Below are 57,671 nucleotides of genomic sequence, written 5' to 3'. Positions count from 1 at the left end.
TTCGCTGACGATGTTCTTCAATTTAAAAAACTTATATATGAAATGCGCTTCGATGAAGTAAGTGCTCGTTATGGTGAATTCGGAACATTTTTCGTTGGAAACATTTTACCAGACGAAAAGGTAGAGAAATTTTTACACATATAAAGTGAAACTTTAATCAGTGGGGATTTTGTTCATCCCCACTGATTATTAGCCTTCACCAATCGGGCTTTTACGGGGTAAATCGTGAAAAAAGGAACGAAATTCGTTCCTTTTTTTATTACTCTCTATATTTCTCTTCAAAAAACTTCTTTTCTCCGCAAATTTGAACAAAAATCGACAAATCCCTTTCAAATTCCTTACAAAATTGTAACCTTTCTATATCCAAATTTATGCTAAAATGGTACGAGCTACATGCTAATAACGATGCGAAGGTGATAATCTATATGAAGAAAATCTTGTCTATTTTACTAGTGTTTTTATTGTCAATTTCTTCCTTAGTAGTAACAACATCCCATGCGGAAGGAAAAATACACATTGAGGCAGCTGCTGCACTTCTATTTGATGCAGATACAGGAAAAATACTGCATGAACAAAATCCAGATGAATTGCTAGCTATCGCTAGTATGTCAAAACTAATTGTTGTTTATGCTGTATTAGAAGCAATTAAAGAAGGAAAAATCACTTGGGATACAAAGGTAAACATTTCTGATTACGCTTATGAAGTTTCACGTAATAATGAATTCTCTAACGTTCCGTTTGAAAAAGGACGTCAGTATACTGTAAGAGAATTATATCATTCTATCGTTATCTTCTCTGCAAACGGATCTAGTATTGCCTTAGCAGAACTTCTCGCAGGAAGTGAGAAAAACTTCTTAAATCTTGCAAATGAACATGCAAAAAAACTAGGGTTAAAGAAATATAAATTTGTAAACGCTACTGGGTTAAATAACGCTGACTTAAAGGGAAAACATCCTGAAGGAACGGATCCGAATGGAGAAAATTCCATGTCAGCTCGCGATATGGGTATGCTTTCAAAAGCAATGATTACAAAGTATCCAGAAATGCTAGAGGATACAAAACAAAGATTTAGAAACTTCCCAGATAATCATCCGAAACCAATTCGTATGGAAAACTGGAACTGGATGTTACCGGGTGCTGCTTTCTCTTATGAAGGAACAGATGGTTTAAAAACTGGTAGTTCTGATACTGCTGGATACGGATTCACTATTACAGCAAAACGTGGTGACTTACGACTTATTTCAGTAATTATTAAAACAAAATCAATGGACGAGCGTTTCACTGAATCTCGTGCATTAATTGAATATGGATTTAATAACTTTGAAAAACAAAAATTAAAAGTTAATAAACACAATACAATCTCTGTAGTAAAAGGTAAAGAAGATCAAGTAACTGTTGCACCTGAAAAAGAAATAACAGTCATTACGAAAAAGGGTGACAAATCACCTTACAAAATTTCTACTGAAGCGGATAAATCACTCGCTGAAGATGGACATTTAGTCGCTCCTGTTAAGAAGGATGCAAAGGTAGGTTCCATCGTTCTAGAACCGACTGATAAATACGGATTTTTAGATGGAAATAAAAACATAAAAGTTACTGCAAAAACGACAGAAGAAGTTGAAAAGGCAAATTGGTTCGTATTAACAATGCGCTCTATTGGAGATTTCTTCTCAAACTTATGGTCTAAAGTATTTTAATGATAAAAAGCTAGCTCACGCTAGCTTTTTTTATTTTCCTCTCTCCATGTAAAACTTCGTTTGGTTGTCATATCTGAGTCCTTTTTCTCATACGTATGAACTAGTAATTGTTACACACTCCATCTAGAGATAAACCTCTTTCCACAAGGTATTCCAAAAAGAGAGGTGACACATAATGGGCGTTATTGCTTATAACGAAGAAGATGTAAAGTTGTTAGCTAGACTGATGCGTGCTGAAGCTGAAGGAGAAGGTCAACAGGGGATGTTGATGGTCGGAAATGTTGGAGTAAATCGTGTCCGCGGAAATTGTTTAGACTTTAAAAAAATACGTAATTTACGTCAAATGGTTTATCAAAATCCTGGTGGTTTTGAGGCAACACAAAAAGGGTATTTTTATCAACGTGCAAGGGAACAAGATATCGCTTTAGCAAGGCGAACGATTCAAGGACAACGTTTTTGGCCTGCCAATTTTGCTTTATGGTTTTTTAGACCTGAAGGCCCTTGTCCATCAACTTGGTATAATCAACAAAACTCTGGTCGCTTCAAAAAGCACTGCTTCTTCCAGCCATCTGGCGAAGATTGTCCTAGCGTATATTAAGGATTGATAATGAGGAGGGATTTTTGAATGGCACAGCAACAAAACCCGTATTACGGAACAGGTTTCTATCAACCATCTGGAACTTATGTACAGCCGCAGCAAATGACTCCACAACAACAGCAACAACAGCAAGCAATGCAACAACAAGCGGCGCAAGCTCAATATGCCGTTTCTCAAGGCATGTTACCATTAGAACAATCCTATATTGAAAATATCCTTCGTTTAAACAAGGGTAAGCAAGCTACGGTTGTAATGACTTATGAACGTGGTAGCTCACTCGGTACCCAATCGTATACAGGTATTATCGAAGCAGCTGGTCGTGATCATATTGTAATTAGTGAGCCACAATCAGGGAAACGTTTTTTACTATTAATGATTTACTTAGATTATGTGGAATTCCCAGAAGAAATTACGTATTTACCTAGTCAACAAGCAACTTATGCTCCAAGACCATAAAAAAAGCTGGCATATGCCAGCTTTTGTTTTTTATAACCCTTTTACAACTGCAGTTCCGACTAAGATCCATGCTACGATAAAAGCTACACCACCAAGAGGTGTAATTGGGCCAAAGAACTTAATACCTGTCGTACTTAATGCATACAAACTGCCTGAAAACATAATAATCCCAGCTACCATAAGCCAGCCAGCAGTAGTTAAAAGTGATGATTGAATTTTATCCATTAATAAAGCAACTACGAATAGTCCACCTGCATGAAACATTTGATATGTAACACCTGTTTTCCAAACTTCTAACATTTTTGCAGAAACTTTATTTTCTAAACCATGTGCTCCAAAAGCCCCTAAAGCAACAGATAACCCTGCTGCAATACAACCTAGTAAAAAGAAAATTTTCATCTTAATTCCCCTTTTTATTTTTATAATAAGCAATTTCCACATATAATCCAAACGATTTAATCCTTAAAAATCAAATAATGAATTACCATTTGCACCTTCTTCTTTTATATACACAGGTTCTCCAGAAACTGGCATAACCGGTTGAACTGTTGTTATAGGTTGTGATCCAATTATTTGTGATTGAATTTGTGGCTCTCTATACGTAGAAGATTCAACCTGCTCCTCTAGTAGTAAATCGCATAAAGCACGCACAACTAACACATGCTCTTTTGATTTTTGCCCTTCACTGCTTTTTGCCTTTGCAATTTCATTCGCCATTTTATTTAAAATTTTATCACTTGATATTTGCATTCCTCGTCACCTCTTACTTTGTAGTTCTTTCTCAAATTGTCCCAGTTTCTCTACTGAACCAAACACTATTATCATATCATGTTCTTGTAGTTTTTCCTGCCCCGTTGGATTATGTATAACATTCCCATTTCTCAAAATCGCTAAAATTGTTACATCAAATTGATTTCTCACATCACTCTCTAGTAACGATTTACTAGCTAAAATAGAGCCCTCGCCGACTGCAATTTCTTCAATTACAAAAGACTGCTCCACGCCATACAGTACTGTATCAATATAATGAACTGTTAGCGGATTCGCAATACCTTTTGCAATATGAATTCCTGCCATGCTAGATGGATTAATTACCTTATTTGCCCCAGCCCGCTTTAGTTTGTCTTCAGTTTCTGGTTTTTCTGCTCTTGCCACAATTTTAATTGCATCGTTTAATCCTCTTGCCGTTAATGTAATAAATACATTTTCAGCATCATTTGCTACGATGGCAACTAAACCAGCTGCCTTCGAAATTCCAGCATGATGTAACACTTGGTCTTCCGTTGCATCTCCGTGTACATACAAAAGTTTTTCCTTCTCTAATATGCTTTCATCTTTATCCACAACGACAAATGGAATTTTCTTTTCTTGCAATTCATGTACAACTTGAAGCCCTACTCTACCACAACCACATACGATAATATGATTTTGTAACTGTGCTATTTGTTTATCCATCTTCTTCCTCCGGACTGCATGAAATAAATTTCCTTCAACAATCATAGCTGCCACTACACCAATCGCATACGTAACGATGCCGACCCCAACTGGTATGATAAGAAGTGCAAAAACTTTTCCTGCCTGTGTTACAGGAACAGCATCTCCGTATCCAACAGTTAATACAGTAATCATTGTCATCCAAAATGCTTGAAACAAACTAATCTCTTCAATCGTCATAAATCCTAACGTTCCTAGAATTACGACAAAGGTCATACATATAACTGCTATCCATAATTGCTTACGTGCATTCATATCGTGTTTCAACTCTTTTCTCTATCTACAATCTTTGCCAGTGGAAATGAAATACATATATACTAGATACGGAATCTATGAAAGAGGTTGATATAATGAAAATATTTCTTTCCGCCTTACAATGGGCGCTATTTATTTTAGCTGGGAGCCTTATCGTACCAATTAGCGTTGCAACTAGTTATGGTCTCGATGGCGCTGAAGCTATTGCATTCGTACAAAGAACATTATTTGTTCTTGGCTTTGCTGGTCTACTGCAAGCTATATTTGGGCATAAACTTCCTATTCAAGAAGGTCCTGCTGGACTTTGGTGGGGGATTTTCTCCCTTTATGCAAGTTTAGGTGTCGTATTATTTGGATCCAGCAATGAAACGCTGAAAGTCCTTCAGTACGCTTTCCTATTAAGTGGTATCATTTGTATTATTCTTAGCGTTTTTGGATTCATCGATAAACTAGTTCGCTATTTTACACCGACAGTCATTGGAACATATTTATTTCTTCTTGTCGCACAACTTAGCGGTTCCTTCTTAAAGGGAATGTTCGGCCTTGACGGACAACATACAGAAGTACAAGCTGATGTATTTATTCTTTCACTCATTGTTATTTTACTATCCTTTTTCATCATGAAGCTACCTATTATTGGACAATATTCTGTTCTTCTCAGTATCGTCTGTGGCTGGATATTATTCGCATGCTTCGGATTATCTAATCCAGTAACGCCTGTGACAGATATAATCCGTTTTCCGTCTCTATTTGTTTTCGGAATGCCTCGTATTGAGTGGAACATGGCCATTACGGTCGTTTTCGTTACACTATTACTTCTAACAAATATGTTAGCAAGCATTCGCGTTGTACAAAAGGTTGTTTCTAAATATGAAGAGAATGCTACATCAGATCGTTTCAAACAAGCCGGTATTATAACAGGAATCAACCAATTGCTAGGAGGTCTTTTTTCAGCTATTGGACCTGTCGCTATTTCTGGATCAGCAGGCTTTATTGCAACGACTAATATTTATAAACGTCTCCCATTTATGTTAGGATCAAGCTTTATTATTCTCGTTAGTATATTCCCAAAGATTACTTCATTCTTTGCGGCAATCCCTGTCGCAGTTGGATATGCTGCCATTTACCCTGTATTTGCAAGCATGATTGGCCTTGCTTTTCGCGAATACGAAACAGTACAAGATAAAGAACGATTATTTAAAGTAGCAGGTCTTTCAATTTTTACAGGCGTCGGGGTTATGTTTGTTCCAGCAGGAGCATTTTCTACGCTCCCACCATTTTTAGCATCGTTTTTAAGTAACGGTCTCGTTCTTGGATCTGTAATGGCAATTTTGCTCGAAATACTATTTTCTCGTTCAACAGAAAAACAACCATCGTAAATTGGAAAACTTCCATTATTGCACTCTATCTTTAGAGTTGTTACGATAATGGTAACATGCAAGCTAATCAGGCGTTAGCCATATAAATTATCGTGGGCAACATGCTCATGGTAATTTATACTAACAATATAGAACTTTTCCTAACTTCACATAAAGTGAAACCTTAATCAGTAGGGGTTTTGTTCATCCCTACTGATTATTAGTTGAACCACTTGGACTTTTACGGGCAGTTGCTCCCCCACCTAACTTCTTTGCTTTCGCTGAATTTTGAGGTGGGGGTCTTACTGTCCGTTAATGTGGGATAAAGAAGTTCGATGTCTTACTATATATTCCCCAATATCTTCATAAAATTTTATTTCTATTTCAACAAAGAGAGGATTTTTAATATGACTTATAAAATGATTGTTTTAGATTTAGATGATACTTTATTACGTGACGACCATACTATTTCACCTCGTACGAAAGAGGCTCTAATGACTGCACAAGAGCAAGGTGTAAAAGTTGTACTTGCTTCTGGACGTCCAACGTTTGGTATGCGTAATGTAGCGAAAGAACTTCGTTTAGAAGAATACGGCAGTTTCATTCTATCTTTTAATGGCGCAAAAATTATTAACTGTAAAACAAACGAAGAAATCTTTAGTAGTACGCTATCTCCTGAAATCGTTCACAACCTATTTGAAATTAGTAAAACTGAAGATGTATGGATTCATACTTATATGGGCGATGATATCGTAACGGAAGAAAATAATCCTTATACTGAAATTGAGGGCGATATTACTGGTATGCCAATTGTCGTAGTAGATGACTTTAAAACTGCTGTTCAAGAGCCTGTAGTAAAAGTATTAATGAATAAAGAGGCCGAACGCCTTGTTGTAGTAGAAAAGAAACTACAAAAACAACTAGAAGGCCAATTAAGCGTTATGCGTTCGAAACCATTCTTCTTAGAATTTACTGAAGCCGGTGTTACAAAAGGAACAAGCTTAGACAAACTGATCCAAAAGCTTGGCATTAAGCGCGAAGAAGTGATCGCAATGGGTGATAGCTATAATGACCAAGCGATGATTGAATTCGCTGGTCTTGGCGTTGCAATGGGCAATGCACCAGATGATATTAAAGAAATTGCAAACTACGTAACAGATACAAATATGAACGATGGCGTTGCAAAAGTAGTTGAGAAATTTGTACTAAAAAACGAAGTACTTGTTTAATATTTTCATTCATAAAACCTATTTGAAGTCAAATACTTCAAATAGGTTTTTATTTAAATTACCACGCTTTTGTGACTATATTTTGAACTTTGCACTATTCTCGTAGTGTAAACTTTCTTTTTGTATATAATGAAACAAAATAGACTATTTTATTTTGAAAAAGAATACAAATTTACTATATACAAGCATACGTTAAAGGAGGCTATTTCATGTTATCTACACCAATCGGACGATTAAGAGCAATTGGACTTGTTGAGGGGATTTCTTTCCTACTACTATTATTTGTAGCAATGCCATTAAAATATTTTGCAGGATTTGCAACAGCCGTTAAAATTACAGGTATGGCTCATGGTGTTTTATTTATTCTATTCATCTTTGCAGTAATTCAAGTAACAATCGTACACCGCAAATCAATTGCATGGGCACTTGGGGCATTTGTTTCATCAGTTATCCCATTCGGTACATTTGTACTAGATGCAAAATTAAAGAACGAACAACAATAACAAAAAGGTAGTTAACGACTGTTAACTACCTTTTTTATTTATAGGTTTGGTATTTCCCAATCAATTTCTCTCTCACCCATATTAGCTAAAATCGTATTTACTTTAGAGTATGGCTTACTACCAAAGAAACCACGTCTTGCTGATAGCGGGCTTGGATGTACAGACTCGATAATATGATGCTTCGTATTCGTAATTAACTTTTTCTTCGCCTGTGCATGACGTCCCCACAATATAAAAATAACTGGGTTTTCACGTTCATTTAATAGCTCAATTACACGATCTGTGAAATGCTCCCATCCTTTTCCTTTATGAGAATTTGCTTCACCTTGACGAACTGTTAATACCGTATTTAATAATAAAACCCCTTGCTCTGCCCACTTTACTAAATAACCATTATTCGGGATTTCATAACCATATTCATCTCGGAGTTCTTTATACATATTTAGCAATGAAGGTGGCGTTTTAATACCGGGCTGTACCGAAAAACTTAAACCATGCGCTTGATCCGGTCCGTGGTATGGATCTTGCCCTAAAATAACGACCTTTGTATTTTCATAACTTGTATACTCTAGAGCGCTAAAAATATTTTCTAGCTTAGGATACACAACATGTGTACTGTACTCTTCTTTCAAAAAATCAGCCAGCTTGTGATAATATTCTTTCTCAAATTCTGGTGCCAATAAGGAACCCCAATCATTTTTTAAAGCATTTTTCATACTTTCACTTCCCGTCCAATTAATTCACCATATCCTGCTTTGTAAATACTACAAACGAAATAATAAGGGACACAACGGCCCAAATAGTTAAATTCATTAAAGAAAACCCCATCGATAAACCTTGTAATGCAGGTAATTTTCCTGATAGATAATCTGTTAATGATAAATTCACACTAAAAATATATTTCGCGCCTTCCCATGATGTTGCGAATGAGCTTAAAATACCACCTGCAATTAATGCGGCTAACATAACACCCATACCAGCTGGTGTATTTCGAATTAAAACAGAAACCATAAACGAAATAGTTCCGACAACGATAGCAACAAACCAAGCTAATCCATACGCCATCAAGATATATTGCCACTGCGGAATAAGATGTACAAAATTCGTATTTAACGTTTCCTTATCAATAACAAACCCTGTTAAAACAGGTAAATTCCATCCCGAGTATCCAAATACAAGCCCTGATAATACGTAAGCAAACAGACCGACAAGAAGCAGTATGAGTGAAATGAAAAATAACATCGTCACGTACTTACTAAGGAGTATTTTCCAGCGCCGAATTGGCCGCGTAAGTAACATCTTCATCGTCCCATCACTTCGTTCTCCTGAAACGATATCAATGGCGACAATCATTACGAGAAGCGGAATAAACAATGTAATTCCTTGCTCAATAAACGCCCTTACAAAAGTAGGTGCGCCTGGTGCCATCGGGTTAATATCATGATCTAAATAATATTGTTGTTGCTCCACTCTTACCTTCAGCCAATCGCGCCATTCTTCTGGTAGTCTAGAATTATTCAAACGGTTTTGAGAATCAACAATTTGTTGTTGCAGAGAAACTTTCCAATCTGTTGTACCTAGCCTTTTTTGTGTCGTTTCTACTTCACGATACTGCGCATACACAAAGAGTGGGATTAAGATAGCTAAAATAAGCATGACAACAAAAATACGTTTCTTACGATAAATTTTCTCCGATTCATTTAAAACTAGATTCGCAAATTCACGCATGCTGCTCACCCCTTGTGAGTTCAATAAATAAATCTTCTAGCGTAAATACAAGCTCTTTAACACTATGCACATCTACCCCATTTTCTACAAAATGTTTATTCCAATTACTTATAGATGTGATATCCATGCGGCATAGTAATCGATTACCTTCTATACTTACTTCTCTTACTTCTTCAGCATCTTCTAGCATATCTTTCGCCTTAGAAATCGGTGTAACAATCCATTCTACACGATCACTTGCTGTTTTAATTAACTCTTCAACCTTGGCAACTGTTATCATTTTTCCCTTATGAATAATTGCAACCCGATCGCATATCATTTGTACTTCGCTTAGCAAGTGACTTGAAATAAACACACTCATATTTTCTTCTTTCACAAGCTTATGTATAAATTCCCTAAGTTCTCTAATTCCAGCTGGGTCTAAACCATTTGTTGGCTCATCTAATATGAGCAATTTTGGATTTCCAAGAAGCGCTTGCGCAATGCCAAGGCGCTGTTTCATACCAAGGGAGTATGTTTTTACCTTATCGTGAATCCTTTCATCTAAATGAACCATTTGGGCAATTTCAATAATACGTTCATCTGATATATTACCTAACATACGGGCAAATTGTTTTAAATTTTCCCATCCCGTTAAATATGTATACAGTTCTGGGTTTTCAACGATACTCCCAATTTGACGCATCGCTTCTCTGAAGTTTTCCTTAATAGAATAACCACCGATAGAAATTGTACCTTCTGTTTCTTTAATCAATCCAACTAACATTCGAATAGTAGTTGTTTTTCCTGCGCCATTCGGTCCTAGGAAGCCAAACACTTCTCCTTGCTTTACATCGAAGGAAATATTCTCTACAATAGTCTTCTTTCCAATTACCTTCTTCACGTCTCGTACGGAAAGTATCGTCGTCATTTTACCCCTCCTTGTTCTAGTTTTAATTTACTCGCAACATTTTGAACTAATCGGTCCGCCATATATGTATACCCTACTTCATTCGGGTGGAAATGATCGGAGTATAATAAATCTTTCCCGCGGTTTTGGAATAAATCAAATGTCGGTGTAATATACACATTTTTATCATTTAGCGCTAATTTTTCTAAAGATGCATTCCAGTCTACAACAATGTTTGAAGACCCTTTTAAATCTTCTACATCTTCAAAAGGATTATATAAACCTAGCCAAAAAATAGGGCTATCTGTATTTAACTTACGAATTCCTTCTATAATTTTCTTCGCTTCATTCTGGAATGTTTCTGTATCAGGACGGTATGTTTCTAAATCTATCTTTCCGAGCGACTCCCATCCTGGAAATAAATCATTTCCTCCTATGGTTAAAACGATTACATCTGCTTGCTTAATTGAATATTGAGCGCCACTACTCTCCATTTGTTTTAATAAGTCAGGCATTTTTGCACCACTAACAGCTAAGTTAGTTAAGGCCACCTTTTGCTTATAATCTTTTTGTAAATCTTCTTTCATCCGTCCAATATAGCCAATTCCTTCTTTATCACCAACACCGCGTGTTAATGAATCACCTAGACTAACGATTTGTAACGTTCCCGTTTTCCTTTTCTCTTTTTCCACTACATCGGTCTTTTTAATTACATTTGAAGCTTTCGGATTTAGCACATCATTTACACCTGAAACAAAGCCATATGCAAATAAACAGAAAGATGCAATTGTAATGAGTAGAATTACTTTTACTACTTTTGATCTCATATCAAAACCCCTTTTAGCCCTCATAGATTGTCCATAATTATACCAAACGCAATTTTGAAAAGCGATTTTCACACCTTATCTATTATGTTGTTTCCCTATGTACTAATTCTGGCAATAACTCTACGTGCTTTATATCGATTTTCTCATCATTAATCTTTTCATATAATAATTCAAATGCCTTCACACCAACGTTTTTACTACAATACGAAATCGTCGTAATGCCTAAAATATCTGCCACATCTTGATCATCACAACCGATAATCGTAATATCTTCCGGAATACGAATGCCTTGTTTTTTCGCTTCCGTTACCATCCCTGCTGCAATATGGTTGCAAGATACAAGAAACGCTGTTGGCTTTACTAACATATGGATCCATTCCCTAATTACATTACGCCCATCTTCCACCGTAAAACAGCCTTTAAACTTCCAGTCCTCTATCGGTGTTACCGCAATCGTTTGAAGCGCATTCTCATATGCTTGTTTTCTTCTCTGGCTATTAATGCTATTACTTCTTCCAATACAATACCCAATACTTGTATGGCCGGCATCTATTAAGCTCTTCATCCCGCGCGAAAAAACTTTATAGTAATCAATATGCACACTCGAAATGAAATTCGATTCTATTTCTTCACACATAACAATCGGACCAAATTTCGTATATTCTTCAAGCTTTTCCTTACTATTTGCCCGGGAACATATAATAACCCCATCAAGCTTTTTCATTTTTAACATATTTAAAATTTCTAATTCTCTTTCCTCACTATAATTCGTCTGACAAAGCATCATATTATAATTGTTTTTTGCTGTTTCCTTTGATATCCCCTCGATAATAGCGCTATAATATTGATCATTTACGTGCGGTAATAAAACGCCAATGACATTCGTTTTTCCTTTCACTAAATGAATTGCATTCACATTTTGCGTATAATTTAATTCTTCTATAATTGCTAAAATTTCTTTTCGTTTCTGTTCATTCACATATGGATGATTATTCAGTACACGTGAAACAGTTGAAACAGATACCCCAGCAAGTTCAGCAATCTTTCTTATATTCGTCATCTCATTTTCCCCTTCTTTGCAAAAATTCTCCCTTGACCTGGTAAGCTTTCCACAATATATCCTTTCCTAGCAAATACATTTTGAAAGGATATACAACTATGCTTCGATTCAAATTAGAATATATATTTTTCATTGGCGGTCTACTCACTCTCGCCATCGGTATTAATATGATGACGACAATTACTTCCTTTGGACTTAGCCCTTATGATTCCTTCTTTATTGCACTATATCAAAATTTCGGGATAAGTATCGGTTTTTGGATTTTCATGATTAATTTTGCTTTTACTCTTATCGTACTCTTTTGGAATAAAAAACAAATTACGATTGGTACAATTGTAACGATGGTTCTTATTTCTCTTTTTGTTGATTGGATCGGTTCCATTACAACTATTATGGACGCTATCCGTTCTCTTCCAAAATATATAACACTTATTTGTGGAAATCTATTCGTTGGAGCTGGGATTGGTCTTTACGTCTCTACAAACCTTTGCGCAGCACCTCAAGAAGCTTTCGTTTTAACGGTTGCTGAAAAAAAGAAATGGACATTTAGAAGAACAGAAATTTCATTAGCATTTTTATTTTTAACATTAAGCTTCCTATTAGATGGGCCTATCTATTTTGGAACAATCATCTTATCTTTTACAACAGGCTGGATTATCCAAGCATTTATTCAATTTGGTACGAAAATGTTAAATAGAAAAGAGCCTATTAAGCAAGCTGCTTAATAGGCTCTTTCTGTTTGATGATGCGAGATGCTACTTTGCATCTCCTTCAATTCGGTAATTTGCTTTCAAACAATCTATTTCTTCATACCCTTGCAACGTATGTAGAATATAATCATAATCAGCAAGAGATGCACGATGCGTTACAATTACAATTTCAGCTTTTCCTTTCTCTTCAAGTGGCATCTGAATAATCTTTTCAAAGCTAACACCACGCTCAGAGAACAATGAAGTAATTTTTGCAAACACACCAATCTCATCTTTTACATGAAGCCTTAAAAATTTCTTCACAACAATTTCGTCTGGCTCTTTTAATACCTTTTTGTACTGCGGGGATACCGCACTATTTCCATTTACACCTAATCGAACATTTTGCATTACAGCTACTAAATCTGAAACGACAGCTGTCGCTGTTGGCAAGCTTCCTGCACCCGGTCCATAAAACATCGTTTCTCCAACCGCTTCACCGTACACATATACAGCGTTATATTCGTTTTGCACGGCCGCAAGAGGATGTGTATTTGGAAGTAGCGTTGGTTCAACTGTAACTTCTAATTTTTCACCATCTCGCTTCGCAAGACCGATTAATTTAATCGTGTAGCCTAAACTCTTACTGTATTCAATATCTTCTTCTGTAATAGAAGTGATTCCTTTTACCTTCACATCTCCAAGCTCTACATTTGTAGAAAAACCAAGGGTAGCCAAAATCGTCATTTTTCTTGCTGCATCTAAACCTTCCACATCTGATGTTGGATCTGCTTCTGCAAATCCAAGTTGTTGGGCTTCTTTTAACACGTCGTTATATGCTCTCCCTTCATCTGACATTTTCGTCAAAATAAAATTTGTCGTTCCATTTACAATTCCCATTACTTTCGTAATAAGATCTGAAGAAAGTCCTTCTACGATACTTCGTAAAATCGGGATCCCTCCGGCTACACTTGCTTCATAAAACAAGTCTGCTTTATTATCTTTTGCTACTGCTAAGAGTTCCGCCCCATGTAACGCCATTAAATCTTTATTGGCAGTTACAACATGCTTCCCACTTTGTAAAGCTTGCAAAATATATGCTTTTGCATCATCGATGCCACCCATCACTTCGATGACAACGTCAATATTTGGATTATCTAAAATTTCATTTGCATCTTGTGTTAATAGAGTAGAAGGTACCTCTACTTCTCTCTCTTTTTCAATATTTTGTACTAGTACTTTCGTTACTCTCACAGGACAACCTACCTGGTGTATGAGTCGCTCTTGATGATCTGTAATAATACGAACTACACCGCTACCAACTGTCCCAAGACCTAATAAACCAACTTGAATTTCTTTCATAATACTGTCCACCCCTCAAAAATTGTGTTTAGATGAAATTATATGAGTAAAAAATCTGAAAAACAATGTTTTTTGAACATTCGGAAAAATATAAGTTAATCATTACAAAGAAAACGTTGCCACGTGTTACACAATCTTTTTTATAATACATAAGGGGTTTCTTGATACACGTAATAATTCAGCCAATTAGAGAATAATAGATTCCCATGGCTTCTCCACCTCACAAGCGGTTTCTCATTTGGATTATTATGCTTAAAATAATTTTTTGGCACATCAATATTTAACCCTTTGTCGCGGTCTCGTTTGTATTCTTCTTTTAACGTATCACAACTATATTCACTATGCCCGAGCGCAAACACTTGTCTTCCTTCTTGCCCAATAACAAGGTGAACACCCGCTTCCTCAGAGTTTGCTAATAATGTTAATTCTTTCACCTCTCTAATATCACTCTCTCGTACTTCTGTATGACGAGAATGCGGGGCAAAAAACAATTCATCAAACCCTTGTAACAATTTCACATGTTGCTCGCGGACTTCATGTTCAAATACACCGAACATTTTTTCCTTAAGAGGATACTTTGGAACGCCATAATGATGATACAAACCAGCCTGTGCCCCCCAGCAAATATGAAGCGTAGATGTTACATTCTTTTTTGAATACTCCATAATATGTTTAAGCTCTTCCCAATAATCTACCTCTTCAAAAGAAAGAGTTTCAACTGGTGCTCCCGTAATAATAAGTCCATCAAATTTCTCATTCTCAATATCACGGAATGTTTTATAGAAACTCGTTAAATGTTCCTGTGCTACATTACGAGACAAATGTGATTCCATATGAAGTAAATGAACATCTAATTGCAACGGCGTGTTGCCAATTAAACGAAGCAATTGCGCTTCTGTATCTTGCTTTGTAGGCATTAAATTTAATATAGCAATTTTCAATGCCCGGATATCTTGTGTTTCTGCTCGCTCCTTCGTCATTACAAAAATATTTTCCTCCTGCAACACTTTGCGAGCTGGTAAATCTTTATCAATTATGATCGGCATGTTCTTTGCCTCCGACTAGCGCTGCTTCTAAATCTGCAATAATATCAGAAACATCTTCTATACCGACCGATAAACGAATTAAATCTGATGTAACGCCAGCTAAACGCTGATCTTCAGCACTTAATTGTCTATGCGTTGTGCTAGCGGGATGTATGACACAAGTTCGTGCATCAGCTACATGTGTTACGAGAGTTGCTAGTTTTACATTTGCGATAAATTCTTTCGCAGCTTCTAATCCTCCCTTAATGCCGAATGTTAAAACTCCACTAGCACCTTTCTTCAAATACTTTTGTGATAACGAGTAATTTTCATTACTATCTAGTCCCGGATAATTCACCCATTCAATACGTTCATGGTTAGCAAGCCACTTAGCAACCGCGAGGGCATTTTCACTATGACGCTCCATTCTTAAATGCAGCGTTTCTAAGCCGATATTGCTAATATACGCATTGAATGGGCTCATACAGTTTCCGTAGTCTCTTAATAATTGAACACGTGCCTTCACAATATAAGCTGCTGCACCAAAATTTTGAACGTAACTTACGCCGTGATAACTTGGATCCGGTTCAACAAGTTCAGGATATTTCCCATTTGTCCAATCGAAGTTCCCTCCGTCAATAACAATGCCACCTAACGAACTTGCATGACCATCAATATATTTCGTCGTAGAATGAACGATAATATTTGCTCCATGTTCAAATGCTTGGCATAAATAAGGAGTTGCTAATGTATTATCCACGATAAAAGGCACTTCCAACTCTTTCGCTGCATCTGAGAATTCTTTGAAATTTAAAACGTTCATCGCTGGATTTCCTAGCGATTCCGCATAAACGAGTTTCGTCTTGTCATTAGCAAGGGCCACAATTTCATCAGCAGTTAAATTCGGATTAAAGAATGTAACATCGATACCAAGCTTACGTAAGCTCACCCCAAATAAATTAAACGTTCCACCGTAAACTGTGGAAGAACAAAGCAAGTGGTCTCCGCTACTACAAATATTTAAAACAGCAAGCATAATAGCAGCCTGCCCGGAAGCCGTTGCAACAGCTCCTACACCACCCTCTAAATCCGCTAATTTCTGCTCAAATGCAGCTAAGGTAGGATTTCCAATACGCGTATATATATATCCTTCTGCCTCTAAGTTAAATAAGGCTGCTAAATCATCCGAAGTATCGTATTTATACGTTGTACTTTGATAAAGTGGCAAAACACGCGGCTCACCATTCTTTGGTGTATAGCCACCTTGCACACAAATTGTTCCTTTTCCCCATGATTCTCCCATCTCTCATTCTCCTTTCTTTTATACAAAATAAAAAACTGCTCCTTTCCTGAAAACAAGAAAGGAGCAGTTTGAAAACACGCTCTAAAGGCTCTTTCTTATCTCTCAGGATTTATTACCTGCAGGATTTGGCACAATTCCGTTATACGGCTGTTGCCAAGGTTTCATCGGGCCTGTCCCTCCACCTTTTCTTGATAAGACTATGCAATTACCGTTGATTTTATAGCAATAATTTCCTAATGTCAATCAGTTTTTCTGAATGTTCTAAATTAACTACGAAGGATTTGACATGCATAACAAAAGAAATATATTCCATATTCATTTGAAAAAGACCTTTTAAAACCTACGATTACTATATAGAATTAAGTAAGTAGTTTAACTGTATACATTTCAAATTCTCACGAGACCTCAATATATTGAATAAGCCAACCTCTCAAAAAGATACTATACATATTCATTTCATTTCGCAGAAGCATATTTAATCCTTTCGACATTAAAACTCACATAACGGAGGTATAACATGACAAACACAAAGGACATGCACTATATGCTCGTCCTATACGGCATTCTTTTAGGCTCTATAGTAGGAGCAACAGTCTGGCTATTTTTAGTTACAATAAATATCGGTATTCACTTTATTTGGGAGTACTTACCTACTATTTTCTCTTCTCCTCCGTATTACACTATTTGTGTCACAACAATCGGTGGTATTCTCGTCGGTTTAACCCAAAAATACTTCGGCACATATCCACGTCTTATGCCGGAAGTGATGGGTGAATATAAAAAAACAGGTAGAATTGAATACCGTTTTGTACATAAAGCTACTTTAACTGCAATTATCGTTTTAATATTTGGTGCTAGCTTAGGTCCCGAAGCAGCAATTGTTGGCATTATCGGTGGACTTTGTACATGGGTAGGAGACCGCTTTACATTCGCCTTAAAAGGAATGAATGAACTAACAGAGGTTGGAATTGGTGCTACTTTAAGTGTAATTTTTAATGCGCCATTATTCGGTTATTTAGCTCCAAATGAAAATGAGGGTGAGCAAATTAACGAATTTTCTAAAGAAAAAAAAGCAATTGTATATTTAGCTACCACTTTCGCTGGTTTTTCCGTTTATTTATTGCTTAGTAAATTCGATAATCGCGGATCCTTTATCGTTGATTTTGGGGAAGGTTCCCTTTCTCTTAATGAATGGATTGCCTTTCTACCACTCGCTAGTATTGGTGCTATAATTGGCTTCTTTTATTTCAAATTAGAATTCACATTAGAGAGACTAATCCATCCCTTAAAAGAATACAAACTATCGCTTGGAATTATCGGTGGTATTTTATTAGGAATTACAGGGACCTTTCTCCCGTACACGTTATTTTCAGGAGAACATCAATTAAAAGATTTAGTTGTTGAATGGACCCATTTATCCTTCTGGGTACTACTTCTTTCAGGTGTTTTAAAATTATGTATTACTGCCGTTTGTTTAAATACAGGTTGGCGCGGGGGACATATTTTCCCAATTATATTTGCTGGATCTAGTATCGGATATGCTATAGCTTCCATTATCCCGATAGATCCAATTGCTTCGGTAGCCATTGTCACGACAGCAATTTCAAGCTATGCATTAAGAAAACCAATTGCAATAACATTACTGTTACTCATGTTTTTCCCGCTCAATTTACTATTACCGATGCTTGGAGCGGCAGCGATTGGTAATGCATTTCCACTTCCTAAAAACAACACAGCTACAAACGAATAAAAATAGGCAGTAGGGATAAAATTTCCACTGCCTATTTTTATTACACACGTTGCTTCAATAGTGCGTATAAATCTTCAAAATTTCCCACTTCATATGTCGGCACAATCCCGCTATCATTTAATTTCTTTTCTGGATTAAACCAACAAGTATCAATTCCAGCTACATATCCACCTTTCATATCAGCACTTAACGAATCTCCAATAATGAGCCCCTCTTCAGGAGCAAAATTAGGAATTCGTCCGAAAACATAATCAAAATACTCTTTCATCGGCTTTTGGAATCCTGTATCTTCTGAAACAAAAATATCTTGAAACAAGGCGTGTAATCCTGCATTACGTAAACGTTTATCTTGCGTCTTAGAAATACCGTTTGTCACTATATATAAATCATACTCACTGTGAATTCGATTTATAAATTCAAACGCACCTTGCATAAGTTGATCTCCTTCTTCTAAGTAGCTACGATAATTATTTTCGAATAATATCCCATCTACTTCTTCCCCGTATTCTTTAAACAAAATTGAAAACCGTGTATTTACGACTTCATCACGGTTTATTTTACCTTCTTCAAAAGCATCCCAAAGACTTTTATTAATTTTTTTATACCGCCCTTGCACCTCACTGTTTAGAGGGATCCCGTTCTCTTCAAACAGCATACGTAACGCCATTTTCTCCGCCTTCTGGAAATCTAACAATGTATCATCTACATCAAATAGCAGTGTTTTATATTTTTTCATAAACCTCTCACACTCTCTTTTCTACAAAAACAAATTTACATAAATCGTATCATTCTTTCTTGTAAAAATAATAGGAGATATCTCATACTAAACAGGAGGTGAAAACATGAAAGTCAGCAAAAATAACGAAGAAATCTCTCATTACGTGCAAACTTACAACTTCCATACTCTTTTTTCTTTTGATGTCTTACCATATGCTGAACTGCATTCCTTTCAAAAGAAAGAAAGGATATGTAATGAAGGCGTTGATGTTCCTTATCTTTATTACTTAATTTCTGGGAAAGCGAAAATATATATGAGTCACAAAAATGGGAGGATCTCCTTAATTAACTTTATTCAAGCACCTTCGTTCATTGGAGAATTAGGGTTAATCGGTGTTGAATCTGTTACGAAAACGGTAGAAGTAATTGAAGATTGTATGTGCTTAGCGCTTCCTCTTAAAGATTGTCAGCATCTTTTGTTGCAAGATGCTACCTTTCTACAGAAACTATGTAAGTTTATCGGTGAAAAAACAATTATTCGAACCGAAAGTTACGCCAAAAACAATAGTTATCCGTTCGAAAACCGTTTAGCAGCATTTATTCTATTAACAGAACAAAATAACAGTTATATAGAAAAACATACCGAGGTCTCGGAATATTTAAATGTCAGCTACCGCCATCTTTTATATGTATTAAACCAGTTTTGCCAAAAAAATTACTTAAAAAAAGATGGAAGAACCTATTACATACAAGATCGAATTCAATTAGAAAAACTGGCTGACGAACTTAAAATATAAAAAAGTAGCATTAACAGATAAACGTTAATGCTACTTTTTTCGAGTGACGATTCTATTTTCAATTAAAATTTGCTTGCTACTTTAGCTGCTTCTTCAAGACCCGCTGTAATGATCTCTTCTGCTTTATCTGGGAATTGATTATGTCCTTCAATAACTACTGTTTCCATATTTGTTGCACCGAAGAAGCCCATCATGCTTGCTACATATTTAACAGCCATTTCTACTTCAGCTGCTGGACCTTCAGAATATACGCCGCCGCGTGCATTTAATAATGCAATCTTCTTATCTCCAATAAGACCAACTGGACCTTCTGGCGTATATTTGAACGTTTTACCAGCTCGGTTTAAATAATCAATATATGTGTGTAGCACTGCTGGAATTGTTAAGTTCCATAATGGGAAACCGAAAACGACTTTATCAGCTTCTAGAAATTGATTTAAATACTTATCAGCAACTGCTACTGCTTTTGCTTCCTCTTCCGTTAAGTCAAATCCTTTACCTGCTTTGAATGTACCGTTAATCATATCGACGCCTACATATGGTAGTTCTTCTTTATATAAATCAAGTTCTACTACTGTATCATTTGGATGTGCTTCTTTATAATTTGCTAAAAATGCCTCGTATAATTTCACACTAACTGCTTGTTCCGCTGGGCGGTTGTTTGCTTTTACAAATAAAACTGTTGCCATTGTTTCTTCCTCCTAATATGCACTTTTATGCTGTTATATGCTTTCAAAAAAGGTATCCCTTGTAATTGTTGTTTTGTTGCTTACAAACATATCTTATCTTTATATCAAGATAATTTCGTCCTCACATAGACGTATTTTTCCATAAAAAAAGTCCACCTCCTAAAGGCGAACTAGGTCTTACGACTTTTGTCTTATACAATCCCATTTTTCACTGCATATAATGCTGCTTGCGTACGATCAGATAAATTCAACTTACTCAAAATACTACTCACATGAGCTTTCACCGTTTTTTCTGTAATAACTAAAACAGAAGCGATTTCCTTATTACTCATCCCTTTCGCTAATAGCTGCAACACTTCATTTTCTCTCGCTGTTAGCACATCCACTTGAATAGAAGGTTCTTCTTCTTTTTCTTCCACAGGTAACGTTTGGGAGAGAAGAGCATTTGCTATATCTGGATGTAATTGAATATTACCTTTATACGCGCTTCGAATCGCTTCAACAAGTTGATCGGGTTCTACATCTTTTAAGATATAGCCGCTTGCTCCCGCCCTTAATGCCGGTAAAACATGCGCCTGATCAGAAAAGCTAGTTAATACAATTACTTTCACATTTGGATATTCTTTTTTAATACACGCCGTCGCCTCAACACCATCCATTTCGGGCATATATAAATCCATTAGTACAACATCAGGATTTGTCTCCCCTACTTTCACTAATGCCTCTTTCCCATTACTTGCTTCTCCAACTAACTCTAAATCTTCCTGTGTACTTAAGAAAAATGCTAATCCTTTTAAAACAACTGTATGATCATCAACTAACAATACTTTTATTTTCACGAACTTCCCTCATTTTCACATCATAATGGTACGTTTATTTTTACACTTGTTCTTTTCTTATCACTTACAATTTTAATCGTTCCACCAACTAGTTCTACTCTTTCACGCATCGTAGTCATGCCAAGTGATTTCTTTTCTTTTATATCCTTTTCTACAAAGCCGTTTCCTTGATCGACTATTTCTAATGATACATTCTTCTCCGTCACTTTGAAATAAATCGTCGCTTCTCTAACATTCGCATGTTTACTTACGTTATTTAAAGCTTCTTGTCCAATTCTCCATAGCGCTTCCTCTACTACGCGCGGCAAATCACGGACACCTGTAACTTGTTCCCGGATTTTCAACCCCAAACTTTCACCATATTGCTTTAAGGCTGGTAATAATCCTTTTTCTAAACCAGCTGGACGTAATTGCCAAATTAACGTCCTCATTTCCTTTAAAGCACCTTGCGATAACTCACGTATCTCATGCAAAGACTGATCTACCTTTTCATTTTTTCCTTTTAAGACAGCTTCGGCACCCTTCGTCATAAAGGTTAAAGAAAATAGCTTTTGTGAGACGGAGTCATGTAAATCTCTTGCTAATCGGTTTCTTTCTTCCATTCGTACAAGTTCGCGTCTTTGCTCATTTAATCTTATATTTTCTATCACGAAGGAAATATGATTTGTTATCGCTTGAAGTACATCTATTGTATTCACATCAAATTCACCATTATTTGAACTAACACATAAAACACCAAATATATGACTTTGAATCTGTATTGGTGTAGCAATAACCGCCCTATTAGAGGCTACCTTATGGCTAATTTGATGGTTTAATAAAATAGGTTCCCCTTTTTCTAACGCTTCTTTCGCTGCCTCTTTTATATCCTCTTGTAATTCTTCCTCGCAATAAGATGCCCGCAGGGATATTTCTTTCTCTTCCCTAATAAAAAATGCGACTTGATTCCACTGAAACACTTCACCTAATTGATTTACAACTTTTTCAGGCAATATATTAAATTGATGAATCGTTCTTAAAACTTGAATGAACCGTTCTAATTTCACATAATAATGCGCTCTTCGCTTCTCATTTTCATATAACTTCGCTCGTTTTAAAGCCGTTCCAATTTGGAAAGCAACTGATTGAAGCAATACTAATTCTTCTTCTGAAAAATGTGTTTTGCCTGGGCTTGCCACATTTAACAATCCAAATTTTTCTCCTCCAGCCTTTAAAGGAACCGTAGCATGATGAAGAATACCTTCCGTATCGCCCCAATTATATTCAATTGCGTTATTAATTCTTTTACATTCAATAATATTAACAGCTCGCTCTAATTTTCCATCCACAAAACCACGTAAACACCAACATTCCCCTTCACACATCGGGCGTTTGTTTTCATATGTAAGTGCATCTGGCAACTGGTAATCGATTAATTTCGTATATCTTCCATTTTCATCTGCAAGAAAAATCCATCCTGTCATTAAACCTGTTACACTAAGTAATTTTTCTAACACTGCTTGCAATACATGATATGTATCATTTGATGTATTTAGCGTCTCTGCAATCTCTTTTAATATAACTAGTTCATTTGTACGATTCTCTTGAAACATAACTCGTCTCCTACATACAAGATTTTAAATAGCCCCTAAAATAAATCATCTACTTTTCACTTTGTACTTATTCGTAACATTGATATAATGGTGAAAACATAGTTTTCATTATATCACTTGAGGGGGCTTTCATAATGACATTAAATAAAGCACTTACTATCGCTGGTTCTGACACAAGTGGCGGTGCTGGTATACAAGCAGATTTAAAAACATTCCAAGAACTTGGTGTATACGGAATGACATCTCTTACGACAATCGTAACGATGAATCCACATAACGGTTGGGCACATAACGTATTCCCAATCCCAGCTTCTACATTAAAACCACAATTAGAAACGACAATTGAAGGTGTTGGCGTAGATGCTTTAAAAACAGGTATGCTCGGATCAGTAGAAATTATTGAAATGGTTGCAGAAACAATCGAAAAACATAATTTCAAAAATGTAGTAGTTGATCCTGTTATGGTATGTAAAGGTGCTGATGAAGCATTACATCCTGAAACAAATGATTGCTTACGTGACGTTCTAGTTCCAAAAGCATTAGTTGTAACACCAAACTTATTTGAAGCTTACCAATTAAGTGGCGTAAAAATTAATTCTCTTGAAGACATGAAAGAAGCAGCGAAAAAAATCCACGCTTTAGGTGCGAAATACGTCCTAATTAAAGGCGGTAGCAAGCTTGGCACAGAAACTGCAATCGACGTCCTATATGACGGAGAAACATTCGATCTTCTAGAATCAGAAAAAATTGATACGACAAATACACACGGCGCAGGTTGTACATATTCTGCTGCAATTACAGCAGAACTTGCAAAAGGAAAACCTGTGAAAGAAGCAGTAAAAACTGCTAAAGAATTTATCACAGCTGCTATCCGTTATTCATTCAAGATCAACGAATACGTAGGTCCAACACATCACGGTGCATATCGTAAATTCGTTGCATCAAAAGAACTTGTCTAACCTGTAAATGAAAACACCCACAGAGTTTATATATTCTCTCTGTGGGTGTTTTTTATAAACTCTTCTGGTCATCGTATCTTTAAGATGCAGAACTAACCTGATTTCTACCATTTCTTTTGGAATAGTATAATGCATCATCAGCAGCTTGAATAAATTGCTCTGGTGATTCTTCATACACTGAAATACCTACTGAAACTGTAATTTTTATTTTTGTTCCATTTAACAATTGGAATGGATGGTTTTCAACGACTGTACGTACTTGTTCTCCCATACTCATTCCATAAGCTAATCCCTTCTGTGGTATCAAAAGTGCGAACTCTTCCCCACCCTTTCGAAAAGCCAAATTTGGAAGCATTGAAACTTCTCGTAAAATATGTCCCATTTGTTTTAATACTTCATCTCCCGCAGGATGTCCATACGTATCATTTACACACTTAAAGTGATCAATATCTATAAGTAGTAAACAAAGTGAATCATTTTTCATACGCTTACTCCCAATATGACGATTCATCTCTAAATCAAACTGTCTTACGTTTCCTAAACCTGTCAATGCATCTATCGTTGCATATTGCTTCATCGTTTGAAATAACTCATTGGATTGCAATACATAATTTGCGCTTATAAATGTGATATATGCTGCAACACCACTACAAACCACATATAATGCTACTATAGACATATCCTTAAATAACATAGAAAGTGGCACTACTAAAATAGATAAACTATATACATTAAACCAGATCCATCTTGTAAATATAGAAGCTTTTATCCGCCAAATAAAAACAACTCCAACTCCTATTAATACAATACTATAACAAGCCAATTCAGAGGCTAAAGAATACTCGGTAAAAAATAATCGGGTAATTAAAATAATAGTAACTGTTATACTACTAGCTATCGGACCCCCGATTATAATTGCTAAAATAACAGCTAAATAACGTAGATCCAACATAATATCCTCAATATGTACACCAAAATGCATCAATAGTACACTTAATATTCCAGTCAGCATGCCTACTACACATTTCTGCCAAAGAGAAAATTCTTCTTTTAACGGCCTATCTCTTAAAATCTGACCTCCAACAAAAATAAAGGAAAGAATAATTGTTGTGTTTACAAATAAGTCCCTTAACATAAAATAATCTCCCTACTTTTCTATCTATCCCTTTCCTTATTTTATTGTATACGAGATACCTATAATTCCCAAAGCTTTTTATTTATTTTTTGCTGTTCCACGTGAAACAGCAAAAAATAAAAAAGGGCGAAAATTCGCCCTTTTCATTAACAACATCGTGATATCTTTCCGCCCTTTGCATTAAATCTAGCTTCTTGCGCTTCTGCAAAAAACTGTTTTTGACATACCACTTCTTCTTCTGGATGATGCTTTTTCATATGCTCTACATATGTTTCATAGCTTGGTACCCCAACGAGTAAACTAATAAAGTGTTTCCTTTTCCCCCATACTTTCCGTAGTCGTTTAAGCATAATAGTTCCTCGACTCACTTTCATCTCTAGGTATATATGGTGCCTCTTTTAGCGGCATTGGCTTATTTCTTAATACTTGAATCCAAATTCGAATTGCAGAAATTAATACAGCAATTACAACTATCATAAAAATCCCACAAAGCGCTGCATCAATATAATCATTGAAAATAATTTGTTTCATTTGAGCGACATTTTTAGCTGGTGCTAACACTTTCCCCTCATCTAATGCTCCTTGAAATACCTTTGCATGAGATAGAAATCCTATTTTAGGATTCTCATGAAATAGCTTTTGATAACCCGCCGTCATCGTTACAATAAGCAATCCAACAGTTGGAATAAGTGTCACCCAAACATATGCCTTTTTCCCCATTTTGAACAAAATTGTCGTTCCAAGTAATAATGCAATACCTGCTAACATTTGGTTTGCAATACCGAAAAGTGGCCATAATGTATTAATTCCACCAAGCGGATCTACTACCCCTTGATATAAGAAATAACCCCATCCTAATACACATAACGTTGTAGCTATTACATTCGCTAATGTAGAATCCGTTTTCCCAAATGGCTTATATACATGTCCTAAAATATCTTGAATCATAAATCGGCCTACACGCGTTCCAGCATCAATTGTTGTTAAAATGAATAATGCTTCAAAGAGGATTGCAAAATGATACCAAAAGGCCATCATGGCCGTTCCACCTATTACTTGTGAGAAAATATATGCCATACCTATCGCTAACGTCGGTGCGCCACCTGTACGTGATAAAATTGTTTGCTCTCCAACGTTTACAGCGAGATCTTTTAGTTCATTTGGTGTAATAGCAAATCCCCATGAGGAAATAACTTGAGCTGCCTGCGAGACATCCGTACCGATAAGTGCTGCGGGACTATTAATCGCAAAATAAGTTCCAGGTGTTAATACACAAGCTGCAATCATTGCCATCGCGGCTACAAATGACTCCATTAACATTGCTCCATAACCGATTGGTTGTGCGTGTCCCTCTTGTTCAATCATCTTTGGTGTCGTACCTGATGAAACGAGAGCATGGAATCCAGACACCGCACCACAAGCAATTGTAATAAATAAGAACGGGAATAAGTTTCCAGAGAAAACAGGACCTGTTCCATCGATAAATTTCGAAACTGCTGGCATTTGTAAATCTGGTGCTACAATTAAAATACCGATTGCTAATCCAACAATTGTTCCGACTTTTAAAAACGTGCTTAAATAATCACGTGGTGCTAAAAGCATCCAAACTGGTAATGCCGATGCGATAAACCCATATACAATAAGCATAATAGCAATCGTTTCTCCACTAAATGTGAACATACTTGCAAGTGTTGGATGTTCTGCTACATACTGTCCTCCAATAAGAGACAGTATAAGTAGAATAATTCCGATTACTGATCCTTCACCAACCCGTCCAGGCCTAATGTAGCGCATGTACACTCCCATTAAAATAGCGATAGGAATCGTTGCTGCTATCGTAAACATTCCCCATGGACTTCCTACAAGCGCCTTTACTACTACTAATGCTAATACCGCTAATAAAATAATCATAATGCCTAAAATCCCTATCATTGCAATAAGCCCTGTAACAGGACCAATCTCATCTTTAATCATTTCTCCTAAAGATTTGCCATTCCGTCTCATTGAAGCAAATAAAATTACAAAATCTTGCACAGCTCCAGCGACAACTACCCCAACGATAATCCATATTGTCCCTGGTAAATACCCCATTTGCGCCGCCAAAATCGGTCCTACTAAAGGACCTGCCCCAGCAATGGCTGCAAAATGATGTCCAAATAATACCCACTTATTTGTCGGAACATAATCTTTTCCATCGTTTAATGTATGGGCTGGCGTTTGCCGATTATTATCTAAACCGAATACCTTTCTCGCTATAAATCTACTATAAAAGCGGTAAGCAACTGCATACACACATACCGCAGCTACTAAGAGCCACACGGCATTAATAGTTTCACCTTGTGATAAAGCTATTACACCAAAAGCACCTGCTCCTACTGCTGCAATAACTCCCCAAAGTAAAATCGACTTCAATGTTTTCACATACAATCCCCCCAATACTATTGCTTAGTGGGATTGTACTAAATTTTCTGAATATTTTATTTGAATCCTCCTTATCATGAAGGATTTATAGTTTATCATGTTAAAAATTTCGCATTATCTACTATAATTCTATTTTATTTCTAAGTTTTTTCACGTAATTCCGACTAACTGGAATCGGTTGCTCATCATATTTATCTAAATACAAATTATATGTGCCATTATAATAAGGTTTTAGTTCTTGTACATATAACATATTAATTAAATAACTTTTATGTACGCGTAAGAAATCATATGCACTTAACTTATTTTCCAGCTCCTGAAGTGTATATGTTGAAATATACTGATTATTTGTTGTATAAATTGAAACCGTTTTGTTTTCCTTATTTTTGCTTATATATATAATATCTTCAGGGAAAATATATCTAATCCCCTCTTGACCTTCTATCGGTAGTTTTCGCAAATAACTCTTTGCTTTCTCGCCTTGCTCTTTACACATTCTATATAAAAGGAATTGCAAATCTTCCTCACGAAATGGGCGTAGTAAATAATAGAATGCTTGAAAACGAAATGCCGTAATCGACTCTTCTATATCTTCACCCATAAAAATCAATTTCGTATAATAATTTACTTCCCGTAGTAAACTCGCATATTCAAAACCAGTTCCATCTAATAATTTTGAATTCAAGAAAACAAAATCTGGTGTATGCTTTTTCATGATAAATAATGATTCTGTTCCCGTATTCGCTTCAAAACATTCTACATTCTTTATATTTTCAGTGAATTTTTCAGCTAAACCTCTTCGCTCTTCTGCTTCTTCCATGATCAGTAAAATTTTCATTTCTTCAACCACCTAATTCTTTTGTCCGTATGTCCTGTTGTATACATTCGCTTTTATAAGAAACATTCCCTTTTTCTTACTATACCATTATTTATCTAAAAAAACAGAAAAAAGGAAACCACAACGGTTCCCCCTGCCCTTTTATTCCATTATTTGTAGGCAGTAAAACTCACTGAATGCGAGGAAATGAAGGCGGAGTTTTACTGCCCCAAAAACATAATTGGTCCTAGCTAATAATCAGTGAGAGATAAACCCCTCACTGGTTAAAGTTTCACCTTATACTAGTTCCCGTTGCTTCGTTTCTTGCCCAAGTACAATTACAGCAACTACGCCAATTAAAATTGATCCACAGAAAATCGTAAATATTAGTGATAATGAAGCCTGTGAAGCAACTAAATACCCTACTAATAGCGGCCCAAGAATACCACCAATACGACCGAATGCTGCTGCCATCCCTGCACCTGTACCACGAATAACCGTTGGATACTGTTCCGGTGTATAAGCGTATAATGCACCCCAAGCACCTAAGTTAAAGAAGGATAGCAACATGCCTGCTACGATTAATACTGTTAATGACTCCGCCACTCCAAACAAGTAAGCACTACACGCTGTACCGATTAAATACGTAACTAAAACAAACTTACGGCCAAGTCGTTCAATAAACCAGGCCGCTGTGAAATATCCTGGCAATTGAGCTAACGTCATAATAAGTACGTACTGGAAACTTTTTATTAAACTAAATCCTTTTAATACCATTACACTAGGTAACCAAAGGAACATCCCGTAGTAAGAAAAGACAACAGAAAACCATAGAATCCATAACATAATTGTTGCCCTACGATATTCTCCCGACCAAACTGACTTTATATTTTCGATAACGGATGGTCTTTTTTCAACCTTTTGGAATCTCGGTGAATCCGGTAAATTCCATCTTAAATATAAAGCATATAGTGCCGGAACTGCGCTCAATACCATTGCAACTTCCCAACCATATTTCGGAATTACAAAATACGAGATAAGAGCTGCAATTAGCCATCCACCTGCCCAGAAGCTTTCTAATAGCACAACTATTTTGCCACGTTCATGTGCTTCAACACTCTCTGATACTAATGTAGAAGCAACTGGAAGCTCTCCGCCAAGCCCCATACCAATTAAGAATCGTAACACAAGGAACATCGCAAGTGTCGTCGTTAAAGCAGTTAAACCACTACCGATAGAAAATAGTAATAATGTAATAATAAAGACTGATTTCCGCCCTATTTTATCTGATAGTATCCCAAAAACGAGCGCCCCGACTGCCATACCAATTGAATTAACGCTGCCTATCCAGCCCATTTCTTGCGTACTTAATCCCCAATCTTTTTGCAATGCCACCATTACAAATGAAAGCATCCCAACATCCATTGCATCAAATAACCATCCAAGCCCCGCTATTCCAAGTAGCTTTCGCTTCGAAATTTCTTTCACCTTGCCCACAAGAAGTCCTCCTTACACAGCTGTCTTTACACATCATTTTACATGTGTGAATTGTATAAGTAAAATACTTTCGTTCAAAAAATTCTCCTTCATCATTCCCCAAAAGTAAAATACTTATCACACTATTTGAGGGCCGTAAGACTCCCTCCTCAAAATTCAGCTGTAGCAAAGAGATCAACTGCCGATAAACGCCCGATTGATGAGGGTTAACAATCAGTGGTGGATGAACAAAACCTCTCTTTATTAAAAATGGCCAAATAAAAAAAGTAGCGATATTCCGCTACTTTTTTGAACGCATGACTTCTTTTAAAAATTCCGCTAATACTAACTGACGGCGCCAACGCGTTGGATTACTACACAATCTATAAAACCACTCTAAGTTAATCGCTTGAATCCATTTCGGTGCACGTTTTACCTCTCCAGCCCATACGTCTAAACTTCCGCCCACTCCAACAGCCATCTTCGTTTCTAAACGATGCTTATTAGTTTGGATAAAGTTCTCTTGTCTCGGGAAACCAAGCGCAACAAGTAATAAATCTGGTTTTGCTTCTTGAATACGAGAAACGATATTCTCTTCTTCTTCTTGTTTAAAATACCCATCTTGTGTACCTACAATAGATACAGCTGAATATGTCTTCTTTAAATGATCTGCTGCAGCTTGTACAACATGCGGTTTTGCACCAAGTAAGAAAACAGATACCGGTTTCTTCTCCTCTGATAACTTTGCAAATAGATTACACATTAAATCAAAACCTGCTACACGTTCCTTTACAGGTGTACCTAACATTCCACTTGCCTTTACAACTCCAATACCATCAGGTGTAATTAAATCTGTATTTAATAATGTTTTATGGAATGCTTCATCCTTTTTTGCACACATAACAATTTCAGGATTTGCTGTTACTACCTGAAAAGTATGAGCTCGCTCCAATTCTAGTTGTCCCTTCAAATATTGGACTGTTTCATCCATTGTCATTGTAGAAAAAGGAACACCTAGAATATCAACCGTTTTTACTTCCATGATTAACTATCCTCTCTATTTCAGTAAAAGTTTTTTATATGCATTATAAGTATCTTCATACAAATTCTTTAGCGAGAAATGAGTAGATGCGTGATTATATAAACGATTTCCCATCTCTTCTAATTCACCATTCAACCATTTTTCATGAGCATCTTCTAATGCGTTTGCTAACAAATCTGCATCACCAATCGGTACAATCCATCCATACGTATCATCAACTATTAACTTTTTCATATCACCTACATTTGTTGCAATAGATGTTAAGCGCTGATTAGCCGCTTCTAATAAAACAAGAGGGAAGCTTTCGCTATAAGAGGTTAACAAATTAATGTGTGCAGATGCATATAATTCTTTTGAATCTGTACGAAAACCTAGAAACATCACCTTATCCTCTAAGCCCTTTTGTTTCACCATCTCTTTTAATTCTGCTTCTATAGGTCCATCACCAAGCAAAAGCACCTTTATATTTGGAATCTTAATTTTTTGTAATGCTTCAAATAAAATATCATGACCTTTAACAGGATGAAGACGCGCTACTTGAATGGCTGTAAATACTCCTTCATCGATGCCAAATTCACTTTTATCATAAGGTTTTGCTGGAGTACTATCATACTCAATCCCATTATAAACCGTACAAATTTTCTCTTCTGGTACACCTAGTTTTATTATGTTTCTCTTAAAGTTTTCCGTAATTGCAAAGAATAAATCTACCTTCCTGAAAGAACGTAAATTTAACTTTGTAAATACCCATCCTTTTAATCCCCTCTTCATAAAATCCAAAGTTGGATCACTGTGGACAGTCATTATCCATTTCGCTTTTATACCTTTTTTCAAGAGGGAGAGATAGAAATTTGCTCGTGCGCCATGTGTATGCACAATGTCAAATTGATTTTCATTAATAAATGCTTTTATTTTTGAAAGAATTGATAGGTCGTACCGAGATGATTGGGTAAAAACATGCACTTGAATACCAAGGTTTCTCGCCTCTTTAGCAATCGCACCTTCTTCAAATACCATTAATTCCACTTCTTCCTTTGAAAATTGAGATAAAAGTGAAATAATATGTGTTTTCCCCCCACCTTCTTCTGCACCAGCATTCATATGCAACACTTTCATTTCTTACATCCCCCATTTTTTCTTTTTATTTACTATAACAAAATAAAAGCTAACATATGCTAGCTTTTATTTTTCTATCATTCAATTTCCAAGTCAACTATTAAATATGCCATGATTAATACTAAGTAGAAGCTCACTCCAGGTGCAATTAAAATATGACCAGCGATGAATGAGATACCTAATCCAAGAAGTATCGCTGCAATCACCATTGCATATTTCACTGTGAATATTTGTCTAAATTTAGTAAATACACATACAATAAATTTAATACCAAAGTATAAGAATGGAATTACAAGTAAAATGAACCCTATGATTCCGAAAGAATAGAACCAATCATGGAAGTCACGTTCGATTAACTTCGGCTGTTCTTTATAATTACCAGCATAACCCATCCCTAATAACTTTTGAGACATTGGGGCTTCATTATAGAAATCTTTATACATCTGTTCAAATAATTGACGCCCACTAAAAATAAGAGCTTGTGTTTCTTCTTTTTTCTCCGCTACTTTTTCTTTTGCTTTCTCTTTTTCCTTTTCTTGCTCTGTCACAGGAGGTTTGTGCTCTTTAGCTTCCTCTTTCTTTTTCTCTTCCTTTTTCGCACTCTGTTCTTGTTCAATTAATTGGAAATGGTATCCCATATTTTTCATAAATGGTGAAAAAGGTGTATATGCCAATATGCCTACTAATACAGTTATTGCAAGAAAACCATTTAATAAATAGGCATTTTTCTTTCCATCTTTACGCTGTGTAAATGCTTGAATAAAGCACATAACAACTGCGATAGCCATTGACCCAAAGATTGCCCCTACGCCAACCTTTGTCCCAATTGCAAATAGTGAATAAACAACTAAAATTGAAGGAATCCAATAGTATGCTTTACCTATACTTTTTGTTTTTTCAATTGAATACAAAATAACAATTGGACACATGATGGCTAAAATAGATCCTAGCTCGTTACCTGCATAAAACCAACCGCGTGATCCCAACTTTACCCATTCATAACTATTATAATCTGTGCCAGTAGTAATCGAAGCTACCATCACTACCCCTATAATTAGCGATGCATACGTAATATAGTCACGCATTTTTGAATGACCTTTTTCTTTTAAAGACTTAAATACAAACACATAACAAGTAAGCATAACAAAAGGATATAAAGCTTTTGCTATAAACTTAATTTCCTCTGTAAGTACCATAGGATCTTTTGTAAGCTTATTATTGATCAATCCGATGGTAAAGATTATTCCTACTAAGATTATATACAATATATATTTTATATTTCCTTGTTTCTTCGTTTGAATTAAAATATATATCCCGCTTAGGAACATAACGAATAAGCGTGTAATAACTCCAATGGTCGTATCAATTTTTAAAACCATTATACAGAATGCCGTGAGCAAATCTAAAATTGGTTGCAACAAAATAAAGATTAATAGAAAATTTTCAAATTTATTACTTCTACTATTTTCGCTTAACATCTAGAACCTCCATAACTATTACCTAATTTCAATCTATACTGTTAATATTTTTTTCTTATCTCAAATATTTATTATAACATATATTTTTTAATTAAACGTCTCACATTTCTCCTAAACCTTACCTTATAGAAAAAAGCATATTTGCATTTTCAAGCGCTTTCTTTCCTCATTTTTTCTTTTTTTCTACATGTAAAGAAAATGCATTGTTATTTACATAACTTTAGTGTATATTTTTTCTCTGGAACATCTTTAGGAGGAAGGGATTACAGCAATGTTATTAATCGACATATTTACGTTTCTTGGCATTATCGCCGCTGCTATTTCTGGTACATTAGTTGGTTTAAAAAAAGATTTAGATTTATTCGGTGTCCTTTGTTTAGCTGTAGCCACTGCGCTCGGCGGCGGTATTATTCGTGATATTATGATCGGTAACCTGCCTCCTGTCGCATTTGTTAAACCCATTTACTTTTTCGTAAGTGTATTATCAGCATTATTTACTTGTATGTTTTTTGAGCGTATCAATAAACTGCAAGTCGTTATTATGCTTTCTGATGCTGTTGGCTTAGGTGTTTTTACAGCTATTGGTGCAAATGCGGCAATGTCACATCATGTTGACGCCTCATTTTTAGTTGTTTCAATGGGAGTCATTACAGGTATTGGAGGCGGTATTTTGCGTGACATTTGCGCTCAAGATATCCCCTACGTATTCCGAAAAGAGATTTACGCAATCGCTTCTATCTTAGGAGCAATTAGTTTCCTAATCACATATGCAATGGGGGCACACGTACTAGCTTTCTATGTTTGTTTATTAGTAACATTCATTATTCGTGTTGTCACTGTAATATATAATGTACATTTCCCCGTTTTCTTTAAAACACATGCTAAAATTAATAAAGGCCATTAAGAGAATTCTACATAGAATTCTCTTAATTTATATACTATTCTACACACTAATATAGAGTAATTGTATATAAAAATATATAATTATATTAGAACCAAAAATGAAAACGCTTTATACACAGGGGGAAGAACGATGCTTGGGGTTTTTAAAAAACATACAAATAAAACAAACACCAGTATACTTGAATTAAGTAAGGATCAAAAAATCACTTTTAACGTGCCTACTAATTCTGAACTGCAGATTCAAATGGATATGCTACATATTTCAAAAGAAGATTTACAAATCGTAAAGGTATTACAGCCCTTTATTTATGAAGAAATTGATTGGATTACAGAGAAATTCTATGCCAATATTACAAAACAACCTAATTTAATTACTATTATTGAACGTTATAGCTCTATTCCAAAACTAAAACAAACTTTAAAAACGCATATAAAAGAATTATTCAGCGGCGATATGCATGAAGATTTTATTGACCAACGCGTTAGAATTGCCAAAAGGCATGTACAAATTGGGTTACATAGAAAGTGGTATACAGCTGCTTATCAAGAATTATTCCGCTCTATCATGAAGATTTTAAAAACGAAAATTACAACAATTGACGATTTTTCTTATTCCATAAACGTAATAAATAAATTATTTACTCTTGAACAAGAACTTGTTATTGCAGCTTATGAATCTGAATATGAAAGAATGCAAAAAGAACTTGAGAAAGAAAAAGAAATAACAGCTATGACCATTACACATATTGCAACAGAATTAGCATCTGTATCTGAAAAAACGAGCGCTTCTATTCAACAGTTAACCGCTAAATCTGAAACTATTGTAGAAATTGCCAAAACAGGTACATCATTAGCTACAACATCAGAAGAAAAAGCGAATAAAGGGAAAGAACAATTAAATCAGCAAAATAAACGAATGGAATACATTCAAACAAACATGGAAACGATTATTACAGATACTCATGAACTTCTCGATATTTCTAACAAAATTAACGAGATTATAGATATTGTCAAATCAATTGCAGAGCAAACAAATTTGCTCGCACTAAATGCTGCTATTGAATCTGCACGTGCTGGGGAATTTGGCAAAGGTTTTTCTGTTGTAGCTGGAGAAATTCGCAAGTTATCAGAGCAAACGAAAGAATCCATATTCAACGTTACAAAGCTCGTTGAAAAAACAAATGAACAAATTATTCGTGTCTCTTCTTCAGTGAAACAGATTAGCTCCCTCGTATCTGAAGGAACGGATAGTATGTCTGCAACAGATCAATACTTCCAAGAGATTGTAAAAGACATGTCTAACTCGAAAGAACAGAATAAAAAAATTGAAAATGAGCTAGAAACCATTTCACAAGTAATGAAAGGAATTCAGGACGATTCCTCAAAAATGGCTCTAACAGCTGATAGTTTACAACTAGAACTGAATCGATAGGAGGAAGCTTATGCCAGTAGAGGTTCTTCATCTCTGCTGACTCTTATTCCTCATCTTCCATTCATACAAAAAAGAATCCAAACTGGATTCTTTTTATTTTCTGAAAAATATTTTTTGACAATACACATAACTCATATAAACACCAAAGCTTTGTAAAATAAACAAAGCTGGCACCATAAGGTTGTAATATGCCATATCTACTTGGAAGAGTCTTAGCAATACGTATCCGCTAATCAACAATAAGAACAACATATATCCTTCGTTTTGTTGTTTCTTAATAAGAAAGTGTAATAAAGCTATAGACATAAATAATGTTACCGCTATATATATAAGTTTTTCACATTTAAATAGAATAGAATGTATGCCCTCACCTGAGAATTGATTAATCACTGGCTTTAAAAGTTTAAATCTTTCTGCTTCAATCTCTTGTAGCTTTTGATTAATATGCTCTGTTACGCTTTGGTTCTTTGTTATTTTTTCCTCATTTTTACTTTTTCCAATTAAAACAGATTGTACATACGTCTCATTTGAAATTGTATATTGTGACATTCCCATTTTCTGAATTCCATAACTCACACCAAAATGAGCACTATAAAATAGAATAAGTATCCCTATCATCTTTAATAGTACTTTTTGCTTCATTGCTGATTGAAAGAGTTCAATTAACAACACATATACAGCAATAAAAATAGGAAGAAATAATCCCATTGGGAAAATCATATTACTGCATGCAAATAAAATTGATGAAAGTGCCCACATATAAGGATGATCTAAACCTTTATATAAAAGTATGTAGCAAGCCAAATAAAATAAAAATATTGCGAGCGATTCTGATGTTAATAAGGAACTCATAAATATATTCGGAATATATAAAGCGTAAAATACAGAAGCAATACGGCCGCATTCTTCTCCAAAAATCATTGCTGCAATACGATAAATGAAAAATGCAGTCCCTGTGCAAAATAAAATATTGAATAACTGCAATGCAAATACTGTATCACCAAATACACGAATAATAATTGATTCATAAATAATAAAAGGTAACTGCGCTATGTTCTCTACGTTATTACCAATTGCAATCTGTTTTGCAGACTCAAACATCGCTTTCATATCGCCAATTATCGGAACGTCTACAAATAGAACCATACTAAGTCTCACAATTATAGATGTACTTATAAGAAAAACAAGAAATTGTTTATCTGTAAAACGATACTGTAAAATTGATGCCACTAACAGCATGAGAATAACAAAAATAACCAATACAATTGTTACACTTGTTGTACTGTCGCCAAAAAATTGTTTACTTGTTTCAAACGCTGACCAACAACTATAAACAAAAAATGCGAGCATAGCACCAATCATTATTTTACTGAAAAAAGACGAAAAATTTGTTTGTATATGATTCATATGTCCATTGCACCTCTATTTCCATTCATAACAAAACGATTCTATCATGAATAGGTACACAGCTGATAGGGAATTTCTATGACAAATACAGGGTCCTAATTTTTTCACTTGCAATGTAAGCGAATCCTCTTTTACACTACACTTTATATAGTAATAAATTTTCTTTCAGTTACATGAATACAAATACAGAAGTTTTACTAACCCTCTTCTGGAATTCTTTACTTCATTAAATATCTATCGATTTTTATTTGTGCTCTACTTACAATACATGTCATTCTGATTGAAAACAGAAAATAGGGGCTGACCATATGGAAAAGAAATTCATGCGAGAATCCAAAGCAATTAAAACAACACGTGTTTTTCCGAATGATTTAAATAATCATCAAACACTTTTCGGAGGGAAATTATTAGCAGAAATTGATAGTATCGCTTCAATTGCAGCTGCAAGACATAGCCGTAAACATTGTGTAACGGCATCTATCGATTCTGTTGATTTCTTAACTCCCATTCACCAAGCGGATTCTGTTTGTTACGAAGCATTCGTATGTTATACAGGAAAATCTTCAATGGAAGTGTTCGTAAAAGTAATTGCAGAGAATTTATTAGCAGGCGAGCGTAGAATAGCTGCAACATGTTTCATCACATTCGTTGCATTAAAAGATGGAAAACCTTCATCTGTTCCACAAGTACTACCGGAAACTGAAGAAGAACATTGGCTACACACAACTGGTTCTGAGCGTGCAGAAAATAGAAAAAAAGGGCGTGTAAAAAGCAAAGAAATGGCTGAAGTTCTAACTTTAAGTAAGCCTTGGAGTATATAGACCTTCACCATTAAAACATCTTTTGAGCGAATAGCTAGAACATATTCGCTCATTTTTTATAAACAATTCCACACCTTCATACAACCATTACTCCTTTTCACACATATTATGTAATATTTTTATACATATCCATTCGCTATTAACTTCTTCTAAATTAATAAAATCTCATCTATCCTGCTATTTGCAGGTTATAAAACTCCCACCTCAAAATTCGGCTGGAGCAAGGACGTTAGGCAGGAACCCCGCTGCCCGTAAACGTCCGATTGGTGAGGGCTGATAATCAATAAGGAGATGAACAAAACCCCACGGATTAAAGTTTCACTTTATAATACGGTTCGATCCCATCAACAGTTGCTTTACAAAGTTTATGTAGGGTACACTTATACGGGTGGTCAACAAACAATTTAAGGATTTGTAAACAGTGTAGAAAACACCTTACACTTCATTATATTGAGAGAATTAACTCTAGTGAAAAAACCTTACTATGACATAGCAAGTATTTTAATGAAACTGGATTATTTTAATGGAAAGGTGAAATTATGCAGAAATCAATTGCTTCAAATATTTTTTACAAAATACTGCTCAACACGTTTAATATTATACTTCCAATTTTAGTTGGTCCTTACGCATATCGAACGTTAGGAGCAAATTCAATTGGAACCGTTAACCTTGCTGAAACTTTTTTCAATTACTTCTTCGTGTTCGCCGTATTTGGTGTATATCAATATGGTTTACGTGAAATTAGCTTAATTAAAAACGATAAAAAGAAAGTTTCTAAGTTATTTACAAGTCTCTATGTAATTAACTTCACAACTAGTATTTTGGCTTTATCAGGCTTTGTGCTCTTTAGTTATTTTGGATACGGACATGAAAGTCTATTTCCTGTTCTTCTTATTTTCGGTTTTAACTTTATATCTAATATGTTTTATGTGGAATGGTTCAATGAAGCATATGAAAATTATGACTTCATCACTAAAAAAACAGTTATCGTTCGATTAATCTATGTCGTACTTCTTTTCTCTTTCATTCATGGGGTCGACGATTACAAAACATATGCTGGTTTATTAGTATTATCGACATTTTTAAACCACTCTATTAGCTTTATATATGTGAAACGCCAAGTGAAATTTGATTTTTCCGATTTAACGATTATTCCTCATTTAAAACCGTTACTATTAGTCTTGATTTTTTCAAATGCTAATATTTTATATACTCAATTAGATCGTCTTGTTTTAGGGGTATATGTTGGAAAAGAAGAAGTTGCATATTACGTAATGGCTTTTCAAATTATGATGATTATTAATACACTTATGTTAAGTGTTGTACAAGTAACCGTTCCAAGACTGTCTTACTTATCAGGGAACGCATCTGAAATGGAATACGAATCATTATTAAACAAAATTTCAAAAGTATATTTCATTACCTTATTCCCCGCCTCAATTGGTTTAATGCTCATTGCTCATGGAGCTGTTGTTATTTACGGTGGACAACAATTTGCTGAGGCTGGTAATACATTAATTGTTTTCGCCTTCTATATGATTACAGTCGGTATTGAGTCCATTTTATCGAATCAAATTATTTATGTGAAAAAGAAAGAAAGCATTTTAGTGCGATTTTTATTCATTTGTGGATTTATCAACTTAGCATCCAATATTGCACTAATATACTTCCATGTACTTACACCAACAACCGCAATTTTCACAACAACAATTGCGAATTGTTTCTTAATCACATTTGAATATATTTATGTGAAAAAGAAATTAAAAGTGAATTATACGTTATTCGATATACAAAAACTTAAATATCTATTTTATTCACTGACATTTGTCCCGATAGCATTCGTTATTGATATGCTCGTATCTGGACAAATACTACAAGTTATCCTAGTAATAATGACGTGTGGATTAACATATGCTCTTATCCTCTTTATAACAAAGGATGAAATTCTCTTTTCACTACTTGAAAAGATACTAGCACGATTCAAAAAAGCTTAAACGCAATCTCTAAAAGGAGCTGTTAAACTTGAAATTTTCTTTAATCATGGCTACTTGTGGCAGACGTGATGATATTCTTGACTTACTAAAATCACTTGAACAACAAACTTACAAAAACTTTGAACTTATCGTAGTAGATCAAAATGATACGCCAATCTCTGATTTATTTGATGCATATAAAGATAAATTTTCTATTCATTACATTTACACACCTATTAAAGGTCTATCGAGAGCTCGAAATGCAGGCTTAAAAGAAGCAGATGGTGATTTCATCGCTTTTCCAGATGATGATTGTATTTATGAAACAAATGTTTTAGAGAGTATATTAGAAACTTTCAACTCTAATAAAGATGTTCATTTCATCTCAACAAACACTACAAATGTGGAAGGGACAGGTTCTTTAATACACGCACCGAATTCAGATATTATTTTAAATAATAAATATGGATTCATGGGACCTTCTTTCACACTATTCTTCACAAAACAATTTGTACAAGATGTAGGTACATTTGATGAAGATTTAGGTGTTGGTTCTGGAACGATTTATGGAGCTGGTGAAGAAACTGACTTTGTACTACGTGGTATGAAACAAAATTATACTGGTTTATTTAGAAAAGAACTGTTCGTATACCATCCTGTAAAAGAGGAAATTATTAATGAACAATCATTAAAACGTGCTATTTCTTATGCTGGTGGTTTTGGTAGGGTTATTCGCTTACACTATGGATTCCCCTATTTCTTACGTGCTGTCGCTGCCGCATCATTCCGTATGACACAAAACATTTCTAATGATAAGCGTAAATTCCACGCAAATCGCTTACGCGGTATTGTTCGTGGATATTTAAAATAAAAAAACAAGATGTAACCACTTTTATTAAATGGTTACATCTTGTTTTTTTATTTCTCTTGCATCGCTTATTCCTTGCAAAATAACCCATCATTCTTTTATAATCGCATCCCCACTGTTCAATTACATTATATATTTTTGAAATGATAGCATTCTATCCAAGAATTTAGTATCATGATTCAAGACACTATTTAGAAATGAACGGAGGACATTATGAGCTTATTAACTGTTGAAAAATTAGGTCATACATTTGGTGATCGCACATTATTTAAAGATGTATCCATGCGCTTACTCGCAGGAGAGCACGTTGGATTAGTTGGAGCAAACGGTGTTGGGAAATCAACATTTATGAATATAATTACTGGTCAGCTTATCCATGATGAAGGTCGTGTTGAATGGACACCTGGCACAAATTACGGTTACTTAGACCAACATACCATTTTAACACCCGGTCGCACAATTCGTGATGTATTAGCAGATGCATTTTTACCTTTATTTGAAAAAGAAAAAGCATTAAATGAAGTTGCAGAAAAAATGGGAACTGCTACACCAGAAGAATTAGAAGAACTTCTTGAGGAAATGGCAGAAATTCAAGATGCTCTTGAAGCAGGCGGTTTCTATTTATTAGATATTAAAATTGAAGAAGCAGCGCGTGGACTTGGGATTGACGCAATCGGTCTAGATCGTGATGTTGCTGCATTAAGTGGTGGACAACGTACAAAAGTATTACTTGCAAAGTTACTACTTGAGCAACCAGAAGTATTACTATTAGATGAGCCGACCAACTATTTAGACGTTGAACATATTCATTGGTTAACAACTTATTTAAAAGAATATCCACACGCATTCCTATTAATTTCCCATGATACGGAGTTTATGAATAAATGTGTTGATATTATTTTCCATCTAGAATTTACAAAAATGACGCGTTATACAGCGACATATGAAAAATTCTTAGAACTAGCAGAGATGAATAAGAACCAACATATAAACGCTTATGAAAAGCAACGAGAGTTTATTAAAAAGCAGGAAGATTTTATTGCGAAAAATAAAGCTCGTTACTCAACGACTGGCCGTGCAAAGAGTCGTCAAAAGCAACTTGATCGTATGGAACGTATCGATCGTCCTGAAACAGCTATTAAACCTGAATTCTCGTTTAAAGAAAGTCGTGCGAGTAGTCGATTCGTCTTCGAAGGAGAAAATGTAGAGATTGGATATACACATCCGTTATTACCAAAATTAACGATGACAATTGAACGTGGTGAAAAAATTGCAATTGTTGGATGTAATGGTGTCGGTAAGTCAACACTATTAAAGACGATTTTAGGTAAGATCAAACCATTAAGCGGAAAAACAAGTCTTGGCGACTTCTTAAATCCATCATACTTCGAACAAGAAGTGAAAGCTGATAATATAACACCAATTGATGATGTTTGGAATACATTCCCTAGCTTAGACCAGCATCAAGTACGTGCAATGTTAGCGAAATGCGGTTTAAAAAACGAACATATCTCCCGTCCACTGAACCAATTAAGCGGTGGCGAACAAGCAAAAGTTCGTTTATGTAAACTAATGGGCGAAGAAAGTAACTGGCTACTCTTTGATGAGCCAACAAACCACCTTGATGTTACAGCAAAAGATGAGCTAAAAAAAGCGATGAAAGCATACAAAGGAACCATTCTTCTTGTATGCCACGAACCAGACTTTTATGAAGATTGGATAACAAAAACTTGGGATGTAGAAAAATGGGCCCAAGAAAACTCTTAATCCCCTAAAAAACATCCCTTTACACTGCTCTTTAGCGTGTAAAGGGATTTCGTTTTAAAATACCATAAAGTTTGATAAGGAGTTTTTATATATAATGCAAAGTACATTTTTTCTAAAACTCAATACATTTTTTGTGAAATGTTTATTAGTGCTATGTCTAATTATTTCTGCAGCTATTACATGGGACTCAGTATCCGTGGTTAGAGAACAGGCCAACACCCGTTTACTTATTATAATCCCAAGTATCATTTTAATAGGCCTTCTATTTATACTCATGGGCTATATTGCCAATAAATATATGTCAAAACTAATATTCACTATTTCACTTATCATTTTAGCCTTCTCTATTCGATTCATCTGGTTCCTTAATATCCAAACTCCTATCGAATCAGATTTTGCTATGATGTACAATGGAGCCGTGCAAGCAACTAAAGGAGATTTTAGTTTTGCTCAAAGCATATATTATACTTCCTGGGTTTATCAGCTTGGATTTACAATGTACCAAGCTTTGATTATTAATTTATTTGGTGAGGGAACTTTCTTTCTAAAGTTCTTAAATGTGTTATATTGCACAGGAACAACATTATTAGTTTACAAAATAACTTCTCACATATTTAATGAGTGGACTGGACGCGTGGCGGGATTAATATATGCATTATATATCCCAAGTATTGTATTAAGCTCAGTCCTAACAAATCAACACCTTGCCACATTCCTATTTTATCTTGGGTTTTATTTATTAATTACAAAAGGCTTAAGTCATAAATATATGTGGATTTTTATAGGGGTCTCTCTTTCTTTAGGAGACATTATGCGCCCACTTGGTGGCATCATCCTAATTGCAGTAACTATTTATTTCTTTTTACACGGTATGTTAGGGAAATCGAAAAGAGATATTTTCACTTCTATTAAAAAACTTTGTGGGATTTTCATCGTATTTTACCTTGTTCATTACATTATAAGTTATTCATTTATATCTGCCGGAATTACACAATACCCACTATCCAACCGTGACCCTCTCTGGAAATTCACAGTAGGACTTAATCATGAAACAAAAGGTGGTTATTCTACAGCAGATGCAGAATATATGATGTCCTTTGAGATTGGTGAAGAACGAAAAGCAGCTGAAAAGAAATTGATTCAAGAGCGACTAGCTGATCCACAGAAGGTTTTATCTTTATTCGGTGATAAGTTCACGCTCATGTGGGCAGATTACGACTCCGCCCCATCATGGAGTCTACTAACACTGGGGAACACAGATAATAATATGATTACTTTACAAAACGACCTTATGAAATATGAAAAGTATATGTATATGGCAGCTATGCTATTTGGTACGCTAGCACTTCTTTACCTCATATTGACTAAGCAAAACAACACGCATTACACAATATTTTTACTATTAATAATTGGTTATGTAACTGTTCACTTCTTAATTGAATACCAAACAAGATATCGATACTTTATCATTCCTAGCTTTACAATCATTCAAAGTTATGGACTATATTTATGCTATCGATTTATATCAAACAGAAAAACCTCCAAAGCACAAAATTAAACTTTAACTAGTGAAAATTTAATCATCAAAACACATTAAAATGAACTAAAAAGGCATGAGCCCGGTGCAATACCGAGCTCATGCCTTTTCATGTATATCTATATTTTCTTTTTTATTGTAAGCATGATTTATACCAAATGCAGCCAAAATGATCATTGAAATGGTGGCTGAATAATGATATCTTGATGCCACTTCTACTAACAACTGTGCCATTATTAATCCTATCGCGTATAAGCAAATAATAAATAGAGAAGATTTGTTTTTATTTTTAATAGCCACCAATACACCTACTAATGAAGTAACAATTAAGAAGTAATAAAACATATTAGATGCTACTGTATATCGTACTATATGATCTAATGCAGGATCAGCATAGGAAACTGCTGCACTATCCTCACCTAAAAGCTCAAAGAATTTATTGGAGAATAATTTCACAAAATCAATATTATCATTTTTTATCCTCTCTTTTGCTTCTTCTAGCATTTTCTGTTGAGCGTCATTCGCATTCCATCCTGGTTTATTACTATAATGAAACAATAGTTCAGCATCGGGTCGATTCCATTTCCCTGAGCTTTCTTCATTAAATCCTACATAAATGTTATACCCTGGGGTTGACGCTATCTCTTCACCTAAACGTACTGTTATATACTGATTTATTACGGAAGAAAAAATAAGGTATCCTACAACAATAACTCCTACATACGTTATCTTGTTTAACCATATTTTTTTATTCCCTATATGCTTTGTATCTATAATAAAAAACCATATCAATAGAGAAATAATTGGAACTGCTGCAATTGGTCGCACCATATTCATAAATGCAAGTAACGCTGCTATTAAAACGGAATAAACAAGTAATCGTTTTATATTTATATTGGCGATTTTTTCATGAGTCATTATCATAATAAGCCAAATCAACAACAGTACTGTACAATAGAGCGGTTCTGACATTGCAAACATATTATAAATCGTTTGAGAAGGTAATGCTATCCATAAAACACTTGCTGTTATTGCCGTTTTAATCCCACCAATTTTTCTAGATATAGCATATATTAACCCCATTGATATTGTAGTTAAAATAACATTTAAAATAGGTGGTATCATATAACTAGATCCAAAGATTTTCATGAAAATACTTAAAAATGAAGCATATCCAAAAATATGTGGAAATAATGCGATGTATCTATTATCAATGACAAAGTTTTCACTTAGTGCTTCTGCAGTATAATAAAACGTAGCATAATCAACCAATGGTTGAATTTGGTACCTAACCACCCATGCTAATTTGAATGCAAAACAAACGATTACTAAAACAAAAAAGCATTTTTTTTCACTTGATTTTTCTAGATACAGCGAACTTTTTCTAAGGATAAAACTTCCCACTATAGATAATAATAAAACACCCACTAATAATGTTACATAATTATACTTTTGAGTATCTGAAAAATAATTAATAAGTAATGCTACAGTAAAAAAAGCGTATATAACATATACCGCACGTGTAGAAAAATTAGACATGCCTTTAAAAAATAATTTCAAAACAATTTACTCCTTTAAAGATTAGTATTAAGAATAACGTTATCTCCATTACAAAAACATAATGAAAATTTAGGACTATTCATCTTTACCACAAAACCAAAAATACACATGTTATTTTTGTTCGCACTATACTTTTTAATTGTCGGTGGTACGTAAAGCATATCATATATTTATCTATATTTTGTATATAAACCCTATTTTTTCTAATTACTTAAAAAATCACTCTAATCAAAATAAATAACGTTTCAGCATAAAATATGCTATAATAAGTATTTGTTATGTACGAATAACCTTTCTACATTTCCTGTTTTATTTATATATTTTATAAAGATGAGGATACTATTATGGAGAAACTCTTAAAGTTTGGTTTAGTAGGAATCTTTAATACGCTCATTACAATTATTAGCTTTTGGATATTATTAAAATTTGGGTTGAACTACCTTATTGCGAATACCATTGCCTATTCAATTGGTGTTGCCAATAGCTACTATTGGAATAAAAATTGGGTGTTTAAACCTAATAATAAAAGCACGTCAATGTTCTTTAAATTTCTAACTGTAAATTTAATTGTATTTGCTTTTAATACATTATGTTTATTTATATTAGTAGATAAACTTACCCTTAATGCGTTAATTGCACAGATTTTCGCAATTGGTGTCGGAATGGTTATCAATTTTGTCCTTAATAAAATTTGGACATTCAACCAATCTGAAAAGGCTACTAATTAAACTTAAACAACTTATTAAAACTACGGAGGATACAACATGCAAAAATTAATTTCGGTTGTAGTTCCTATGTACTTCGAGGAAGAAGTAGCACAGGAATGTTATAACCGTTTAAAGTCCGTTATGCTTCAAAATGATATTAATTACGAGTTTGTCTTTGTAAACGACGGTAGCACAGACCGTACAATGGAAATCTTATCTGAGATTGCAGCAAATGATTACCGTACAAAAATCGTCAATTTCGCACGTAACTTTGGACACCAAATAGCCGTTACAGCTGGTATTGCTGCTGCAAAAGGTGACGCTATTGTAATTATCGATGCAGACTTACAAGATCCACCTGAAGTTATTCCTGAACTTATCGCAAAATGGGAAGAAGGATATGAAGTTGTTTATGCGAAACGTAAACAACGTAAAGGTGAAACTTGGTTTAAACTTTTAACAGCTAAATATTTCTATAAATTCTTAAACTACATGTCTGATATCGATATCCCAAAAGATACTGGTGATTTCCGAATTATCGATCGTAAAGTAGCTGATGTTTTCAATCAAATGACTGAGCGCAATCGTTTCATTCGTGGGATGATGTCTTGGGTTGGCTTCCGCCAAACGTACGTTGAATATGAACGCGATGAGCGCTTTGCTGGTGAAACAAAATATCCATTGAAGAAAATGATCAAATTTGCATCAGATGGCATTATTGCATTTTCAACAAAACCGTTACGTATCGTTATGACTTTAGGCTTATTATCAGTTCTCGTTTCAATAATCGTCTTACTATATACAATTACTGTGAAAATTATTGGCTCTGGTACGCAAACTGGTTGGGCATCTATTATGGTTGCTATTACATTCTTTAGCGGTATTCAGTTACTTGGTCTTGGAATCGTTGGCCAATATATTGCTCGTATTTACGACGAAAGCAAAAATCGTCCGATTTATATTGTGAAAGAAACTATTAATATTGAGCAAGAAGAGACTACACAAACAAAAGAAAAAGTGAATGCATAATAAAAAAGGTAACAATGAAAACTATCATTGTTACCTTTTTATATTGTAATACCCCATAAGCCTCGAACGAAATTCTTTTAAATTTGGATATACCTCTAAATTAGATAACATCCCTTGAATGACCGGGATCCTTGGATTTTGCAATCTCATTTCTGCCTCCAAAACATCTAATGTAACAAGCAATTCCTCATCTTCTAATTGATCAGCTAATGTGCGTTTAAAAACGATAATTTCTTTTAAAAAGTGTTCCTTAACCTGCTCTTTAATAAGCTCTGATTTGCAAAGAAATTCTCCCAGCTTCTCTTCATGTAACACAGGTTCTTCCGAAGATTCTACCAATCCATTTACTAAATCATCTACTCTTTTCAAAATAAAGGCAGAAACATAAGATAAGTCAATTTCTGGTGCTTGTAAAATGATTAATTCTAAATACCCACGGCATATGCCTTCTACCATAATGACTAAATCTAATAAATAAGGCATAACCTTCTCACCGTAAATAGACAGTAAACTATTCCGATAAAATGCATGCGACTCTAACTTCATTCGCATCATAAATTCTTCCACTTCTTTATTAAAAGGAATAGCATTTTCCCTTGCATGCATAATAATAAATTCTTTATGCTTTTGTATATCATTAAACTGGCAATGCAATTGTTTTGCAAATTTTTCACGCGGCAATAACGATTCTTTTTCAATATCCATCATTTTATTTTGAATCTTGTCATAGTAATATCGAAGTGTTGCTAATAAAAGCTCCTCTTTCGATTTAAAGTATAAATAGAAAGCTCCCTTAGATATGCCACAAGCGGTCACAATTTCCTGTACTGATGTCGCATTTACACCCTTAGTCGCAAATAACTTCATAGCCATCTCTATAATTAAACGCTCTTTTTCTTTCATATCATGTCTCTCCTACATTCAATCTCGCATCTTATTATGAATTTATCCCGCTATTCGCCGGGCAGTAAACCCAATTGGTGAGGGCTGATAATCAATAGGAATGAAAAAATCCCCACTGATTAAAGTTTCACTTTATTATACCATCCCTTTTCATTGACGGCTGACCAATCAGTCAGTTATATTATGTATTAGACTGACCAGTTGGTCAATACAATACAAAGGGAGCGCAAACATGAACAAAATCATTAATTTCTCGTTAAAAAATAAGTTCGCAGTTTGGCTACTAACCATTATTGTTACCATTGCAGGTATTTATTCTGGGCTGAACATGAAGCTGGAAACAATTCCTGATATTACAACACCGATTGTAACAGTAACCACGGTTTATCCTGGTGCTACACCAGAAGAAGTAGCTGACAAAGTTTCAAAACCGATGGAAGAGCAACTGCAAAATTTAAGTGGTGTAAACGTTGTTAGTTCATCATCTTTTCAAAACGCATCTTCTATTCAGGTAGAATATGATTTTGATAAAAATATGGAAAAGGCTGAAACAGAAATTAAAGAAGCTCTCGCAAATGTGAAAATGCCAGAAGGTGTAAAAGACCCGAAAGTTTCACGTGTAAACTTTAATGCCTTTCCAGTTATTTCGTTAAGCGTGGCAAGTAAAAATGAATCTTTAGCTACCTTAACTGAAAATGTAGAGAAGAATGTTGTGCCAGGATTAAAAGGACTTGATGGTGTTGCATCTGTTCAAATTTCAGGTCAACAAGTAGATGAAGTACAACTTGTCTTCAAGAAAGATAAGATGAAAGAATTAGGTTTAAGTGAAGATACTGTAAAAAATGTAATTAAAGGATCGGACGTATCGTTGCCACTTGGCTTATATACATTTAAAGACACAGAAAAATCAGTTGTTGTAGATGGAAACATTACAACAATTAAAGCATTAAAAGAATTAAAGATCCCGGCCATACCTTCATCACCGAGCGGTCAAGGTAGTCCAAACGCTGGAGCCGGTGCACAAACGCCGCAAATGAATCCAGCCGCTATGAACGGAATTCCGACAGTTACATTAGACGAAATTGCTGACATTAAAGAAGTCGGAAAAGCAGAGTCAATTTCTCGAACAAATGGAAAAGAAGCAATAGGAATTCAAATTGTAAAAGCTGCTGACGCGAATACAGTTGATGTTGTAAATGCAGTGAAAGATAAAGTAAAAGAACTTGAAAAAAAATATAAAGACTTAGAGATTATTTCAACATTCGACCAAGGTGCACCGATTGAAAAATCAGTAGAAACAATGCTGAGCAAAGCCATTTTTGGTGCTATCTTTGCGATTGTTATTATTATGCTGTTCCTACGAAATATCCGAACAACATTAATCTCTGTCGTTTCCATACCACTTTCTTTATTAATTGCTGTATTAGTCATAAAGCAAATGGATATTACGCTTAACATTATGACACTTGGAGCAATGACAGTCGCTATTGGACGCGTTGTTGATGACTCCATTGTTGTTATTGAAAATATTTACCGACGAATGTCGTTATCAGAAGAGAAACTGCGCGGAAAAGATTTAATTCGTGAAGCTACGAAGGAAATGTTCATTCCAATTATGTCTTCTACCATTGTAACAATTGCTGTATTCTTACCGCTTGGACTAGTAAAAGGTATGATTGGTGAAATGTTCTTACCATTTGCCTTAACTATCGTCTTCGCTTTATTAGCATCGTTACTAGTAGCAGTTACGATCGTGCCAATGCTAGCTCACTCTTTATTTAAGAAAGAGAGCATGAGGGAAAAAGAAGTAAATCATGAAGAAAAGCCAAGTAAATTAGCAAACTGGTATAAACGCATACTTGCATGGGCTTTAAATCATAAAATCATTACATCAAGTATCGCTGTCCTTCTATTAGTTGGTAGTCTTGCACTTGTTCCAATTATCGGCGTAAGTTTCTTACCATCTGAAGAAGAAAAAATGATCATTGCAACGTACAACCCTGAACCAGGGCAAACGTTAGAAGACGTTGAAAAAATTGCAACGAAAGCTGAGAAGCACTTCCAAGATAATAAAGACGTCAAAACAATTCAATTCTCATTAGGTGGCGAAAACCCAATGAGTCCTGGTCAATCCAACCAGGCAATGTTCTTCGTGCAATATGATAATGACACGAAAAACTTCGAAAAAGAAAAAGAACAAGTCGTTAAAGATTTACAGAAGATGTCTGGAAAAGGCGAATGGAAAAACCAAGATTTCGGAGCGAGTGGCGGTAGTAATGAAATTAAACTATACGTTTACGGAGATAGCTCGGAAGACATTAAGCCTGTCGTAAAAGATATTCAAAATATCATGAAGAAAAATAAAGACTTAAAAGATATAGACTCTAGTATTGCAAAAACGTATGCAGAGTACACTTTAGTCGCAGATCAGGAAAAACTAAGTAAAATGGGTCTAACGGCTGCGCAAATTGGAATGGGACTTTCTAATCAACATGATCGCCCTGTTCTGACAACAATTAAAAAAGACGGTAAAGATGTCAATGTATATGTAGAAGCTGAAAAACAAAATTATGAAACAATCGATGACTTAACAAATCGAAAAATTACAACACCACTTGGTACTGAAGTGGCTGTGAAAGATGTTATGACTGTAAAAGAAGATGAAACTTCGAATACAGTAAAACACCGCGATGGCCGTGTTTATGCGGAAGTAAGCGCAAAACTAACATCTGATGACGTTTCAAAAGCATCTGCCGCTGTTCAAAAAGAAGTAGATAAAATGGATCTTCCTTCTGGCGTAGATGTTTCTATGGGCGGTGTTACAAAAGATATTGAAGAATCATTCAAGCAACTTGGCTTAGCGATGTTAGCTGCGATTGCCATTGTATACTTCGTTCTTGTCGTTACATTTGGCGGTGCCCTTGCACCATTCGCAATTTTATTCTCGCTACCATTTACAATTATCGGAGCTCTTGTCGCCTTATTAATCTCTGGCGAGACATTAAGCGTATCTGCAATGATCGGGGCGCTTATGTTAATTGGTATCGTTGTAACAAACGCTATCGTGCTTATCGACCGCGTTATTCATAAAGAAAATGAAGGTCTATCAACACGTGAAGCTTTATTAGAAGCTGGTGCAACACGCCTTCGTCCGATTTTAATGACTGCAATTGCAACAATCGGGGCTCTTATCCCGCTTGCGTTAGGATTTGAAGGTAGCGGCTTAATCTCTAAAGGACTTGGTGTAACAGTAATTGGTGGGTTAACAAGTTCAACGTTATTAACACTTCTTATTGTTCCAATCGTTTATGAAGTATTAAGCAAGTTCAAAAAGAAAAAATCAAAATAACAAAAAATAACCTCGCTAACTGCGAGGTTATTTTTTATTTCCGAATAGGATTAGGAAATCACCATATCCTTCTCTCTCTAATTCCTCTTTTGGAATAAATCGAAGGGCTGCGGAATTAATACAGTAACGAAGTCCATTCGGCCCTGGACCGTCTGGAAATACGTGCCCAAGATGTGAATCTCCTTCCTTACTTCTCACTTCTGTGCGCGTCATATTATGACTCACATCCATTTTTTCCTTCACACTAGCTGATATAACTGGCTTCGTAAAACTAGGCCATCCACACCCGCTATCAAACTTATCTAAAGAAGTAAATAACGGTTCTCCTGAAACGATGTCTACATAAAGACCTTCTTCTTTATGATTCCAATACTCATTTCGAAAGGGTGGTTCCGTTCCATTTTCCTGCGTTACATAAAATTGCATCTCATTAAGTTTTTCTTTTAAATGAACATTGTCTTTTGGCCAATGTTGTTTAATAAACGCATCTCGTCCTGAGCCTTTACGATATAACTCGTAGCGGAATGTATTTTTCTTATGATATCCTTGATGATATTCCTCAGCCGGATAAAACGTAGTAGCTGGTAATATTTTTGTCGCAATCGGCTTTGAAAAGCGTCCGCTCATTGCAAGCTCTTCTTTTGAAGCTTCTGCTTTTTTATGTTGTTCTTCATTATGATAAAAAATCACTGTTTCGTAAGACTGTCCGCGGTCGTGGAATTGTCCACCTATATCAGTCGGATCAATTTGTCTCCAGTATATATTTAATAACTCCTCATATGGCATTTTATTTGCATCAAATGTAATTTGTACTGCCTCATAATGTCCCGTCGTTTCTGAACATACTTCTTTATACGTTGGATTCTCTTTATGACCACCTATATAGCCAGAAACAACCTTTATAATCCCTTCCATCTCTTCAAATGGCGAAACCATACACCAGAAGCATCCTCCAGCAAATGTAGCTAGTTCTACCTTTTCATTTACAGCCATTCTTTCACCCCTATTCTATGTTCTTCTTACAGTATGGCATAAGAAACATCATGTTATAAAAGAAAAAGCACCGAACATCGATGCTTTTTCTTTACTTCACTTTATTTTGTTCCAACATCCTTCTCCATTTCATCACTTGTCACATCTAAGACATCTAATAAGAAAATGAAGACCGGAATACCGATAATTAATCCCCATACACCTAAGAAGTGTTCTGAGAAGATTAATACCATAAACGTATAGAAAATTGGTAAGTTTGTTTTTTGCGACATAAACTTCGGATTTAACACGTAACTTTCAAGCGCATGAATGACTGTTACGATAATTAAAATATAAACAACGTACATAATACCGCCGATATTGTAAGCAATCATACAAAGCGGGAATAACGAAATGATAACCCCAGCTACTGGAATTAAACCGAGTAAGAAGATCATTAACGCTAAACCTAATAATTGCGGGAATCCTAATATCCATAGTGCAATAACGGATAAAACACAGTTAACAACTGCAATTAAAAATTGTGCTTCGATTACTTTTCCGAATGAACGTGCAAATTTCTTACCGAAGTATTCAATTTCAGTATAGAAAATTGCAAGTCGACTTTCTTTAAATTTTGCAGTAAAAGCAACGATACGAGCTTTTTCCAATAAGAAAAATAAACTTAAAATTAAAGAAAGTAACACTTGAAGGCCAAATTTCCCAACATTCGTAATCGATTTGTACAAAATGTCGACGCCTTGTCCTACATATTTCGAAAGTTCCATATGATTGACAGCATTAACTGCATACTTAATTAATTCACTATCTGGTGGGTTTCTTAAAAATACGTTAAATTGATAAATCAATTGTGAAATTTGTATCGTTAATACTGGTAAATATTTAAATAGCGTAATAGCAATTCCACCAATTAACATGACATATAGAAATGCTATAATAATTTTTCGATTAATGGGCATGAAATGATCTAATTTACGAGAAATGAACTTTTGGAATCGATCCATTAAATACGTGAGAATAAACGTAATTAAAATTAAATTTAACATACTTTGCAGCCCGTATAACACGAGAGCAAGTATTACTAATACGAGTAACCTCTGAAATCCTTTGCTTTGAAACAGGTTTTTTATTTGCATAATCGACGAGTACTCTCTCCTGTCCTATAAAGTAAAACGTTAATAAGTAGATTTTTTCTCTCTTCTCTACCTTTAATTATTTATTCATATGAAGATTTTTATAGGCTTATTATATATCTCCCTTAGCAGATCCTATAGTAGCTTACTTCTTATTTTACAATACAATGACCTAATTCAAAACGTATTCTACACAGTATTAATGAAGATTTAAGGAAACTTACATTTTATTTAAATAGGTCTTACCACTACTGTAACATAAAAAGCAAGCTATCAGTAGAAATCTGTCCTACAAATAGCTTGCTTTTCTCATTTTTTAAGTAAGTTTTCCTAGCCAATGAATGGCATAAACATCGGTATGACAACTACAGTTACAACCCCAACTACTGTTACAGCAATACTTGCCATAGCTGCCTCTACTTCACCCATTTCAATTCCTACCGCCACTCCTAATGCGTGACCTGCTGTTCCAAGTGCTAAACCTTTTGCAATTGGATGTTTTACTCTAAATGTTTTTAAGAATAACGCTCCTAATGCGTATACGATAACTGCGTTAAAAATAACTGCAAACGATGTAATTGCTGGTATGCCACCAATACTTTCAGAGATTGGTAACGCAATTGCTGTTGTTGCTGCTTGTGGCAACATTGAATTCATTACTGCTGTATCTAGACCAATTGCTTTGGCAACAATGAACACGACAATTACTGAGCAAATGGATCCAACTACGATAGCCGATAAAATTTGCCACCAATATTTTTTCAGCTTGTCTACTTGTTTATATAATGGAATTGCAAACGCGATTGTTGCTGGTTCTAAGAAGAAGCTAATCATTTTTCCGCCAGTATTATATTCTTCAAAAGTAAAATTACCTACTTTTAGAAAGACAATCCCTAATACCATCGCTACGAATAATGGTGTGAATAAGAAGAATCCTTTTGAATGCTTAAATAATAATGTTCCGATTCCGTATGCTATTAATGAAACGACGATTCCGAAATATGGAGTCATTGTGCTTGCCATGTTCATTCCCTCCTAACAATATATACTAAATTGGTTATGCAACTTTTCCGTGCTTGCGTCCTTTATTTACTACTTTCAATTCTTTCGTATCTTCTATTTCTTTTTCATCTTTTCCTAAAATGAATTGTGCAAACAACCCTGTTACAGCGAGTAAAATAATTGTTGCTACAACAATTACAGTTAAAATTTGTACAAAATATTGTCCCATTACACCGAGAGAATTAATAACTGAAATACCTGATGGAACGAAAAGGAATCCGATAATACCTGTTAAGGCCGTTCCGAATGATTCAACTTGTTCCAATTTAATAACCTTTAAACATAATAGGCTAAATAAAATAACTAATCCGATCACCGATGAAGGCATCGGAATTGGTAAATGTGTTGCAATAATATTAGAAACTAACATAATAGCTGAGAATATGAATGCTTGTGATAAGAAACTATATACTTTTTTCGTACTCATTTTGGCCACCTCTTTCGATTTGGTACCTTTATTGTATAAGATACAAACAAAACTGTAAGCGTTTACACAACAGAACGTCAAATATACAAAATTAATTACAGAAATAGGCAGATGAAATACAAAAAGCTACTTCTTAAATACGAAGTAGCTTTTTGAGTTCTTTTGCATATGTACGGCTAACAGGTACCTTTGATCCTTCTTTCATAATTAAATTATATGTAGAATTGAACCATGGTTGTATTTCTGTAATATGATTAATATTTGCAATAAAACTGCGATGGACACGCATAAAACTTGCTTGCGGCAACTTCTTTTCCAAAATGACAAGTGTATCATGTGTTACATATGTTTCTCTCATCGTTTTTACTGTCACTTTTCCGTCCACAAGTCCTACATATATAATATCTTCAATATTCACAAGTACAATTGATTCTTCAATTGGTAATGCTAATTTATGCATCTCGGTCGTTACGTCTACACTCTTTACTTCTTGTTTTGTTTCTAATTTTATTTGTTTTTGCTTTTTATATTTCTTTAATGTCTGTACGATACGCTCTTCATCGAACGGCTTTAAAATGTAGTCTAACGCATCTACTTCAAATGCTTGCAACGCATATTGATCATAGGCCGTAGCAAACACAATTGCAGGTGGATTTTTCATCTTCTTTAATATATTTGCGATTTCAAATCCGTTATCATCAGATAACTGAATATCTAGGAACACAATATCTGGTTTATTTTGCATTAGCTCTTCTAATGCATCCTCTACACAATCTGCCTCACCAATTATCTCTACTTCTTTCGTTTGCTCTAATAAATATTTCAATTCATCACGCGCTAACATTTCATCATCAACTACTAATACTTTTAACACTCCGTTTTTCCTCCCCTACTTTTTTCGGAATTACAAAGAGGAACTTTGTCCCTTGCTCTAATTCACTTTCAATTTGAAGCATTGTCTCTTTCCCAAATAACCCGATAAGTCGTTCATTAATATTATATAAAGCTGTTCCAGTCCCTTTCTTTGATGGAACTACCATTTTTCCTAATTGTCCTAGACGTTCACTCTCAATTCCTTGTCCATTATCTTGGACTTCAAAATGCACCATCCCCTCTTTTTCAAACACATGTACTTCAACTTCGCACACCGGCTGCTTTTTTGGAAAAGCATGGCGCAATGCATTTTCAACTAATAGCTGCAGTACAAACGGTGGAACTAAGGTCGTCTTTAACTCTTCCTCAATGTACATCTTCACTTCATACTTATTCGGAAACCTCGCTTGTTCTAACGATAAATATGCATGTACATGATTTAACTCTTGTTCTAATGGAATAAGTAATTGGCGTGCCCCTTGCAAATTACAACGAAAATACACGCTAAGCTGCAATAATAATTTTCTCGCTTTTTCTACATCTGTTCGGCATAAAGCCGATACAGTATTAATTGCATTAAATAAAAAATGCGGATTGATTTGTGCTTGTAACGCTTTTATTTCGGCATCTTGCAATAACTTACTTTGTAACTCTGCTTCACCTAACTCAAGTTGTGTAGAGAATATTTTTGCTAACCCTTCTGCTAATTCCTCTTCCACACGACTTAACTGGCTAGAATTTTTAAAATATAATTTTAATGTCCCAATTGTATTTCCATGTGAAGTTAGTGGAATAACGATTGCCGCCTGCAAAGGACAGCCTTCATGTTGACAATTAATAACCTCACGCGATTTCGCTTTCATTATTTTTCCTGTGTTCAACACTTCTTTCGATAAACCTGTTATTAAACTATGTGAAGGAATATGGTGATCTGATGCTAATCCAACGTGAGCTAATATTTTCTCTGTATCTGTTAAGGATACCGCATCTGTTCCCGTAAAGCGGTGAATAATTTGTGCCACATGTTTACAAGAATCCTCTGTTAATCCGCGGCGAAAATATGGTAATGTTTTGTCAGCAATTCGTAATACTTTATGCGTTTGTAAAGCTTTCGCATTTTCTTCCTGGCGCAAAATAGCTTGTATCATAGAAAGTAAAATAAAACTCCCGAAACTATTTACAAGTATCATTGGTATCGCAATTGTTTTCACGATACTAATCCCATCCTCTACGATTAATAGGATCATAATCATCTCTAAAGAAACGATAAACACACTTAAAATCGCTGAAAATTTAGGCGTAATTGCACGATTATATTTTTTAAAAATGTATCCAATATACCCCGTTATAACACCTGCTAAAATTGATGAAATTGCACAGCTTAGCGCTGTCGTCCCGCCAAGCATATAACGGTGAATACCCGCAATCGATCCCACTCCAATGCCGACGATAGGACCACCAAGCAATCCACTAATTCCAACACCCATAATACGTGTATTCGCAATTGTACTAGATGACGAAACACCTTGTAGCCAATTTTCTTTCATAATTGTATTCCCGGCAATTTCAATTCCTGTGTAATTACTTACAATTGTAAACACTGAAAAAATACAAATAAGCTTAAGC

General features: G+C 35.0%; 53 protein-coding genes, 2 pseudogenes and 1 riboswitch (2 of these 56 cut by a window edge). Of the genes and pseudogenes, 22 read left to right on the top strand and 33 right to left on the bottom strand.

Annotated features, from left to right (window positions below):
• From hemQ to gerQ, 4 genes are all read left to right on the top strand, one after another.
• Positions 1 to 144 carry the 3' end of a hydrogen peroxide-dependent heme synthase gene (gene hemQ / locus ACXVYO_RS01445; protein WP_001287602.1) on the top strand. It extends 600 nt beyond the left edge of the window, so 144 of the gene's 744 nt are visible here — the last part of the coding sequence; its start codon lies beyond the left edge, outside the window; the stop codon is at positions 142 to 144.
• 281 nt (positions 145 to 425) lie between these two features.
• Positions 426 to 1,697, top strand: coding sequence for a serine hydrolase (locus tag ACXVYO_RS01440; RefSeq protein ID WP_458465854.1), 1,272 nt, complete (start codon positions 426 to 428; stop codon positions 1,695 to 1,697).
• Between the two features lie 175 nt (positions 1,698 to 1,872).
• Positions 1,873 to 2,295, top strand: coding sequence for a cell wall hydrolase CwlJ (cwlJ, locus tag ACXVYO_RS01435; protein WP_000538161.1), 423 nt, complete (start codon positions 1,873 to 1,875; stop codon positions 2,293 to 2,295).
• A gap of 27 nt (positions 2,296 to 2,322) precedes the next feature.
• Positions 2,323 to 2,751: a spore coat protein GerQ gene (gene gerQ, locus ACXVYO_RS01430; RefSeq protein ID WP_000068647.1), complete on the top strand. Its 429-nt coding sequence runs from the start codon at positions 2,323 to 2,325 to the stop codon at positions 2,749 to 2,751.
• Positions 2,752 to 2,781: 30 nt separating this feature from the next.
• Here gerQ and ACXVYO_RS01425 read toward each other — a convergent pair whose 3' ends face one another.
• From ACXVYO_RS01425 to ACXVYO_RS01415, 3 genes are all read right to left on the bottom strand, one after another.
• Positions 2,782 to 3,150, bottom strand: coding sequence for a DUF423 domain-containing protein (locus ACXVYO_RS01425; protein ID WP_000688322.1), 369 nt, complete (start codon positions 3,148 to 3,150; stop codon positions 2,782 to 2,784).
• A 63-nt stretch (positions 3,151 to 3,213) separates the two neighbouring features.
• The gene (locus tag ACXVYO_RS01420) at positions 3,214 to 3,501 is read right to left on the bottom strand and encodes a YwdI family protein (protein ID WP_088023403.1); all 288 of its coding nucleotides are present in this window, start codon (positions 3,499 to 3,501) and stop codon (positions 3,214 to 3,216) included.
• A 6-nt stretch (positions 3,502 to 3,507) separates the two neighbouring features.
• Positions 3,508 to 4,500 carry a potassium channel family protein gene (locus ACXVYO_RS01415; protein WP_458465867.1) on the bottom strand — a complete coding sequence of 331 codons (993 nt, stop codon included), beginning with the start codon at positions 4,498 to 4,500 and terminating at the stop codon, positions 3,508 to 3,510.
• Positions 4,501 to 4,595: 95 nt separating this feature from the next.
• On the opposite strand from ACXVYO_RS01415, the gene ACXVYO_RS01410 reads away from it, so the two are divergent.
• From ACXVYO_RS01410 to ACXVYO_RS01400, 3 genes are all read left to right on the top strand, one after another.
• Positions 4,596 to 5,879, top strand: coding sequence for a purine/pyrimidine permease (locus tag ACXVYO_RS01410; protein WP_458465853.1), 1,284 nt, complete (start codon positions 4,596 to 4,598; stop codon positions 5,877 to 5,879).
• A gap of 386 nt (positions 5,880 to 6,265) precedes the next feature.
• Complete coding sequence (locus tag ACXVYO_RS01405; RefSeq protein WP_458465852.1) at positions 6,266 to 7,087, top strand: Cof-type HAD-IIB family hydrolase; 822 nt, start codon at positions 6,266 to 6,268, stop codon at positions 7,085 to 7,087.
• Between the two features lie 209 nt (positions 7,088 to 7,296).
• Positions 7,297 to 7,590 (top strand): DUF3817 domain-containing protein, encoded by a 294-nt coding sequence (locus ACXVYO_RS01400; RefSeq protein WP_048527993.1) that lies wholly within the window; start codon positions 7,297 to 7,299, stop codon positions 7,588 to 7,590.
• A gap of 38 nt (positions 7,591 to 7,628) precedes the next feature.
• Here the strand turns inward: ACXVYO_RS01400 and ACXVYO_RS01395 are convergent, their stop codons facing one another.
• From ACXVYO_RS01395 to ACXVYO_RS01375, 5 genes are read right to left on the bottom strand one after another with little or no spacing between them, the layout of a single operon-like run.
• Positions 7,629 to 8,306 (bottom strand): uracil-DNA glycosylase, encoded by a 678-nt coding sequence (locus tag ACXVYO_RS01395; RefSeq protein WP_073517716.1) that lies wholly within the window; start codon positions 8,304 to 8,306, stop codon positions 7,629 to 7,631.
• 19 nt (positions 8,307 to 8,325) lie between these two features.
• Positions 8,326 to 9,318 carry an ABC transporter permease subunit gene (locus tag ACXVYO_RS01390; RefSeq protein ID WP_240588168.1) on the bottom strand — a complete coding sequence of 331 codons (993 nt, stop codon included), beginning with the start codon at positions 9,316 to 9,318 and terminating at the stop codon, positions 8,326 to 8,328.
• Positions 9,311 to 10,228, bottom strand: a complete 918-nt coding sequence (locus ACXVYO_RS01385; protein WP_283883639.1) for an ABC transporter ATP-binding protein — start codon at positions 10,226 to 10,228, stop codon at positions 9,311 to 9,313. Before ACXVYO_RS01385 ends, ACXVYO_RS01390 begins: the two co-directional genes overlap by 8 nt.
• Positions 10,225 to 11,106, bottom strand: a complete 882-nt coding sequence (locus tag ACXVYO_RS01380) for an SGNH/GDSL hydrolase family protein (protein WP_458465851.1) — start codon at positions 11,104 to 11,106, stop codon at positions 10,225 to 10,227. Before ACXVYO_RS01380 ends, ACXVYO_RS01385 begins: the two co-directional genes overlap by 4 nt.
• A gap of 10 nt (positions 11,107 to 11,116) precedes the next feature.
• On the bottom strand, positions 11,117 to 12,094 hold the full coding sequence (locus ACXVYO_RS01375; protein WP_458465850.1) for a LacI family DNA-binding transcriptional regulator: 978 nt from the start codon (positions 12,092 to 12,094) through the stop codon (positions 11,117 to 11,119).
• A 98-nt stretch (positions 12,095 to 12,192) separates the two neighbouring features.
• Here ACXVYO_RS01375 and ACXVYO_RS01370 point away from each other — a divergent pair, with 98 nt between their 5' ends.
• Positions 12,193 to 12,819 carry a YczE/YyaS/YitT family protein gene (locus tag ACXVYO_RS01370; protein WP_458465849.1) on the top strand — a complete coding sequence of 209 codons (627 nt, stop codon included), beginning with the start codon at positions 12,193 to 12,195 and terminating at the stop codon, positions 12,817 to 12,819.
• A gap of 30 nt (positions 12,820 to 12,849) precedes the next feature.
• On the opposite strand, the gene ACXVYO_RS01365 is transcribed toward ACXVYO_RS01370, so the two are convergent.
• The 3 genes from ACXVYO_RS01365 to ACXVYO_RS01355 all read right to left on the bottom strand — a co-directional run bounded on the left by ACXVYO_RS01365 (position 12,850) and on the right by ACXVYO_RS01355 (position 16,473).
• On the bottom strand, positions 12,850 to 14,145 hold the full coding sequence (locus ACXVYO_RS01365) for a homoserine dehydrogenase (protein WP_458465848.1): 1,296 nt from the start codon (positions 14,143 to 14,145) through the stop codon (positions 12,850 to 12,852).
• 140 nt (positions 14,146 to 14,285) lie between these two features.
• Positions 14,286 to 15,191, bottom strand: coding sequence for a homoserine O-acetyltransferase MetA (gene metA / locus ACXVYO_RS01360; RefSeq protein ID WP_458465847.1), 906 nt, complete (start codon positions 15,189 to 15,191; stop codon positions 14,286 to 14,288).
• Positions 15,175 to 16,473, bottom strand: coding sequence for a bifunctional O-acetylhomoserine aminocarboxypropyltransferase/cysteine synthase (locus tag ACXVYO_RS01355; protein WP_458465846.1), 1,299 nt, complete (start codon positions 16,471 to 16,473; stop codon positions 15,175 to 15,177). Before ACXVYO_RS01355 ends, metA begins: the two co-directional genes overlap by 17 nt.
• A gap of 92 nt (positions 16,474 to 16,565) precedes the next feature.
• Positions 16,566 to 16,671: riboswitch (SAM riboswitch) on the bottom strand.
• 319 nt (positions 16,672 to 16,990) lie between these two features.
• Between ACXVYO_RS01355 and ACXVYO_RS01350 the strand changes: the two genes are divergently transcribed.
• Positions 16,991 to 18,223, top strand: coding sequence for a chloride channel protein (locus tag ACXVYO_RS01350; protein WP_458465845.1), 1,233 nt, complete (start codon positions 16,991 to 16,993; stop codon positions 18,221 to 18,223).
• Positions 18,224 to 18,263: 40 nt separating this feature from the next.
• Here ACXVYO_RS01350 and ACXVYO_RS01345 read toward each other — a convergent pair whose 3' ends face one another.
• Positions 18,264 to 18,959 carry a YjjG family noncanonical pyrimidine nucleotidase gene (locus ACXVYO_RS01345; RefSeq protein ID WP_458465844.1) on the bottom strand — a complete coding sequence of 232 codons (696 nt, stop codon included), beginning with the start codon at positions 18,957 to 18,959 and terminating at the stop codon, positions 18,264 to 18,266.
• Between the two features lie 106 nt (positions 18,960 to 19,065).
• Here ACXVYO_RS01345 and ACXVYO_RS01340 point away from each other — a divergent pair, with 106 nt between their 5' ends.
• Positions 19,066 to 19,737, top strand: coding sequence for a transcriptional regulator YeiL (locus ACXVYO_RS01340; protein WP_458465843.1), 672 nt, complete (start codon positions 19,066 to 19,068; stop codon positions 19,735 to 19,737).
• Positions 19,738 to 19,799: 62 nt separating this feature from the next.
• On the opposite strand, the gene ACXVYO_RS01335 is transcribed toward ACXVYO_RS01340, so the two are convergent.
• The 3 genes from ACXVYO_RS01335 to ACXVYO_RS01325 all read right to left on the bottom strand — a co-directional run bounded on the left by ACXVYO_RS01335 (position 19,800) and on the right by ACXVYO_RS01325 (position 22,857).
• The gene (locus tag ACXVYO_RS01335) at positions 19,800 to 20,426 is read right to left on the bottom strand and encodes an FMN-dependent NADH-azoreductase (protein ID WP_000246726.1); all 627 of its coding nucleotides are present in this window, start codon (positions 20,424 to 20,426) and stop codon (positions 19,800 to 19,802) included.
• A 191-nt stretch (positions 20,427 to 20,617) separates the two neighbouring features.
• Positions 20,618 to 21,265 (bottom strand): response regulator, encoded by a 648-nt coding sequence (locus tag ACXVYO_RS01330; RefSeq protein WP_458465842.1) that lies wholly within the window; start codon positions 21,263 to 21,265, stop codon positions 20,618 to 20,620.
• A 20-nt stretch (positions 21,266 to 21,285) separates the two neighbouring features.
• Positions 21,286 to 22,857 carry a sensor histidine kinase gene (locus ACXVYO_RS01325; RefSeq protein ID WP_458465841.1) on the bottom strand — a complete coding sequence of 524 codons (1,572 nt, stop codon included), beginning with the start codon at positions 22,855 to 22,857 and terminating at the stop codon, positions 21,286 to 21,288.
• A 134-nt stretch (positions 22,858 to 22,991) separates the two neighbouring features.
• Between ACXVYO_RS01325 and pdxK the strand changes: the two genes are divergently transcribed.
• Positions 22,992 to 23,816 (top strand): pyridoxine/pyridoxal/pyridoxamine kinase, encoded by an 825-nt coding sequence (pdxK, locus tag ACXVYO_RS01320; protein ID WP_458465840.1) that lies wholly within the window; start codon positions 22,992 to 22,994, stop codon positions 23,814 to 23,816.
• Positions 23,817 to 23,895: 79 nt separating this feature from the next.
• Here the strand turns inward: pdxK and ACXVYO_RS01315 are convergent, their stop codons facing one another.
• The 8 genes from ACXVYO_RS01315 to ACXVYO_RS01280 form a co-directional block, all read right to left on the bottom strand.
• On the bottom strand, positions 23,896 to 24,951 hold the full coding sequence (locus ACXVYO_RS01315) for a GGDEF domain-containing protein (protein WP_458465839.1): 1,056 nt from the start codon (positions 24,949 to 24,951) through the stop codon (positions 23,896 to 23,898).
• 146 nt (positions 24,952 to 25,097) lie between these two features.
• Positions 25,098 to 25,301: a YbdD/YjiX family protein gene (locus ACXVYO_RS01310; protein WP_000919820.1), complete on the bottom strand. Its 204-nt coding sequence runs from the start codon at positions 25,299 to 25,301 to the stop codon at positions 25,098 to 25,100.
• A complete protein-coding gene (gene cstA, locus ACXVYO_RS01305; protein WP_061680083.1) occupies positions 25,294 to 27,372 on the bottom strand; it encodes a carbon starvation protein CstA in 2,079 nt (692 codons plus the stop codon). The genes ACXVYO_RS01310 and cstA overlap by 8 nt, the downstream gene beginning before the upstream one ends.
• A 121-nt stretch (positions 27,373 to 27,493) precedes the next feature.
• Positions 27,494 to 28,210: a LytR/AlgR family response regulator transcription factor gene (locus ACXVYO_RS01300; protein WP_458465838.1), complete on the bottom strand. Its 717-nt coding sequence runs from the start codon at positions 28,208 to 28,210 to the stop codon at positions 27,494 to 27,496.
• Positions 28,211 to 28,486: 276 nt separating this feature from the next.
• Positions 28,487 to 29,686 carry an MFS transporter gene (locus ACXVYO_RS01295; protein WP_458465837.1) on the bottom strand — a complete coding sequence of 400 codons (1,200 nt, stop codon included), beginning with the start codon at positions 29,684 to 29,686 and terminating at the stop codon, positions 28,487 to 28,489.
• 280 nt (positions 29,687 to 29,966) lie between these two features.
• Positions 29,967 to 30,707, bottom strand: a complete 741-nt coding sequence (locus tag ACXVYO_RS01290) for a WecB/TagA/CpsF family glycosyltransferase (RefSeq protein ID WP_458465836.1) — start codon at positions 30,705 to 30,707, stop codon at positions 29,967 to 29,969.
• A gap of 15 nt (positions 30,708 to 30,722) precedes the next feature.
• Positions 30,723 to 31,823, bottom strand: a complete 1,101-nt coding sequence (locus tag ACXVYO_RS01285) for a glycosyltransferase family 4 protein (RefSeq protein WP_458465835.1) — start codon at positions 31,821 to 31,823, stop codon at positions 30,723 to 30,725.
• Positions 31,824 to 31,900: 77 nt separating this feature from the next.
• Complete coding sequence (locus ACXVYO_RS01280) at positions 31,901 to 33,301, bottom strand: O-antigen ligase family protein (RefSeq protein WP_458465834.1); 1,401 nt, start codon at positions 33,299 to 33,301, stop codon at positions 31,901 to 31,903.
• Between the two features lie 271 nt (positions 33,302 to 33,572).
• Here ACXVYO_RS01280 and ACXVYO_RS01275 point away from each other — a divergent pair, with 271 nt between their 5' ends.
• The 3 genes and pseudogenes from ACXVYO_RS01275 (at position 33,573) to ACXVYO_RS01265 (ending at position 35,636) form a co-directional block, all read left to right on the top strand.
• A complete protein-coding gene (locus ACXVYO_RS01275; protein ID WP_000924376.1) occupies positions 33,573 to 34,205 on the top strand; it encodes a trimeric intracellular cation channel family protein in 633 nt (210 codons plus the stop codon).
• A gap of 129 nt (positions 34,206 to 34,334) precedes the next feature.
• Positions 34,335 to 34,832, top strand: a pseudogene (locus ACXVYO_RS01270) (protoglobin family protein); the annotation flags it as partial.
• A 63-nt stretch (positions 34,833 to 34,895) separates the two neighbouring features.
• Entirely contained in the window at positions 34,896 to 35,636 is a 741-nt protein-coding gene (locus ACXVYO_RS01265; RefSeq protein ID WP_371915239.1) for a methyl-accepting chemotaxis protein, read from the top strand.
• A 93-nt stretch (positions 35,637 to 35,729) separates the two neighbouring features.
• On the opposite strand, the gene ACXVYO_RS01260 is transcribed toward ACXVYO_RS01265, so the two are convergent.
• Complete coding sequence (locus ACXVYO_RS01260; RefSeq protein ID WP_458465833.1) at positions 35,730 to 37,043, bottom strand: ArnT family glycosyltransferase; 1,314 nt, start codon at positions 37,041 to 37,043, stop codon at positions 35,730 to 35,732.
• 308 nt (positions 37,044 to 37,351) lie between these two features.
• Between ACXVYO_RS01260 and ACXVYO_RS01255 the strand changes: the two genes are divergently transcribed.
• The 5 genes from ACXVYO_RS01255 (at position 37,352) to ACXVYO_RS01235 (ending at position 44,030) form a co-directional block, all read left to right on the top strand.
• Positions 37,352 to 37,864: an acyl-CoA thioesterase gene (locus tag ACXVYO_RS01255; RefSeq protein ID WP_048560471.1), complete on the top strand. Its 513-nt coding sequence runs from the start codon at positions 37,352 to 37,354 to the stop codon at positions 37,862 to 37,864.
• Between the two features lie 539 nt (positions 37,865 to 38,403).
• On the top strand, positions 38,404 to 39,858 hold the full coding sequence (locus ACXVYO_RS01250) for an oligosaccharide flippase family protein (RefSeq protein ID WP_458465832.1): 1,455 nt from the start codon (positions 38,404 to 38,406) through the stop codon (positions 39,856 to 39,858).
• Between the two features lie 28 nt (positions 39,859 to 39,886).
• Entirely contained in the window at positions 39,887 to 40,708 is an 822-nt protein-coding gene (locus ACXVYO_RS01245; RefSeq protein WP_458465831.1) for a glycosyltransferase family 2 protein, read from the top strand.
• 210 nt (positions 40,709 to 40,918) lie between these two features.
• The gene (locus tag ACXVYO_RS01240) at positions 40,919 to 42,472 is read left to right on the top strand and encodes an ABC-F family ATP-binding cassette domain-containing protein (protein WP_073517693.1); all 1,554 of its coding nucleotides are present in this window, start codon (positions 40,919 to 40,921) and stop codon (positions 42,470 to 42,472) included.
• A 94-nt stretch (positions 42,473 to 42,566) separates the two neighbouring features.
• The gene (locus ACXVYO_RS01235) at positions 42,567 to 44,030 is read left to right on the top strand and encodes an ArnT family glycosyltransferase (RefSeq protein WP_458465830.1); all 1,464 of its coding nucleotides are present in this window, start codon (positions 42,567 to 42,569) and stop codon (positions 44,028 to 44,030) included.
• A gap of 78 nt (positions 44,031 to 44,108) precedes the next feature.
• Here the strand turns inward: ACXVYO_RS01235 and ACXVYO_RS01230 are convergent, their stop codons facing one another.
• Positions 44,109 to 45,569, bottom strand: a complete 1,461-nt coding sequence (locus ACXVYO_RS01230; protein ID WP_458465829.1) for a glycosyltransferase family 39 protein — start codon at positions 45,567 to 45,569, stop codon at positions 44,109 to 44,111.
• Between the two features lie 344 nt (positions 45,570 to 45,913).
• On the opposite strand from ACXVYO_RS01230, the gene ACXVYO_RS01225 reads away from it, so the two are divergent.
• Positions 45,914 to 46,297 carry a GtrA family protein gene (locus ACXVYO_RS01225; protein ID WP_458465828.1) on the top strand — a complete coding sequence of 128 codons (384 nt, stop codon included), beginning with the start codon at positions 45,914 to 45,916 and terminating at the stop codon, positions 46,295 to 46,297.
• 36 nt (positions 46,298 to 46,333) lie between these two features.
• On the top strand, positions 46,334 to 47,305 hold the full coding sequence (locus ACXVYO_RS01220) for a glycosyltransferase family 2 protein (RefSeq protein ID WP_071724478.1): 972 nt from the start codon (positions 46,334 to 46,336) through the stop codon (positions 47,303 to 47,305).
• A gap of 30 nt (positions 47,306 to 47,335) precedes the next feature.
• Here the strand turns inward: ACXVYO_RS01220 and ACXVYO_RS01215 are convergent, their stop codons facing one another.
• Positions 47,336 to 48,208 carry a TetR/AcrR family transcriptional regulator gene (locus tag ACXVYO_RS01215; protein ID WP_458465827.1) on the bottom strand — a complete coding sequence of 291 codons (873 nt, stop codon included), beginning with the start codon at positions 48,206 to 48,208 and terminating at the stop codon, positions 47,336 to 47,338.
• Between the two features lie 232 nt (positions 48,209 to 48,440).
• On the opposite strand from ACXVYO_RS01215, the gene ACXVYO_RS01210 reads away from it, so the two are divergent.
• Positions 48,441 to 51,557 carry an efflux RND transporter permease subunit gene (locus tag ACXVYO_RS01210; protein ID WP_458465826.1) on the top strand — a complete coding sequence of 1,039 codons (3,117 nt, stop codon included), beginning with the start codon at positions 48,441 to 48,443 and terminating at the stop codon, positions 51,555 to 51,557.
• Positions 51,558 to 51,584: 27 nt separating this feature from the next.
• Here ACXVYO_RS01210 and msrB read toward each other — a convergent pair whose 3' ends face one another.
• The 7 genes and pseudogenes from msrB to lytS form a co-directional block, all read right to left on the bottom strand.
• Positions 51,585 to 52,037: a peptide-methionine (R)-S-oxide reductase MsrB gene (gene msrB / locus ACXVYO_RS01205; protein ID WP_458465866.1), complete on the bottom strand. Its 453-nt coding sequence runs from the start codon at positions 52,035 to 52,037 to the stop codon at positions 51,585 to 51,587.
• 45 nt (positions 52,038 to 52,082) lie between these two features.
• A pseudogene (msrA, locus tag ACXVYO_RS01200) lies at positions 52,083 to 52,550 on the bottom strand (peptide-methionine (S)-S-oxide reductase MsrA); the annotation flags it as partial.
• Between the two features lie 101 nt (positions 52,551 to 52,651).
• Positions 52,652 to 53,686 carry an AI-2E family transporter gene (locus ACXVYO_RS01195; RefSeq protein ID WP_458465825.1) on the bottom strand — a complete coding sequence of 345 codons (1,035 nt, stop codon included), beginning with the start codon at positions 53,684 to 53,686 and terminating at the stop codon, positions 52,652 to 52,654.
• A gap of 327 nt (positions 53,687 to 54,013) precedes the next feature.
• Entirely contained in the window at positions 54,014 to 54,706 is a 693-nt protein-coding gene (gene lrgB / locus ACXVYO_RS01190) for an antiholin-like protein LrgB (protein ID WP_000168869.1), read from the bottom strand.
• Positions 54,707 to 54,740: 34 nt separating this feature from the next.
• Positions 54,741 to 55,172: an antiholin-like murein hydrolase modulator LrgA gene (gene lrgA / locus ACXVYO_RS01185; protein ID WP_458465824.1), complete on the bottom strand. Its 432-nt coding sequence runs from the start codon at positions 55,170 to 55,172 to the stop codon at positions 54,741 to 54,743.
• 133 nt (positions 55,173 to 55,305) lie between these two features.
• Complete coding sequence (locus tag ACXVYO_RS01180) at positions 55,306 to 56,046, bottom strand: LytR/AlgR family response regulator transcription factor (RefSeq protein WP_048560483.1); 741 nt, start codon at positions 56,044 to 56,046, stop codon at positions 55,306 to 55,308.
• Positions 56,024 to 57,671 carry the 3' portion of a two-component system sensor histidine kinase LytS gene (gene lytS, locus ACXVYO_RS01175; RefSeq protein ID WP_000933595.1) on the bottom strand. Its footprint extends 122 nt past the window's final position, so the window shows 1,648 of its 1,770 coding nt (coding positions 123–1,770); the start codon falls outside the window, past its right edge; its stop codon occupies positions 56,024 to 56,026. The genes ACXVYO_RS01180 and lytS overlap by 23 nt, the downstream gene beginning before the upstream one ends.

The organism is Bacillus sp. BC08 (assembly GCF_054326875.1).
The sequence above is the reverse complement of the archived record's forward strand: the minus strand, read 5'-3'. Positions and strand labels throughout refer to the sequence as shown.

Excerpts from the sequence above, each read along its gene's own strand:
- ACXVYO_RS01440 (WP_458465854.1), top strand. The coding sequence starts at position 426 with ATGAAGAAAATCTTGTCTATTTTACTAGTGTTTTTATTGTCAATTTCT.
- cwlJ (WP_000538161.1), top strand. The coding sequence starts at position 1,873 with ATGGGCGTTATTGCTTATAACGAAGAAGATGTAAAGTTGTTAGCTAGA.
- gerQ (WP_000068647.1), top strand. The coding sequence starts at position 2,323 with ATGGCACAGCAACAAAACCCGTATTACGGAACAGGTTTCTATCAACCA.
- ACXVYO_RS01425 (WP_000688322.1), bottom strand. The coding sequence starts at position 3,150 with ATGAAAATTTTCTTTTTACTAGGTTGTATTGCAGCAGGGTTATCTGTT.
- ACXVYO_RS01420 (WP_088023403.1), bottom strand. The coding sequence starts at position 3,501 with ATGCAAATATCAAGTGATAAAATTTTAAATAAAATGGCGAATGAAATT.
- ACXVYO_RS01415 (WP_458465867.1), bottom strand. The coding sequence starts at position 4,500 with ATGAATGCACGTAAGCAATTATGGATAGCAGTTATATGTATGACCTTT.
- ACXVYO_RS01410 (WP_458465853.1), top strand. The coding sequence starts at position 4,596 with ATGAAAATATTTCTTTCCGCCTTACAATGGGCGCTATTTATTTTAGCT.
- ACXVYO_RS01405 (WP_458465852.1), top strand. The coding sequence starts at position 6,266 with ATGACTTATAAAATGATTGTTTTAGATTTAGATGATACTTTATTACGT.
- ACXVYO_RS01400 (WP_048527993.1), top strand. The coding sequence starts at position 7,297 with ATGTTATCTACACCAATCGGACGATTAAGAGCAATTGGACTTGTTGAG.
- ACXVYO_RS01395 (WP_073517716.1), bottom strand. The coding sequence starts at position 8,306 with ATGAAAAATGCTTTAAAAAATGATTGGGGTTCCTTATTGGCACCAGAA.
- ACXVYO_RS01390 (WP_240588168.1), bottom strand. The coding sequence starts at position 9,318 with ATGCGTGAATTTGCGAATCTAGTTTTAAATGAATCGGAGAAAATTTAT.
- ACXVYO_RS01385 (WP_283883639.1), bottom strand. The coding sequence starts at position 10,228 with ATGACGACGATACTTTCCGTACGAGACGTGAAGAAGGTAATTGGAAAG.
- ACXVYO_RS01375 (WP_458465850.1), bottom strand. The coding sequence starts at position 12,094 with ATGACGAATATAAGAAAGATTGCTGAACTTGCTGGGGTATCTGTTTCA.
- ACXVYO_RS01370 (WP_458465849.1), top strand. The coding sequence starts at position 12,193 with ATGCTTCGATTCAAATTAGAATATATATTTTTCATTGGCGGTCTACTC.
- ACXVYO_RS01365 (WP_458465848.1), bottom strand. The coding sequence starts at position 14,145 with ATGAAAGAAATTCAAGTTGGTTTATTAGGTCTTGGGACAGTTGGTAGC.
- metA (WP_458465847.1), bottom strand. The coding sequence starts at position 15,191 with ATGCCGATCATAATTGATAAAGATTTACCAGCTCGCAAAGTGTTGCAG.
- ACXVYO_RS01355 (WP_458465846.1), bottom strand. The coding sequence starts at position 16,473 with ATGGGAGAATCATGGGGAAAAGGAACAATTTGTGTGCAAGGTGGCTAT.
- ACXVYO_RS01350 (WP_458465845.1), top strand. The coding sequence starts at position 16,991 with ATGACAAACACAAAGGACATGCACTATATGCTCGTCCTATACGGCATT.
- ACXVYO_RS01345 (WP_458465844.1), bottom strand. The coding sequence starts at position 18,959 with ATGAAAAAATATAAAACACTGCTATTTGATGTAGATGATACATTGTTA.
- ACXVYO_RS01340 (WP_458465843.1), top strand. The coding sequence starts at position 19,066 with ATGAAAGTCAGCAAAAATAACGAAGAAATCTCTCATTACGTGCAAACT.
- ACXVYO_RS01335 (WP_000246726.1), bottom strand. The coding sequence starts at position 20,426 with ATGGCAACAGTTTTATTTGTAAAAGCAAACAACCGCCCAGCGGAACAA.
- ACXVYO_RS01325 (WP_458465841.1), bottom strand. The coding sequence starts at position 22,857 with ATGTTTCAAGAGAATCGTACAAATGAACTAGTTATATTAAAAGAGATT.
- pdxK (WP_458465840.1), top strand. The coding sequence starts at position 22,992 with ATGACATTAAATAAAGCACTTACTATCGCTGGTTCTGACACAAGTGGC.
- ACXVYO_RS01315 (WP_458465839.1), bottom strand. The coding sequence starts at position 24,951 with ATGTTAAGGGACTTATTTGTAAACACAACAATTATTCTTTCCTTTATT.
- ACXVYO_RS01310 (WP_000919820.1), bottom strand. The coding sequence starts at position 25,301 with ATGCTTAAACGACTACGGAAAGTATGGGGGAAAAGGAAACACTTTATT.
- ACXVYO_RS01300 (WP_458465838.1), bottom strand. The coding sequence starts at position 28,210 with ATGAAAATTTTACTGATCATGGAAGAAGCAGAAGAGCGAAGAGGTTTA.
- ACXVYO_RS01290 (WP_458465836.1), bottom strand. The coding sequence starts at position 30,707 with ATGGAAGTAAAAACGGTTGATATTCTAGGTGTTCCTTTTTCTACAATG.
- ACXVYO_RS01285 (WP_458465835.1), bottom strand. The coding sequence starts at position 31,823 with ATGAAAGTGTTGCATATGAATGCTGGTGCAGAAGAAGGTGGGGGGAAA.
- ACXVYO_RS01280 (WP_458465834.1), bottom strand. The coding sequence starts at position 33,301 with ATGTTAAGCGAAAATAGTAGAAGTAATAAATTTGAAAATTTTCTATTA.
- ACXVYO_RS01275 (WP_000924376.1), top strand. The coding sequence starts at position 33,573 with ATGTTATTAATCGACATATTTACGTTTCTTGGCATTATCGCCGCTGCT.
- ACXVYO_RS01265 (WP_371915239.1), top strand. The coding sequence starts at position 34,896 with ATGCAAAAAGAACTTGAGAAAGAAAAAGAAATAACAGCTATGACCATT.
- ACXVYO_RS01260 (WP_458465833.1), bottom strand. The coding sequence starts at position 37,043 with ATGAATCATATACAAACAAATTTTTCGTCTTTTTTCAGTAAAATAATG.
- ACXVYO_RS01255 (WP_048560471.1), top strand. The coding sequence starts at position 37,352 with ATGGAAAAGAAATTCATGCGAGAATCCAAAGCAATTAAAACAACACGT.
- ACXVYO_RS01250 (WP_458465832.1), top strand. The coding sequence starts at position 38,404 with ATGCAGAAATCAATTGCTTCAAATATTTTTTACAAAATACTGCTCAAC.
- ACXVYO_RS01240 (WP_073517693.1), top strand. The coding sequence starts at position 40,919 with ATGAGCTTATTAACTGTTGAAAAATTAGGTCATACATTTGGTGATCGC.
- ACXVYO_RS01235 (WP_458465830.1), top strand. The coding sequence starts at position 42,567 with ATGCAAAGTACATTTTTTCTAAAACTCAATACATTTTTTGTGAAATGT.
- ACXVYO_RS01225 (WP_458465828.1), top strand. The coding sequence starts at position 45,914 with ATGGAGAAACTCTTAAAGTTTGGTTTAGTAGGAATCTTTAATACGCTC.
- ACXVYO_RS01220 (WP_071724478.1), top strand. The coding sequence starts at position 46,334 with ATGCAAAAATTAATTTCGGTTGTAGTTCCTATGTACTTCGAGGAAGAA.
- ACXVYO_RS01215 (WP_458465827.1), bottom strand. The coding sequence starts at position 48,208 with ATGAAAGAAAAAGAGCGTTTAATTATAGAGATGGCTATGAAGTTATTT.
- ACXVYO_RS01210 (WP_458465826.1), top strand. The coding sequence starts at position 48,441 with ATGAACAAAATCATTAATTTCTCGTTAAAAAATAAGTTCGCAGTTTGG.
- ACXVYO_RS01195 (WP_458465825.1), bottom strand. The coding sequence starts at position 53,686 with ATGCAAATAAAAAACCTGTTTCAAAGCAAAGGATTTCAGAGGTTACTC.
- lrgB (WP_000168869.1), bottom strand. The coding sequence starts at position 54,706 with ATGGCAAGCACAATGACTCCATATTTCGGAATCGTCGTTTCATTAATA.
- lrgA (WP_458465824.1), bottom strand. The coding sequence starts at position 55,172 with ATGAGTACGAAAAAAGTATATAGTTTCTTATCACAAGCATTCATATTC.